This is a genomic window from Enterococcus xiangfangensis (genome assembly GCF_005405365.1).
Taxonomy (GTDB): domain Bacteria; phylum Bacillota; class Bacilli; order Lactobacillales; family Enterococcaceae; genus Enterococcus_A; species Enterococcus_A xiangfangensis.
In genome coordinates this window covers 173,015-230,177 of record NZ_BJDX01000002.1, presented here as the reverse complement: position 1 = coordinate 230,177, position 57,163 = coordinate 173,015, and the positions used below count along the sequence as shown (strand labels likewise).

At 38.0% G+C, this 57,163-nt stretch carries 64 protein-coding genes and 1 tRNA gene (2 of these 65 cut by a window edge); 16 read left to right on the top strand and 49 right to left on the bottom strand.

What is annotated here, in order from left to right; all coding sequences use genetic code 11:
- Positions 1–603 carry the 5' portion of an electron transfer flavoprotein subunit beta/FixA family protein gene (locus tag FFM68_RS03275; RefSeq protein ID WP_137618010.1) on the bottom strand. 192 nt of this gene lie to the left of the window's left edge, so only the first 603 of its 795 coding nucleotides appear in the window; its start codon is at positions 601–603; its stop codon lies off the left edge, out of view.
- A 60-nt stretch (positions 604–663) separates the two neighbouring features.
- On the bottom strand, positions 664–2,151 hold the full coding sequence (locus tag FFM68_RS03270) for an FAD-binding oxidoreductase (RefSeq protein ID WP_137618009.1): 1,488 nt from the start codon (positions 2,149–2,151) through the stop codon (positions 664–666).
- A 238-nt stretch (positions 2,152–2,389) separates the two neighbouring features.
- Here FFM68_RS03270 and FFM68_RS03265 point away from each other — a divergent pair, with 238 nt between their 5' ends.
- The gene (locus FFM68_RS03265; RefSeq protein ID WP_137618008.1) at positions 2,390–3,088 is read left to right on the top strand and encodes a MurR/RpiR family transcriptional regulator; all 699 of its coding nucleotides are present in this window, start codon (positions 2,390–2,392) and stop codon (positions 3,086–3,088) included.
- 28 nt (positions 3,089–3,116) lie between these two features.
- On the opposite strand, the gene FFM68_RS03260 is transcribed toward FFM68_RS03265, so the two are convergent.
- The 6 genes from FFM68_RS03260 to FFM68_RS03235 form a co-directional block, all read right to left on the bottom strand.
- Positions 3,117–3,734 (bottom strand): ABC transporter permease, encoded by a 618-nt coding sequence (locus FFM68_RS03260; RefSeq protein WP_137618007.1) that lies wholly within the window; start codon positions 3,732–3,734, stop codon positions 3,117–3,119.
- On the bottom strand, positions 3,734–4,642 hold the full coding sequence (locus FFM68_RS03255; RefSeq protein ID WP_137618006.1) for an osmoprotectant ABC transporter substrate-binding protein: 909 nt from the start codon (positions 4,640–4,642) through the stop codon (positions 3,734–3,736). The genes FFM68_RS03260 and FFM68_RS03255 overlap by 1 nt, the downstream gene beginning before the upstream one ends.
- Before the next feature lie 4 nt (positions 4,643–4,646).
- A complete protein-coding gene (locus tag FFM68_RS03250) occupies positions 4,647–5,267 on the bottom strand; it encodes an ABC transporter permease (RefSeq protein ID WP_137618005.1) in 621 nt (206 codons plus the stop codon).
- A gap of 11 nt (positions 5,268–5,278) precedes the next feature.
- Entirely contained in the window at positions 5,279–6,400 is a 1,122-nt protein-coding gene (locus FFM68_RS03245) for an ABC transporter ATP-binding protein (protein WP_137618004.1), read from the bottom strand.
- A 66-nt stretch (positions 6,401–6,466) separates the two neighbouring features.
- Positions 6,467–7,243, bottom strand: coding sequence for an SDR family oxidoreductase (locus FFM68_RS03240; protein WP_137618003.1), 777 nt, complete (start codon positions 7,241–7,243; stop codon positions 6,467–6,469).
- Positions 7,244–7,349: 106 nt separating this feature from the next.
- The gene (locus FFM68_RS03235; protein WP_239585059.1) at positions 7,350–7,892 is read right to left on the bottom strand and encodes a glycerol-3-phosphate responsive antiterminator; all 543 of its coding nucleotides are present in this window, start codon (positions 7,890–7,892) and stop codon (positions 7,350–7,352) included.
- Positions 7,893–8,341: 449 nt separating this feature from the next.
- On the opposite strand from FFM68_RS03235, the gene FFM68_RS03230 reads away from it, so the two are divergent.
- Complete coding sequence (locus FFM68_RS03230) at positions 8,342–9,598, top strand: MFS transporter (RefSeq protein ID WP_137618001.1); 1,257 nt, start codon at positions 8,342–8,344, stop codon at positions 9,596–9,598.
- Positions 9,599–9,634: 36 nt separating this feature from the next.
- On the opposite strand, the gene FFM68_RS03225 is transcribed toward FFM68_RS03230, so the two are convergent.
- Positions 9,635–10,042: a pyridoxamine 5'-phosphate oxidase family protein gene (locus tag FFM68_RS03225; protein ID WP_137618000.1), complete on the bottom strand. Its 408-nt coding sequence runs from the start codon at positions 10,040–10,042 to the stop codon at positions 9,635–9,637.
- 196 nt (positions 10,043–10,238) lie between these two features.
- Here FFM68_RS03225 and FFM68_RS03220 point away from each other — a divergent pair, with 196 nt between their 5' ends.
- The gene (locus FFM68_RS03220; protein WP_137617999.1) at positions 10,239–10,559 is read left to right on the top strand and encodes a hypothetical protein; all 321 of its coding nucleotides are present in this window, start codon (positions 10,239–10,241) and stop codon (positions 10,557–10,559) included.
- Positions 10,560–10,584: 25 nt separating this feature from the next.
- On the opposite strand, the gene FFM68_RS03215 is transcribed toward FFM68_RS03220, so the two are convergent.
- Positions 10,585–11,022 (bottom strand): universal stress protein, encoded by a 438-nt coding sequence (locus tag FFM68_RS03215; protein WP_137617998.1) that lies wholly within the window; start codon positions 11,020–11,022, stop codon positions 10,585–10,587.
- Between the two features lie 215 nt (positions 11,023–11,237).
- Between FFM68_RS03215 and FFM68_RS03210 the strand changes: the two genes are divergently transcribed.
- Both FFM68_RS03210 and FFM68_RS03205 read left to right on the top strand, forming a co-directional pair.
- The gene (locus tag FFM68_RS03210) at positions 11,238–11,609 is read left to right on the top strand and encodes a hypothetical protein (RefSeq protein WP_137617997.1); all 372 of its coding nucleotides are present in this window, start codon (positions 11,238–11,240) and stop codon (positions 11,607–11,609) included.
- A 503-nt stretch (positions 11,610–12,112) separates the two neighbouring features.
- The gene (locus FFM68_RS03205; protein ID WP_137617996.1) at positions 12,113–12,367 is read left to right on the top strand and encodes a DUF5960 family protein; all 255 of its coding nucleotides are present in this window, start codon (positions 12,113–12,115) and stop codon (positions 12,365–12,367) included.
- A 114-nt stretch (positions 12,368–12,481) separates the two neighbouring features.
- Here FFM68_RS03205 and FFM68_RS03200 read toward each other — a convergent pair whose 3' ends face one another.
- The 3 genes from FFM68_RS03200 to FFM68_RS03190 form a co-directional block, all read right to left on the bottom strand.
- Positions 12,482–12,907: a universal stress protein gene (locus FFM68_RS03200; protein ID WP_137617995.1), complete on the bottom strand. Its 426-nt coding sequence runs from the start codon at positions 12,905–12,907 to the stop codon at positions 12,482–12,484.
- Between the two features lie 440 nt (positions 12,908–13,347).
- On the bottom strand, positions 13,348–14,103 hold the full coding sequence (locus FFM68_RS03195) for a MerR family transcriptional regulator (protein ID WP_137617994.1): 756 nt from the start codon (positions 14,101–14,103) through the stop codon (positions 13,348–13,350).
- Between the two features lie 288 nt (positions 14,104–14,391).
- Positions 14,392–15,120, bottom strand: a complete 729-nt coding sequence (locus tag FFM68_RS03190; protein WP_137617993.1) for a C39 family peptidase — start codon at positions 15,118–15,120, stop codon at positions 14,392–14,394.
- 260 nt (positions 15,121–15,380) lie between these two features.
- Between FFM68_RS03190 and FFM68_RS13075 the strand changes: the two genes are divergently transcribed.
- A complete protein-coding gene (locus FFM68_RS13075) occupies positions 15,381–15,530 on the top strand; it encodes a hypothetical protein (protein ID WP_167483442.1) in 150 nt (49 codons plus the stop codon).
- A gap of 236 nt (positions 15,531–15,766) precedes the next feature.
- Here the strand turns inward: FFM68_RS13075 and FFM68_RS03185 are convergent, their stop codons facing one another.
- Together FFM68_RS03185 and FFM68_RS03180 are read right to left on the bottom strand one after the other, a co-directional pair.
- Positions 15,767–16,195 carry a universal stress protein gene (locus tag FFM68_RS03185; protein ID WP_137617992.1) on the bottom strand — a complete coding sequence of 143 codons (429 nt, stop codon included), beginning with the start codon at positions 16,193–16,195 and terminating at the stop codon, positions 15,767–15,769.
- 104 nt (positions 16,196–16,299) lie between these two features.
- Complete coding sequence (locus FFM68_RS03180; RefSeq protein ID WP_137617991.1) at positions 16,300–16,731, bottom strand: universal stress protein; 432 nt, start codon at positions 16,729–16,731, stop codon at positions 16,300–16,302.
- Between the two features lie 475 nt (positions 16,732–17,206).
- On the opposite strand from FFM68_RS03180, the gene FFM68_RS03175 reads away from it, so the two are divergent.
- Positions 17,207–17,422 carry a hypothetical protein gene (locus FFM68_RS03175; protein WP_137617990.1) on the top strand — a complete coding sequence of 72 codons (216 nt, stop codon included), beginning with the start codon at positions 17,207–17,209 and terminating at the stop codon, positions 17,420–17,422.
- A 147-nt stretch (positions 17,423–17,569) separates the two neighbouring features.
- Here the strand turns inward: FFM68_RS03175 and FFM68_RS03170 are convergent, their stop codons facing one another.
- Complete coding sequence (locus tag FFM68_RS03170) at positions 17,570–18,328, bottom strand: hypothetical protein (protein WP_137617989.1); 759 nt, start codon at positions 18,326–18,328, stop codon at positions 17,570–17,572.
- Positions 18,329–18,431: 103 nt separating this feature from the next.
- On the bottom strand, positions 18,432–19,637 hold the full coding sequence (locus FFM68_RS03165; RefSeq protein ID WP_167483441.1) for an LPXTG cell wall anchor domain-containing protein: 1,206 nt from the start codon (positions 19,635–19,637) through the stop codon (positions 18,432–18,434).
- 540 nt (positions 19,638–20,177) lie between these two features.
- On the opposite strand from FFM68_RS03165, the gene FFM68_RS03160 reads away from it, so the two are divergent.
- Positions 20,178–21,695, top strand: a complete 1,518-nt coding sequence (locus FFM68_RS03160; RefSeq protein WP_137617988.1) for a helix-turn-helix domain-containing protein — start codon at positions 20,178–20,180, stop codon at positions 21,693–21,695.
- Between the two features lie 223 nt (positions 21,696–21,918).
- Here FFM68_RS03160 and FFM68_RS03155 read toward each other — a convergent pair whose 3' ends face one another.
- The 3 genes from FFM68_RS03155 to FFM68_RS03145 form a co-directional block, all read right to left on the bottom strand.
- The gene (locus tag FFM68_RS03155; protein ID WP_137617987.1) at positions 21,919–22,152 is read right to left on the bottom strand and encodes a lipocalin/fatty acid-binding family protein; all 234 of its coding nucleotides are present in this window, start codon (positions 22,150–22,152) and stop codon (positions 21,919–21,921) included.
- A gap of 76 nt (positions 22,153–22,228) precedes the next feature.
- Complete coding sequence (locus FFM68_RS03150; RefSeq protein WP_137604226.1) at positions 22,229–22,429, bottom strand: cold-shock protein; 201 nt, start codon at positions 22,427–22,429, stop codon at positions 22,229–22,231.
- Between the two features lie 330 nt (positions 22,430–22,759).
- Positions 22,760–23,044 carry a DUF1905 domain-containing protein gene (locus tag FFM68_RS03145; protein ID WP_137617986.1) on the bottom strand — a complete coding sequence of 95 codons (285 nt, stop codon included), beginning with the start codon at positions 23,042–23,044 and terminating at the stop codon, positions 22,760–22,762.
- Positions 23,045–23,337: 293 nt separating this feature from the next.
- Between FFM68_RS03145 and FFM68_RS03140 the strand changes: the two genes are divergently transcribed.
- From FFM68_RS03140 to FFM68_RS03115, 6 genes are all read left to right on the top strand, one after another.
- Positions 23,338–23,988, top strand: coding sequence for a CatA-like O-acetyltransferase (locus FFM68_RS03140; protein WP_137617985.1), 651 nt, complete (start codon positions 23,338–23,340; stop codon positions 23,986–23,988).
- Positions 23,989–24,184: 196 nt separating this feature from the next.
- The gene (locus FFM68_RS03135) at positions 24,185–24,430 is read left to right on the top strand and encodes a toxin-antitoxin system, toxin component (RefSeq protein ID WP_137617984.1); all 246 of its coding nucleotides are present in this window, start codon (positions 24,185–24,187) and stop codon (positions 24,428–24,430) included.
- Positions 24,431–24,562: 132 nt separating this feature from the next.
- Positions 24,563–24,871 carry a hypothetical protein gene (locus FFM68_RS03130; protein ID WP_137617983.1) on the top strand — a complete coding sequence of 103 codons (309 nt, stop codon included), beginning with the start codon at positions 24,563–24,565 and terminating at the stop codon, positions 24,869–24,871.
- Positions 24,872–25,022: 151 nt separating this feature from the next.
- Positions 25,023–25,403: a PH domain-containing protein gene (locus tag FFM68_RS03125; protein WP_137617982.1), complete on the top strand. Its 381-nt coding sequence runs from the start codon at positions 25,023–25,025 to the stop codon at positions 25,401–25,403.
- Between the two features lie 88 nt (positions 25,404–25,491).
- The gene (locus FFM68_RS03120; RefSeq protein ID WP_137617981.1) at positions 25,492–26,079 is read left to right on the top strand and encodes a DUF4352 domain-containing protein; all 588 of its coding nucleotides are present in this window, start codon (positions 25,492–25,494) and stop codon (positions 26,077–26,079) included.
- 131 nt (positions 26,080–26,210) lie between these two features.
- Positions 26,211–26,807, top strand: a complete 597-nt coding sequence (locus FFM68_RS03115; protein ID WP_137617980.1) for a hypothetical protein — start codon at positions 26,211–26,213, stop codon at positions 26,805–26,807.
- Here the strand turns inward: FFM68_RS03115 and FFM68_RS03110 are convergent.
- Positions 26,776–27,027 carry a hypothetical protein gene (locus FFM68_RS03110; protein WP_137617979.1) on the bottom strand — a complete coding sequence of 84 codons (252 nt, stop codon included), beginning with the start codon at positions 27,025–27,027 and terminating at the stop codon, positions 26,776–26,778. The two genes, FFM68_RS03115 and FFM68_RS03110, sit on opposite strands and share 32 nt — an antisense overlap.
- Positions 27,028–27,283: 256 nt before the next feature.
- Between FFM68_RS03110 and FFM68_RS03105 the strand changes: the two genes are divergently transcribed.
- Entirely contained in the window at positions 27,284–28,411 is a 1,128-nt protein-coding gene (locus FFM68_RS03105; protein WP_239585045.1) for a tyrosine-type recombinase/integrase, read from the top strand.
- A gap of 66 nt (positions 28,412–28,477) precedes the next feature.
- On the opposite strand, the gene FFM68_RS13070 is transcribed toward FFM68_RS03105, so the two are convergent.
- From FFM68_RS13070 to FFM68_RS02975, 28 genes are all read right to left on the bottom strand, one after another.
- Positions 28,478–28,574 (bottom strand) — tRNA-Sec (locus FFM68_RS13070).
- A gap of 148 nt (positions 28,575–28,722) precedes the next feature.
- On the bottom strand, positions 28,723–29,079 hold the full coding sequence (locus tag FFM68_RS03100; RefSeq protein WP_137617978.1) for a DUF1622 domain-containing protein: 357 nt from the start codon (positions 29,077–29,079) through the stop codon (positions 28,723–28,725).
- A 456-nt stretch (positions 29,080–29,535) separates the two neighbouring features.
- Positions 29,536–31,338 (bottom strand): FtsX-like permease family protein, encoded by a 1,803-nt coding sequence (locus FFM68_RS03095; protein WP_137617977.1) that lies wholly within the window; start codon positions 31,336–31,338, stop codon positions 29,536–29,538.
- A 12-nt stretch (positions 31,339–31,350) separates the two neighbouring features.
- Positions 31,351–32,103 carry an ABC transporter ATP-binding protein gene (locus FFM68_RS03090; protein ID WP_137617976.1) on the bottom strand — a complete coding sequence of 251 codons (753 nt, stop codon included), beginning with the start codon at positions 32,101–32,103 and terminating at the stop codon, positions 31,351–31,353.
- A 76-nt stretch (positions 32,104–32,179) separates the two neighbouring features.
- Positions 32,180–32,539 (bottom strand): YxeA family protein, encoded by a 360-nt coding sequence (locus FFM68_RS03085; protein WP_137617975.1) that lies wholly within the window; start codon positions 32,537–32,539, stop codon positions 32,180–32,182.
- A gap of 205 nt (positions 32,540–32,744) precedes the next feature.
- Positions 32,745–33,290 carry a CD3073 family putative ECF transporter S component gene (locus FFM68_RS03080; protein ID WP_137617974.1) on the bottom strand — a complete coding sequence of 182 codons (546 nt, stop codon included), beginning with the start codon at positions 33,288–33,290 and terminating at the stop codon, positions 32,745–32,747.
- A gap of 56 nt (positions 33,291–33,346) precedes the next feature.
- Positions 33,347–33,835 (bottom strand): CD3072 family TudS-related putative desulfidase, encoded by a 489-nt coding sequence (locus FFM68_RS03075; protein ID WP_137617973.1) that lies wholly within the window; start codon positions 33,833–33,835, stop codon positions 33,347–33,349.
- Positions 33,836–33,866: 31 nt separating this feature from the next.
- On the bottom strand, positions 33,867–35,240 hold the full coding sequence (gene selA / locus FFM68_RS03070; protein WP_137617972.1) for an L-seryl-tRNA(Sec) selenium transferase: 1,374 nt from the start codon (positions 35,238–35,240) through the stop codon (positions 33,867–33,869).
- A 15-nt stretch (positions 35,241–35,255) separates the two neighbouring features.
- Positions 35,256–36,380, bottom strand: a complete 1,125-nt coding sequence (locus FFM68_RS03065; protein ID WP_137617971.1) for an aminotransferase class V-fold PLP-dependent enzyme — start codon at positions 36,378–36,380, stop codon at positions 35,256–35,258.
- Positions 36,381–36,469: 89 nt separating this feature from the next.
- The gene (gene selB, locus FFM68_RS03060; RefSeq protein ID WP_137617970.1) at positions 36,470–38,350 is read right to left on the bottom strand and encodes a selenocysteine-specific translation elongation factor; all 1,881 of its coding nucleotides are present in this window, start codon (positions 38,348–38,350) and stop codon (positions 36,470–36,472) included.
- Complete coding sequence (locus FFM68_RS03055) at positions 38,351–38,617, bottom strand: putative Se/S carrier protein (RefSeq protein ID WP_137617969.1); 267 nt, start codon at positions 38,615–38,617, stop codon at positions 38,351–38,353.
- 13 nt (positions 38,618–38,630) lie between these two features.
- Positions 38,631–39,221 (bottom strand): sulfurtransferase-like selenium metabolism protein YedF, encoded by a 591-nt coding sequence (gene yedF / locus FFM68_RS03050; RefSeq protein ID WP_137617968.1) that lies wholly within the window; start codon positions 39,219–39,221, stop codon positions 38,631–38,633.
- Between the two features lie 16 nt (positions 39,222–39,237).
- Entirely contained in the window at positions 39,238–40,260 is a 1,023-nt protein-coding gene (gene selD / locus FFM68_RS03045; protein WP_137617967.1) for a selenide, water dikinase SelD, read from the bottom strand.
- A 340-nt stretch (positions 40,261–40,600) separates the two neighbouring features.
- Entirely contained in the window at positions 40,601–41,482 is an 882-nt protein-coding gene (locus FFM68_RS03040) for a TSUP family transporter (protein ID WP_137617966.1), read from the bottom strand.
- 18 nt (positions 41,483–41,500) lie between these two features.
- Positions 41,501–42,517 carry a proline racemase family protein gene (locus FFM68_RS03035; RefSeq protein ID WP_137617965.1) on the bottom strand — a complete coding sequence of 339 codons (1,017 nt, stop codon included), beginning with the start codon at positions 42,515–42,517 and terminating at the stop codon, positions 41,501–41,503.
- Between the two features lie 65 nt (positions 42,518–42,582).
- Positions 42,583–43,074 carry a glycine/sarcosine/betaine reductase component B subunit gene (locus FFM68_RS03030; RefSeq protein WP_280531854.1) on the bottom strand — a complete coding sequence of 164 codons (492 nt, stop codon included), beginning with the start codon at positions 43,072–43,074 and terminating at the stop codon, positions 42,583–42,585.
- Positions 43,075–43,089: 15 nt separating this feature from the next.
- Positions 43,090–43,827: a proline reductase cluster protein PrdD gene (gene prdD / locus FFM68_RS03025; protein ID WP_137617963.1), complete on the bottom strand. Its 738-nt coding sequence runs from the start codon at positions 43,825–43,827 to the stop codon at positions 43,090–43,092.
- A 146-nt stretch (positions 43,828–43,973) separates the two neighbouring features.
- Positions 43,974–44,225 carry a hypothetical protein gene (locus tag FFM68_RS13355; RefSeq protein ID WP_204652628.1) on the bottom strand — a complete coding sequence of 84 codons (252 nt, stop codon included), beginning with the start codon at positions 44,223–44,225 and terminating at the stop codon, positions 43,974–43,976.
- A 21-nt stretch (positions 44,226–44,246) separates the two neighbouring features.
- Positions 44,247–44,699 (bottom strand): glycine/sarcosine/betaine reductase selenoprotein B family protein, encoded by a 453-nt coding sequence (locus FFM68_RS13350; RefSeq protein WP_204652629.1) that lies wholly within the window; start codon positions 44,697–44,699, stop codon positions 44,247–44,249.
- Between the two features lie 3 nt (positions 44,700–44,702).
- The gene (locus tag FFM68_RS03015; protein ID WP_137617961.1) at positions 44,703–45,011 is read right to left on the bottom strand and encodes a CBO2463/CBO2479 domain-containing protein; all 309 of its coding nucleotides are present in this window, start codon (positions 45,009–45,011) and stop codon (positions 44,703–44,705) included.
- Between the two features lie 17 nt (positions 45,012–45,028).
- Positions 45,029–46,930: a D-proline reductase (dithiol) proprotein PrdA gene (prdA, locus tag FFM68_RS03010; protein ID WP_137617960.1), complete on the bottom strand. Its 1,902-nt coding sequence runs from the start codon at positions 46,928–46,930 to the stop codon at positions 45,029–45,031.
- A gap of 25 nt (positions 46,931–46,955) precedes the next feature.
- The gene (gene prdC / locus FFM68_RS03005) at positions 46,956–48,251 is read right to left on the bottom strand and encodes a proline reductase-associated electron transfer protein PrdC (RefSeq protein WP_275578060.1); all 1,296 of its coding nucleotides are present in this window, start codon (positions 48,249–48,251) and stop codon (positions 46,956–46,958) included.
- A 522-nt stretch (positions 48,252–48,773) separates the two neighbouring features.
- Positions 48,774–50,129: a peptide MFS transporter gene (locus tag FFM68_RS03000; protein ID WP_137617958.1), complete on the bottom strand. Its 1,356-nt coding sequence runs from the start codon at positions 50,127–50,129 to the stop codon at positions 48,774–48,776.
- A 26-nt stretch (positions 50,130–50,155) separates the two neighbouring features.
- A complete protein-coding gene (gene pepI / locus FFM68_RS02995) occupies positions 50,156–51,037 on the bottom strand; it encodes a proline iminopeptidase (protein ID WP_137617957.1) in 882 nt (293 codons plus the stop codon).
- Between the two features lie 15 nt (positions 51,038–51,052).
- On the bottom strand, positions 51,053–52,129 hold the full coding sequence (locus tag FFM68_RS02990) for a M24 family metallopeptidase (RefSeq protein WP_137617956.1): 1,077 nt from the start codon (positions 52,127–52,129) through the stop codon (positions 51,053–51,055).
- A 521-nt stretch (positions 52,130–52,650) separates the two neighbouring features.
- Positions 52,651–53,112 (bottom strand): threonine/serine exporter family protein, encoded by a 462-nt coding sequence (locus FFM68_RS02985; RefSeq protein ID WP_137617955.1) that lies wholly within the window; start codon positions 53,110–53,112, stop codon positions 52,651–52,653.
- Between the two features lie 34 nt (positions 53,113–53,146).
- A complete protein-coding gene (locus FFM68_RS02980) occupies positions 53,147–53,905 on the bottom strand; it encodes a threonine/serine exporter family protein (RefSeq protein ID WP_137617954.1) in 759 nt (252 codons plus the stop codon).
- A gap of 146 nt (positions 53,906–54,051) precedes the next feature.
- A complete protein-coding gene (locus tag FFM68_RS02975) occupies positions 54,052–55,206 on the bottom strand; it encodes a M24 family metallopeptidase (protein ID WP_239585049.1) in 1,155 nt (384 codons plus the stop codon).
- Between the two features lie 628 nt (positions 55,207–55,834).
- Here FFM68_RS02975 and FFM68_RS02970 point away from each other — a divergent pair.
- On the top strand, positions 55,835–57,163 hold the 5' portion of the coding sequence (locus FFM68_RS02970; RefSeq protein WP_137617953.1) for a cation:dicarboxylate symporter family transporter. Its footprint extends 45 nt past the window's final position; the window shows 1,329 of its 1,374 coding nt (coding positions 1–1,329); its start codon is at positions 55,835–55,837; its stop codon lies beyond the right edge, outside the window.

Sequence of the window (57,163 nt, the reverse complement as noted above, 5' to 3'; positions counted from 1 at the left end):
TTGGTCATCTACATTTTTCTCGATATTTTCATAACGTACAAATCCTAAACGTAAATTCATTTGGTGAGTCACACTTAATACACAAGGATTCTGAATCTTCAAACGATATGTTTTCTTCTCCTGCAAAGCCTCAACAATTGAAAACGCTTGATTCACTTCATTGATAGTAATGACATTAGAGAATTGATTTAGTCCCAATGATTCCGCAATCTGAGGACCAATGTGCCCCGTTCCGCCATCTAAAGTGTGTGTCCCTGTGAGTATTACATCGTAGTCCTTTGAAGCTAGAAATTTAGAAATGATACGAGCCGTCACTAATGAGTCACTGCCAGCAAAACGTCGATCACTTATTAACGTTGCACAATCAGCTCCTAGACGAACGAAATCTTTCAACGGTTCCTCCAGTTTTTCTGGTCCCATCGAGACAACTTCAACATAAGTGGAAGAGTCCTGTTTCTTTTGCGCCATAGCCCAAGCTACTGCATTTTTATCATCTGGATTCAAAATCAGACGAGAAGCATTACGATTAATTTTGTCTGTTTTGTAATCGTATTCAAATTTTTCCGTATCAGGAACATATTTGACTAAACAAATGATTCTCATACTGACCCTTCCTATCATTTCATTTAAGGGCGATTTTTCGCCCTTAAATGAATCAATTACTTATTTTTGATACTTCAATCCTTCTTGAACTGGGTAGATATTACCAAAGCTCATTACACCTTTAGGGTCAAAGGTTTCTTTCAAGCTTTCTAGCATATAGTAGGCTGATTGATGTTCTTCTTTAGTCCACTCATTACGATATTTTCCAATCCCATGATGATGGCACATCGAACCGCCTAATTTTAGTGTTTCTTCAACGATAATTGCTTGAATTGGATGATGATAGATTTTCATTTCATCTTCAGGTTCACAATTAATATTGTAGTTATAAACAAAGTACATATTAGTTCCATTCAAATAACTATGCGAAGAGTGTCCACCCAGCATCGTTAGATCATCAGCACGCGGAAATTCATTTCGGATACGATCAATGACATTATTATAAATCTTTGTAATTGTTTCCCAGTCTGCCGAAACTTCCGTTGTATAGCCATCATGTTTATCGTTATTGATCATCCCTTGAATTTCATCTTCAATAGTCTGTTGCGTCCAATTTAATTGATTAAACCAATTTTCGATCAGCTGTGAATCTACTTGTTTGAAGACGCCTTCTTTAAATTTCTCAACAGCTTCTTCAATTCCTTTACCAGTTGCTTCCACAATGCCTTTTGGTCCTTCTGCCATAAAGATTAAAACACATTTATCTTCATAAAAATGATAGAAATGTTGGCGAGCATCTTCGGGTGAATATGTCCGAGCAACTGATGGACGGTAACCGTTTACCATGACTTCACGAAGAACCTTCACACCGTCTTCTACACTGTTGACTAGATAGCCATAGAATTTATTGTTATCTGGATAGTATTTAAAGATTTTCACTGTTACTTCAGTGATATAGCATAAGGTTCCCTCATTTCCAATAACGATGTGGCGAATATCTGGACCGCCAGCACGACGAGAAATATTCTTAATACGTGAAATGTGACCATTAGGAAAGACACATTCAAGTCCTACCACCATGTCTTCGATTCCACCATATAAAGTCGAAAATTGTCCGATTGAACGAGTTGCGACTAACCCGCCATATTGTGCAATCGGTTTTGATTGTGGTGAATGTCCAGTTGTGTAGCCAATTTTTCTTAATTCATCTTCTAAAGCTTGCAATGGCACGCCTGCTTGAACAGTTGCTTGCATATTGTATGGATCAATCTTCAAAATTTTATTCATATGAGAGCCATCAATCACTAATGCTAACTCTTTCCAGTTTTCTAAGCCGCCTTCAGTTGCCGTTTTTCCGCTTCGAGGAATAACATTGATATCATTTTCATTACAATACATCAGCAAATCTTTGACTTCTTTTGTATTGTTGGGATAAACAACAGCAGTCGGCATTGGATTATCCAATACACGTTTTGCTTTCATATATTTACGATAGCGGTCGGAAGATGCATCATACAATGTTTCATAATCTGTTATTACTTGTTCTTCAGAAACAATGTTCTTTACGTCTTTGATAATTGCTTCTTTAACTAATGTGTCAGAATTCATTCAATTAACTCCATTCATCTTTTTTAAAAGCGCTTTCCATGGATTTAGTATAATGATATGAAGATGTTTTTACATTAAAATTTAATTAGATTTTCTGCTTTTTTTTATATTTTTGATATATTATGGAAAATTTTCCATATTTTACTTGCTTTTTAGATTATGCTCATGCTATTTTTGATTCACGATATAAGAAATCATCCAAAGATTTCTATATGAAAAATAAAAGGAAGTGTCTCGTGTGAAAATACAACTGGATCGGATGAATGATCTTGAAATAAGAATACATAATCATTTGGCCGAGGAAAGCCAAAACAAACCCAACTTAACGATTACTGAGGCAGCAAAATTGACAGGGGTTTCGCCTTCAAAAATTTCTAAATTGGTCAAAAAAATAGGATTTTCAGGTTATAAAGAATATTTTCGCTTCTTAACTGGTAAAGAGTTAGTCAAACAGAAGAAAATAAATAGTGAATTTGCTCGTATCCAAAACTTTATGGATAATTTTGATGACTCCTCAGTTGACTACCTTGCGAGCCTTATCCAAAAATCGGAGAAAATTTTACTATTTGGTTACGGCCCGACAAATGTTTGTATGGAGTACTTTGAATATAAGCTCAACTTTACCTTAAACAAGAACGTCATTCGGGTAGGTCATCCATCATTAATTCCTAATTTACTGACTGAGGATTCTCTATTACTAATTTTTTCAGTTTCTGGAAAGTTTGCCAACTTTAATCCATTACTTGAAGAAGCTAAAGAACATCACGCTAAATCATTGCTAGTAATGGAAGAACTAAATACAGACTTAGCACTTGATACTAGTGAAATTATTTTCCTAACTAAGTTCCACCAGAATGAACAGTTAAGATCGCATGAAAAGACCCGTACAATCTTCATGATCTACATCGAAGAAGTTATCCGAAAACTGACAAAATAAGACCTCCGCGTATTTCGGAGGTCTTATTCTATTTCATAATCCAGTCAAACAGCCAGTCCATCATTATAGCAATAAAAGCACACAAAACTGCACCTACAACAATGATTGGTCCTCCATCTGTAATCGCGATTCCTCGCAAAATCACGTCGCCGACACCACCTGCCCCAATAAACGAGCCGATTGTCGTAATCCCCACGGAAATTACTAATGCATTACGCACACCTGCTAAAATCACGGGCAATGCCAATGGAATCTTGATCATGTATAAAATTTGATAACGATTCATGCCGATCCCTTTAGCACTGTCAATATACATTGGATCGACAGTAACTAAACCGACATAGGTATTTTTAACAATTGGCAATAAAGAATACAAGACAACTGTCACCACAACTGTATTTTGCCCTAACCCCATCAAGATCAAGAGCATCGTCAACATAGCAATCGATGGGATCGTTTGGATCACATTGATAATCCCAATCACAATATTGGACAGTTTTGGCTGTTCAGATAAAAGAATTCCTAAAGGAAAACCAATCAAAAAGGTCAGCATAACACCAATCACAGAGATATAAATATGAACACCAAATTGTGTGACTAAATACGAAGAATTCTCACTTAAATACTGTACTAAATGATCAAACATCAGCTGCCCTCCTCAAAAAAGTTATGCTTCTCTAAAAAACGTTGAGCGACAATCTTCGGCTCAATCAATTCATTATCTGACTCATAATTTAACTGCTGCATCGTTTCTGTATCGATTGTCCCTTGTAACTTCAACAAGATCGGTTTTAGTTCTGGATATTTCTTCAACGTTGCATCCGAGACAACTACGCTACAAGTATATGGTGGAAAGAAATGGAGATCATCTTCCAGCATCACGAGGTTGTAGCTACCCACACGACCATCTGTCGAATACCCTAAGATAACATCGAGTTCATTTGCGACTAAGGCATCATAGAGTAGACCAACCTGCATCGGATAGACCCGTTGAAATTTTGTTTTATAAGCCTCAGTATACCCTTTATAACCATCGCCTTCTCGTTTATACCAAGTTTGATCCGAGCCTAATCGCATTTTTCCTGCATATTTTTGCAGATCACTAACTTTCTTCAATCCATATTTATTAGCTGTTTCTTGAGTCACCATAAACGTAAATTGGTTGGAAAAACCATAACTGGGAAACCACTCAAAGCCAAAACGTCGGTCAAACTCTCGTTGTACAATAGCCAATGCTTTATTCGGATCTTTTTCTGTTGGCAAACCCAAAGTCCCAATTAAGTCTGTTCCAGTATAACGAGTTGGTGCAACATTTAAATCCCCTCGTACCATTGCCTCATGCATTAAATTCGCAGAGCCTAGGTTGTTCAGGTAAACAATGTTTTTATCTGTCGAATGTTTCAATAATTCCACTACAATATTGCCTAAAATTTGTGATTCCGAAGTTACTCCGCCTGCTACTGTGATAGTGTCATCTTTAGTCGAAAAATTCTGAATAATAAAACTTCCAAAAAGCAAGGCCATTACTACTAAAAGAACAGTTCTCTTTTTCATCGGCTCACCCTCTATCCGTCGTTAGTTTTTGTTCTAACTGCTTCAACAATGCATCTGAAACCAATGCTAAAAGCGTGATTGGGATCGTTCCGATCAATACCAGATCCATCCGGTAGAGATTTAAACCATTAAAAATATAATCCCCTAAACCACCAGCTCCAATATAAGACGCTAAGGTCGTCCAAGAAATAACGTAGACCGTCGAAACGCGAATCCCCGCCATGATAATTCCCATCGCTAAAGGTAGTTCGATTTGCAATAAACGTTGTATTTGTGACATTCCCATTCCTTTTGCAGCGTCTAAATAGATTGTATCTACCGATTTGATTCCAGTATAAGTATTTCGTAGAATAGGCAACAATGAATATAAAAATAAAGCGATAACCGCTGGGATTTTCCCAATTCCAAAAAAAGGAATCATGATGGAAAGTAACGCCAATGAGGGAACCGTTTGAAAAATACCAACAACTTTAATAATTGTTTCAGAACCTCTTTTTAAGCGTGTCAACAGAGCCCCTAAAGGAACTGCTACAACAATACCTAAAAAAATTGCCAAAAAGGACAAATAAAAGTGTTCCCAGAATTTCAATAAAATTTCAGTGCCATATTCAGACAAAAAATCCATATCATCATCTCCTACTGTAGCTGCTTCTGGACTAGTGAAACCAATGAAGAACGGGTGACAATTCCTACAAGATGTTCTTCATTATCCACTACTGGCAAATATTTAAAGATATGATTGATTAGCGGTTCGATTACATCTGCTACACGATCATTTTCATTGACGCTGGCCGTATCAGTTTCCATAATTTCAAAAACGGATGAGGTCGGTTTTAGCTTAGAAATATTGTGCTCGATAAAATTGATATCGACAAATCCTTTTAAACAATTTTGATCGTCTACTACTAGTAAAGTATCGACTTTTTTTTCAGACATCTGCCGAATGGCTTCTGTAATTGATTTACTGATTGAAATTGCTTCGACCCTGTCTACCATCAAATCAGAAACAGTCATTCCATTATTGTAATAGCTATTACGTTTACGTTTACCAATCAACTCCTCAACAAAACTATTGACTGGGTGTTCTAAAATTGTAGTAACATCTGCGTACTGCATAATCTCTCCGTGATCCATGATGATAATCTTATCAGCTAATTTGATTGCTTCATCCATGTCATGAGTCACAAAGACAATTGTTTTGCGCATCTCTTGTTGCAGTCCTTTGATCATTACTTGCAATGCGTCTCGAGTGATAGGATCTAAAGCACCAAACGGCTCATCCATTAATATAATATCCTGACTAGCCGCCAAAGCACGGATGACTCCGATCCGTTGCTGTTGTCCGCCGGAAAGGTTTTTCGGCTTACGTTCTAAATAATCTAAGGGCAGTTCGACTCGTTGGATCAAACGTTCAGCAATCCCGGCTTTTTTTTCCTCACTCCATTTCAGCAACTTAGGTACAATCATGATATTTTCTCTGATTGTCATATGAGGAAATAAACCGACATTTTGAATTACATAACCAATTTTCCGCCGTAGTTCATCCTCATTCAACTTTGTGACGTCTTGTCCGTTGATCTTGATGCTACCATTCGAAGGTTCTATCATCCGATTGATCATCCGTAATAAAGTAGTTTTTCCGCTCCCGCTTGTTCCAATAACACAAATAAACTGATTATCATCAATTGTTAAATCAAATGGTTGGACTGCAATCGAATCCTCGCCGTACCTTTTTTCTACTTGTTCAAATTCAATCATAAATGATTCCTCCATCCATTATGTAATATGTCACAACAAGAACTCACCCGCCGTGACAAATCAAAACTATCGTACTAAGTAACCCCCATCTACCGGTAAAACATGTCCATTAACAAAATTCGAAGCAGGGCTTGCTAAAAAAATTAATGTACCCATCAAATCTGATAACTCACCCCAGCGTTTAGCTGGTGTATGAGTCAAAACTTGTTGATTAATCACAGGATTCTCTTGATCTCTTATTGTCATATCAGTCATCAAGTACCCCGGAGCAATCCCGTTGACTTGGATACCATAAGTTGCCAATTCATCACAATATGCTTTGGTTAGTCCAACTAATCCGTGTTTAGCCGCTGCATTTGCTGGAGATTGTTGCCCTCCTAGATATGAAAATAGTGAACAAATATTAATAATCTTGCCGCTTTTTTGCGGAATCATTACTTTCGCGGCTTCATGAGCCATCTCGAAGGCTGCCGTCAAGTTCAACTGGACCATTGGATTCCATTTTGAACGATCAAACTGAAGTACCTCATCTGAAAGATGCATACCCGCACAATTAACCAAAATGTCTACTCCACCAAAAACTTCCACACAATACTCCACTACTTGCTTAGAAACATTTTCTTCTGTTAAATCAACTTCCATAAAGACATAGCATGATCCAGTTTCTTCAATAATTTTTTGTGTCGTTCCATCATCATCAATCAGACTTGGAACAAGTATATTCGCTCCGCTTTTTGCTAAGGCCAACGAAAGTGCTCGTCCGATTCCCGTATTTCCCCCAGTCACAATGGCAGTTTGCCCTCTTAACGAAAACAAATCCATACTAAATTCTGTAATTTCCATTTATTTCCTCCCACTTATTAAAATAATTCATAATAAAAAAGCGGACACCAAATAAGTGGTGTCCGCTTTTCTCTGTCCTCTTAGCAACAACTACCGGTTTTTTATTCTATATTTCCCAAACATCCATGTTTGTTGATGAAATAGCTACTGCACCTGCCTGCAGAGCAGTCATCACTAATTCCTTGTCGCAAACTAAACCGCTTGCTATAATTGGAACATCCACAACATCTTGTACCCAAGATAACACTTTTGGCATCGCTCCTGGCAAAACTTCTACTACGTCTGCTTTTGATGTTCCCAATTGCTTCGGTAAATTGTGGTAAGACTTAGAGTCAATCAGGAAAAAGCGATGAACCGTAAATAATCCCCGAGTTTTTGCCGCTCGTAATAAAATCGATTTTGAACTGATAATGCCATCTGTTCTTGTCGCCCGTTTTAAATACTCGACAGCTGTCTCTTTCGCTGCTAACCCATCAATCAGGTCCACATCTACCATTACAATCTTCCCAGCATCTTTTAATTGATCAACAATGTCCACGATACTGCAAACATCTCCATACAAAACAAAGATTATATCACTTTCACAAGTCAGGGCTTTCTCAAAACTACGCTTGCTATTAATAGCCGCAATTAGTGGATTGTCCTCCATCATTTGTATAATTTTTTTTTTCATTATTATCCTTATCCCTACAAGTAATTTAATACGCTTTCATTTCGTTGTATCTCACAAACTTTCATAACAATTTACAAAAAAGAAGAATACGTTGTTTTAAAATAATAAGTAAATTTATCGCAACCTTATCAGGGGCGACTCCTGTATTTCCATAGTCTAAGTGAAAATATCTTTTTCGTCAATCACACCTAAGAGAAAAAATATAATTATCTGTTAAATTATCGAGATTTTACGCACTTTTCCCCAGACAATTATCAATTGATACTATTTGTTGAAAACATTTAGCATTCAAAAAAGAGTTGACATCGCTTTCATGAAATTCTATACTTTGGATGTTACTAGAGACCAGAGAGAAGTAACGCTTATTTAAGCGTTGCTTCTTTTTTGTTTTTTTCCAGAACAATTCACAAACAGGAGGACGTTATATGAACAAGCAAGCAGTTAAAAAATGGGGAACATTGTTGCTATTATCAGCCGGCGCTGGTATTATCTTTCAGCTTCCTTACATTAGGGAAACCTTTTATGTTCCAATCCAGCATGCAATGGATTTAACTAATGCACAGATGGGGATGCTTTCATCAGGTTACGCTACAATGGCAACTTTTTCTTACTTTATTGGTGGGATTGTAGCAGATAAATTCTCAGCTCGAAAGTTACTGACCTTTTCATTCTTAATCACCGGTGTATTAGGATTTTGGTTTTCGACTTTCCCCAGTTTTCAAATCAGTCGTTTAATTTTCATTTTAATGGGGATATCGACAATCATTACTTACTGGTCTGCAGCCATTAAAGCAACTCGGATGTTAGGTGATAGTTCCGAACAAGGCCGTTTGTTTGGTTGGCAAGAAGGATTACGCGGATTATTGAATGCATTGTTAGTATTTGGTATGACCGCTGTATACAGTCGTTTTTCAAATGAAATACTAGGTACAACTTGGGCTATTCGAGTCTGCGCAATCGCTGTTTTCATTATTGGTATTTTAAATTGGTTTGTTATTGAAGACACAGCTGCAGAAACACACACAGAACCAATCTCTAAAGTTGTGATTGGGATGTTTAAAACATTGAGACTGCCCCGTACATGGGTATTAGTTGCTATTGTATTTTTTGCTTACAGCATTTATGGAATTCTAGGGTATATTAATACTTATGCTATCAGTGTTTATGGTTTATCTGTGGCCGGTGGAACGACTCTTGGTGGGATACGTTACCTAGTGCAGGCGGCCGGTGGAATTATCGGTGGGATCATTGCTGATAAAATGGGATCACGTTTGCGTGTGATTATTGGAGGAGCTGCCTTACTGACACTATGTTTCGCTGGATTTCTAGTATTGCCTGTCGGTGCAGGTCTTTTAACAGCAGTAATAGCAAACTTTATCTTCGGACTATTCTTTATTTATGTAGTCCGCAGTCAATACTTTGCTATCATTGACGATGCCGGTTTCCCCGTTGAAATGACTGGTCGGGTTTCTGGAATTGTTTCATGTCTTGGTTATTTACCAGACGTATTCATGTACACGATGATTGGTGGCTGGTTAGATGCTAATCCTGGTAAAGCAGGCTTTAATATGATGTTCATCTATGCTATCGTAATGGGAATTGGCTGCATCATCTTCTCATGGATACTTGCAAAAATTATCAAAAAAGCCAAGGTAGCTCCAACTGCGGTTGAAGTTGATTAAAACAAAAACATCCCTCCAATTGAAGGGATGTTTTTTTTATTTTTCTGGTATGTCCAAAAATTCGCTTTGCATTTTTTTGTAATGTTTGACACTCAATGTCTCAAAAACGGCGATCATCGGATTCTTGTAATTTAACTCTTTTTGGAATTCATTCAGTTGAGCAGCTAGCTTTTTGTACTCTACTAATTCTTCAGTGAATAAATAGCCTTTCAAGGAGATGCTTTCATGTTGAGCTTCGTCAAAACAAAAGAGACTGCCTGTGCGATTATGGCGAATATTTTCTGCGGTCCGTCCATCACCATTGATATAAAATTTAAAATAGTAGAAGCCATTTCGTTCAAGTGGTGGTGAAACAGCAATCACATGCGGAAATCCGCGATTATCGATCGTAGTCAGCATAAAAGTATCGGCGTTAGCCAACAAGGTCTCCATATTCTTATCCATTTAAAAAACCTCCTAAACGTTCATCTTTTTTCCGATCCATAAAACAACTCAAACTACCTTTATTTCTTCTCTTTTTACCTTATCATCTTTAACTCAAAAAAGCCGTTTAGACGAACTGAATCCTCAAAAAATGATTATTTTTACTTTTTTTCTAAATAAAAACTGCTATGATAAAGAAAAGAAAGGACTGAACAAAATGTTTGAACCAACTAAAACTCGTCGAAGCGATGTTCCGTTTAGCCTTGTTCCTGAACACATGCAGCAGGAAATTTGGCATATGATCTTCATGCGGCCAATCAAAGGTCTGAATCTTACTTCTCCGCAACGCTTTCATTTTTTTAAAAATAAAATAGCTCATACATTAAGTATCGTCTATTCTCAAAGTGAGCCGTATTTTTCTGATGGGATTACCGCACCGTATGTTCAAGACTATGAAGAAGTAGAATTTCCTCGAGTCATGTATGTTTATGATGTTGGAAATGAATTGATCATGACACTTGACGAAAAAAACGTCTGACTCTGACGGGTAGACGTTTTTTTGCTTATTTTACTACCATGACGTTACATGGTGCTTGATTCACGACATAAGCAGTAGTCGATCCGACTAACAGCAACGATAATGCGCCTAATCCGGTGGAGCCCATGACGATCAGATCTGTTTCTAATTCCTTCGCTAATTCGACAATTTCCCGCTTAGGATTGCCAGCGAGAATTTGTGAAGTTAAATGAACCGCTTGTTCTTCAGCCATCCGATGCTGCTCTAATTCTGCGATGCTCTGCTGAGCTTTTTCGCGGGCTTCCTGCATCAGTGGAAGCGAATTTCCTCCGGTTGTTCCGCTGAAACTAGCCGTATCAATAACTGTTGCTAAGGTCAATTTTCCCTTATTTCTTTTCGCGATATTAATTGCTTCATCAAATGCTTTTTTTGATTTTGCTGAACCATCCACAGCAACTAGAATATTTTTATATTCATCAACCATTTTTGCCGCCCCCTTGACTCATAGTTTATCATTCTCCCCTGCTTACTAAAAATAAAAATAACTGTTTCTCCTCATTTTTTTACTTTTCGAATAGTTAAAACTGCCTTAAGGAAGACAAGAAAAATTGTTCTTTTTGTGTCTAGATGCTAAACTTCTTTCAACTAACTAACCAAACTATTTTTGATACAATTTGAACGAATAAAGGAGCTTTCGTGATGAATAAAACGCAACAGAAAAAAGTCCATCTCATTATCCACAGTGCATCTGCTGCCGCGGCCGTTGTAGGTGCCGGAATGGCTCAATTACCTTTTCCAGATGCAACTGTTCTACTACCGATCCAAACCGCGATGGTGATTGCTTTAGGTAAGGTCTTTCATATCAAATTGGAAGAAGGCACAGCAAAGGCATTAGCTACTCAATTTTTAGCTCAAAAAGCAGGACAGCTGACTGCTCGCTTCTTAGTTGGAAAACTTCCAGTTGCTGGTAATGTCATCAATGGTTCCACTGCTGCGGCGATCACCGAAAGTTATGGCTGGATCATCGCCAAAGAATTTTCAGAAGACTATGCTAAAAAAGGCAAAGCATAATCTTTTTTTAATTAGCCGTAATCAGCTTTAAAAATAATTTGGACTCGATTATACTATCCTTGTGGGTGAACTTGGTGTTTTACTCGTTCAATGAAGTAGTCCGCATTTAAGACAGAGGTGTTGGTTCGATTCCAACCATCCACGCTCTAATCTGATACATTTGCGCGATTTAAGTTGTGTTCTTAGCCTTTACTTCCTTCTTAGATTGCGTTAGCATTTTTACTGGAACAAATTTCTCTACTAGAGACAATAAAAAGGATTTTTATGAAAAAATTTTATCAGTGGCTTTATCGCCAACCAAAACATGTCGTCATTCGGATAATCTTTGGAGCCTGTCTGCTTTTTTGGCTCACTGTCTACTTTATTTTGACAAGATAATCTCAAAGAAACTTCTATTTTTCAGATAGAAGTTTCTTTTTTTTACGTAGTTTATTTAACAAGGGATTCAATTGCAACTTTACTTTTCGAACAAATGTTCGTATACTATTATTGAGGTGATGACCATGTCTATGATTAGTCCAGATTCTGTTGAAATTTTTTATCGAACATATGATTCCTTAGTAAAAGATTCGCTTCCGTTAGCACTATTTTTGAATCAAATCACTACTAAGATGGATGCTGAAAATCGTGATTATTTTGTTATTCCTGCCAAAAAGACCGGCCGAAAAAAAGATATCTGTTTTCAGTTTGAACGTAAAGAAGATGAACTCGTTTTCAAAGGGATTCATACACGAAAAAAATCAACAATACTTGAATAAGCTCACTAATTAATGAAGAGCCATTCGATTGAGACTTAAAAATAAAAAAATAGTACTGCTTTAAATAAATTAAGAGACTGTGATAACACAGCCTCTTCCTACATTTTTAAAAAATTATCGAACAACCATCACGTTACAAAGAGCATTATTGACTACATAAGCTGTCGTTGAACCTAAGAGCAAACGTGAAAAGGTTCCTGTACCGGTTGCGCCCATCAAAATCAAGTCGATTCCTTGTTCTTCAGCATAAGTGACAATCTCAGCTTTAGGATTTCCTTCATTCATGACTGAGGTATAAGCAATATCTTCTGGAATCGATTTTTCTAACGATTCGATTACAGCACTTGATGCTTTGTGCATCTCTTTTATAACATGATCTACAGCATAAGGTTCAGCACCCAAGCGATTGGTATCTGATACCATCAAAATATACAAATGTGCATGGTTCCTGCGAGTAACTTCGATTGCTTCTTGAAATGCGCGACGTGCCTGGTCAGATGAATCTACTGCGACAAGTATCTTTTGGTACGATTCTTTCATAATAAAGCCCCCCTTTTCTCCATTGTATCGAATCAAAGATACTTTTGTACAGTAATTATAAAGCGCTTTCTAGTTATTTTTTTCATTAAACGAAGGATGTCCAAAAAAAGCCTTACATGCCAAGAGATTTAACAAATCAATCTGCTAATTGAATGCGACTTACAATTCTGATTTTTTAATCCTAATTTGATAATTCTTTTATGATTTTTGATTTTTTTGACTGACATTAAAAAAGCTCTGCTGTTTGTTGAGAAAGTAACTATAAGTTTCTCTAACAGAAATTAAATTAGACAATTAGTGACTTTATTCTGCCGTGTAAGAAACTGTTTTTTAATATAAAAAAGCCGTGATCTATCACGACTTCTTAATTGTAGATAATTAGTATTTGTGCAGTTTTTTTGAATCCTATTTTACTCAGCGACTCTACTACTGATTCAGCATTATGCATAGTATTGAATAATTTGATAGAGCGCTTCAGTAGCACCTTGACCACTTTTATCGTCATAATAATGTGTGAAGCGTTCATCTGCTAGATACATTTCACTTAGCCCTTTGTGTGCCTCGCCAGAATATTCTTTCCAGCTAAATTGCAGCCAAGACTTATGCAAAGAATAGATTTCTTCTGCTAGTTCACTAGGGAGTTCTTCTGACTCAAGATACTGAGTGAGTTTCTTAATCAGTGTTCTTTCAGTTTCTTGTAACTTTTGATAATCGGATTCACTCATATTTTGCCAGCGCTGGTTTGACTCTTCCACTGCTGCTTCTCCATATTTTTCACGAATCTCTTGACCATAATTTTCTTCGTTTTCTGCTAGCTTTTCTTGTTTGAACGCTTCAAATTTTTCTTTATTTGTCATCTTAATCTCTCCTTTATAGTAACGCAAAGTATTATCAAGGACTTGCAGCAAGTGATCCAACTCTTGGCGTTTTTGTTCTAGTTGGTTTCTTTGTTGAAGCAACGTCTCTTGAATTTTTTCGTCAGGCCGATCAATCAGTTCTTTGATTGTTTTTAACGGGAGTTCCATTGAACGGTATAATAAAATTTGTTGCAGTCGATCGACTTCTTTTTCGGTATACATCCGGTAGCCTGCTTCACTTAAAAAAGCGGGCTTCAATAATGAACGTTCATCATAAAATCGCAACGTTCGTGGGCTGACACCTGAAATTTCCGCCATTTGTTTAATTGTATAATTCATCTTATCCCCTCTTACAGCCAGTTTTATTTGCTCCAAATGAAGCCTTTTACTGCATCCTTCATCAATCTAGCGCAATCATTGATGAAACAATTTTTCACTTACTGATCCGTACTATTTTACTAGTTCTACCTGACAAGAAATATCTTACACCTTGACGTAACGTGAAGGTCAAGACAAAACAGACGACATTTTTTTCAAAAGTATTTTTTATTTATTTAGTGCTTCATTCCCAATGATTTATCTGATCGACAGAAAAAACACTTCGAATTCATTCGAAACGTCAAATAGTTAGTCTATTTTTTCTAAATAAAGTGATTGCCGATCCATTTGATCATAAATTTTTTCAAGATCAGTCCAAGAAACTTTACGGTTGTGATAGCCGTGTGGATCATTCACGTACACGATTTTTTTTGAACGATCAAAACCCGTGATGACTGCCGAATGAATCAGTGCCGTGACACGCATAGTTCCTTGATCCGTCTCCCATTGCATAAAATCATGCTTTGTCGGTACTTGAAAATCTACTGTCGCTATAATCCAGACTGGTGTACCGTTAGCAATAACCTTTATCATTTCGTTAAAGGATAGCTTTTTGCTTGCGACGACTCGATAGTCCTCGTTCACATATTTTTTTGCTAATTTTGCGATTGGTTCAACAGCAACGCCCATCGTACCATCTCCACCGGTAATTTCTCCTACAAAACCTAAATGGGGATTTCCATGCTTGCCTGATGCGGTGTATAGTGGTTGATAATCCAACTCAGCAGCCAATTTATTTTTATTGATATCATAGTCGTAATAGCGCAACAGCATTGACAATGCAGTAACCTCACAACCATTGCCTAGTGCCTCACCGGAAAATTGATTTTCTAATGGTACATCCAACATTATTTTTTCTTTTGGCTGCGGCTGCTCGATCACTTTGACGATCTCAGCGACTTCATTTTTTTCTTTACTTAAATAAATAGCCCCGACAGCTCCTACCAGAAGAATCATTAAAAGAATAACTCTTTTCATACCATCACCTATCACTTAGCATTTGTTAAAAATTATACGATTATCCAAGATTTCAATAAAGAAAACGAGTTGATTTTCGGATTTTTACTTTTTTAATGCTTTTAAAGAACAATCATTAAGCAATTGATAAATAACAGTTGATATAAACCGTTTACAAACTTTTTGTTAGTAGAATTTCAAATTCTATGTTATATTTATAAGTGGAATTTCGTTATCAACGTAATAGTTGCCTTTCGTCATATTAAGAAAGGAGAATGATTATGACATTCGATAACACAAACATGCAATACCGTGTCACACTGGATACTGATTTGAATCTTTTTATTGTTTTTGACAAGAACGATCAAAAACGTGTAGCAACTGGCGTAACGATTGAAAAAGCGGTACAAGAATTGCAAAAAACGAATTAGGAGTGACTTCCCAATGAAAGACGCGAATTTGCGTTAAAAGCACCTGCTGTGAATCCACGGTAGGTGCCTTTTTTATTTATAATTACTATTTCAATGAGTTGCTTGTCAGCAAATAAGAAAAGGAATTGTGGCAAAAAAATTGTCACAACTCCTTTTTCCGAATAAGTAGTGTTCCAATTGCTTCAGAAATAAACTGAAATTTCTTGAAGCTGTCTTGGATCGCTTTCTCTTATTTTTTATCTTACGACCATTACGTTGCATGGTGCATGATTTACAATATATCCGCTTGTAGAACCGACTAGTAACCGTTGGAAACGTCCTTTTCCGGTTGCACCGACATAGATCAAATCGATATTATATTTTTCCGGTAATTCTTCCGTCAGTGCTTTTTTAGGATTACCGACATATTGAACAGTTTCCATGTTTTGATAATGTCCTCGCTCAGCCAACTTTTCTAAATATTGTTTTGTGCGTTGAGACTCTTCTGCTAAAATTTCATTCATTGGTTGTGCACTGTTTACTAGAATGCTGGAATCATCAATTATTTGAACCACATACAATTTTGCTTCGTTCCGTCTGGCTGCACCGATTGCTTCAAAAAATGCCCCTTCTGACTGATCTGAACCATCAACAGCAACCATAATATTTTTATATTTACTACTCATAATCTTTACCTCCTATTCCATACTTTTTATAATTGATCTTTTACCGGTCAATTTAAATGACTAAATTTTTCAACTACTTCCATAAAATGAACTGGCTAACCCGCTCAGCGAATGACGGTCACACTACAAGGTGCATGGTTCACGACATAGGCTGCAGTTGAACCAATTTGTGCTAATCGGATCTCTCCTTTACCTGTAGCCCCAAGAAAAATCAAGTCGATCTCATTGTCTTTAGCAAATTCAATGATTCTTTCTTTTGGGCTGCCTAGCTCAACAAAAGGCTCCACATTGTCTAATTCTTTGCTCGTTGCATCATGAATTTTTTTCAATAATTCTTTTTCCACCTGTTCTTTTTCCGCTGCATAGATCTTGCTAAATGAAAAAGCGCTAGTAGAAAGCTCGCTGTCATTAATAATTGAAATAACATTCAATTTAGCATCATCACGCTTAGCCGCCTCAACGGCTTCGTCAAAAGCTTGTTCAGAGTGTTTTGATCCATCAACTGCCACTAAAATATTTTTGTGTCTGCTAACCATTGGAACCGCCTCCTTTATTAAATTATAAAGGAAAACTAGCAATCTGTGAAACGAAACCAACTTTTCAATCGCTGACAAGGGCGGATTATCTTATAGAATACCCCTTTTTTCAATAACAAAATTTGTCAGAAAGGGCTCTTAAAAAAGATTTCTCCAAAATCATACAATTCTTTCTTTGAAAGATTTCAACTAATTAAGTGATGTGCCGTTCATTATTTGAAATTATTTTACTTGTCGCTGAGCATTTTTCTTGTAACTCATTAGACTATCCGTTAAAGTTACAGTAGTTCATTTGTTTATTCGAGTTCCTTCCCAGGACTCCAGCCGTCGTTGCCCTACGACGGCTTTTTTGAGCGCTAAATTCCTATGAATATGGCTTTTTCTACTTGTCCATTCTCATTTATTATAAAATTTATTTACTGCTCTTTTCTATGGTACACTAGGTCTATGAACAAGTGTAATTGGAGGAAAAAGTATGTATAAAATTAGTTTAAAAAATATTCTTACCGGTAAAGAAGAACGAGCATTAGACCTTGCCTTGATTCCCTCTGTAGGTGACACGCTGCAACTAAGACAACCCGATAAATTTTTCTTAGTACACGGCGTTACTCATATCGTTGAAGCTGACACGACCCATTTTGAGATTTTCGTTGAGTCAATCGATCGCACGTATTGGATGAATGAGATCTAAAAAAGTTGATACTATTTGGCACAAGTTACTCAATTTGAGCGCTTGTGCCAAATTTTTTTTCTTTGTAACCGATCTTTAAGAAACCAAAACGAAAAATTCCAACAAAAAAAGCGATGACAGCTTTTTTTGTTGGAATTTTTGCTTGTTTTATTGTTCATACGGACTTAGATCAACGATTGTTCGTAAAAGTTTTTTAGCCGCTTGATCAATTTCTGCTTGGCTGGTTTCTTTTTTTCGATAGATCTCCATTGCCTCTGCTTTTGCGAGCATCAGCTTTCCCCATGAATAAGGCGAATATTCTAATTCAATTAAATCGCTAGAATAATTATAGGCTTCAACCAACTGAGAACGGTCAATTTTAGTAATAGTTTGCTCTTTTTCCTTTCCAGCTAGATAAACTGCACCCATAAAATAATTATCAACAGTTTCAGCAATGTGAACGCCCACCGCGCTTTCTGTCGAATCGTCCTCCAATAAAAATCGAGGATCATTTTGCAAAAGGAGGCGAAATATTTCTCGACTACCATTTTGAATCAGCCATTTTAAACTATTGCTGGCTAAACTTGTAATAGCTTCCATCTGAATAAGCTTTTCTCTGGGGTAACCAAAATCGTATGGGGCATCCATTCCTTCTTCTCCATTAGGACGAGTGCTTGTCGGTGTCGTTAAGATCTCTTTTCCACGAAGATCAGCCCCTGCTTGGATATAAGAATCCCACTTATATTCCTCCAAGTGCTTGTCTTTTCGATAGTCATTGATGCGCGCATGCGTCTCTTGAGATATTTTTTGACTAACCCGTAAAAGAGTCTCTTCACTAACTAAATTTGTTAACACTTCTGAATTTATTTCAGTCAGCTCACCAGCATTCAGATCAAAAGCTGAACCTTTCTGATTCGTCCAATCCATGCTTTCGTTCTCCTCATTTAACCATTTTTTTCAAAAAATTACCTCCTTGCTTCGTTTTGCAAGGAGGTAATTTCTGCTACTCGATTACTATCAGCAAAAATTATTAAAATTCTTCTTTACGTGATTTCACCGCAACAACGCCGACTGCTGTAGTTGCAAGAATCATAGCTCCAAGAGCAACCATTCCAGTATTTGTTGTTTCACCAGTTTTTGGTAATGTTGCTTCGCTAGCTGCTGCCACTGTTTTAGCTTCAGTTTTAGCTTCTGCTTTAGCTGGAGCCGCTGTCGCAACTACTTTAGCTTCTGCCTTAGCTGGTGTTGCTGTTGCAACTACTTTAGTATCTTCTTTAGCTTTAGCTGGTGTTGTAACTACATCGTCTGCTGTTACTACAGTATTATCATAGAAATCATCTGCAGTAACGGATACGCCTGTGCCATTTTGAGCATAAGTGATTTCACGATCATTTGTTGTATCAGCATCTGTGTTATCGTAGAAGTCTTCTGCTTCTACAGATGTCCCAACACCGTTTTCTGAATAATTGAACTCACGATTGTTGTCTGTTGCTTCATCTGTATTGTCATAGGCATCTTTTTCTTCCACAAATTCGCCGATACCATTTTCTGAATAATACGTTTCAGTTGTTGATACGCCGTCACCATTTTTTGAATAAGTGAATTCGCGGTTGTTTGTTGCATCAGCGTCTGTGTTATCGTAGAAATCTTTTGCTTCTACAAAGTCACCGATACCATTTTCTGAATAATACGTTTCAGTTGTTGATACGCCGTCACCATTTTTTGAATAAGTGAATTCACGGTTGTTTGCTGCATCAGTATCTGTATTGTCGTAAGCATCTTTTTCTGCCACGATTACTCCAGCACCGTTTTCTGTATAATAATCTTCAGTTGTTGATACACCTTCACCATTTTGTGAATAAGTGATTTCACGATCATTTGCTGTATCAGTATCTGTATTGTCGTAAGCATCATTTTCTGCTACGGCTACCCCAGCACCGTTTTCTGTGTAATAATCTTCAGTTGTTGATACACCTTCACCATTTTGTGAATAAGTGATTTCACGATCATTTGCTGCATCAGTATCTGTGTTATCGTAAGCATTTTTTTGTTCTACGATTACTCCAGCACCATTTTCAGATGTAGTAATTTCATCAGCACTTGCTTGTGTTGCGCCTGCAACACCTAAAGTTACTAAAACAGTTGCTCCGAAAACCCAAGTTTTTTTGCTTTTCCACATTCTAAAACGTTTTGTTTCTTGTCCAGCAGAAAGAGCGCCAAAATGATTCTTTTTCATTTTCATTCCCCACTTCTTTTTTATAAATATCGTGTGTATCTTTACACAACACCCATTATAACTTAAAGCCAATAGTTATTTATGTTCAAAAACGCGTGTTCAAAAAGACATTTTTGAACATCTTATGGTTTGTATTTCTTATAAACTAATAATAGAAATAATTTACTCTAATTCTTCTTATTTACTATTGAAATATGAACAAGTTGCTCAGTTAGTTTACGTTCAAAAGTCGTCTAACTGAGTCCTATTCTCATTTACGCCGATCTTTTCTCGTTTAACTGGCTACGTTTTCTAAAAATGGTCTTTTGGTACGTGTCACTTAAGATTATCGCTTTAATAATAGCGTTTTCAATAACAATTTGTGAAAGATTGTACTATAATATAAATAGGATTTATCTTTGATATAAATAAACTTTATTTTTAGAATTAATTGTTAGCTTTATATCCCTTGGTATAAAGAGATGATTCTTTTTCAGCTATCATTTATCTTTTGACTATTTTTATAAACGGCAATCTTTCTTATAGGGAGGACTACTATTTATGATTTATCTAAGTAAATACAACCAATTAAAAATAGAAATAATTGAAATATTAAGTCAAATAAATCAAGAAATCTCCTATAATGATCTGCTTTCAAAACTTTCTAAGGGGGTGGGGATCCATTCACTGATCTCTTTGTGCAAAGAATTAGAAACAGATATCAGTAAGGTCTATCCGGAGAAAAACGTTTATCTTAAAATCAATTCTTCTTCGCTTCAACTGATTCGATATTCTTCAACACTGCTGTATTTATATGATGAAATCTTTTCTTCTGATCTCTCTTATAAAATTATCGAATCCCTTTTTTATAAGCGCTCATTCAATTCAGAAAAATTTTGTCATGAACAAGGCATCAGTTTGTCTACCTTACGTAGAAAAATCACGGATTTAAACAAATATTTAAGTCATTATCAGCTGCATATCAGTGTCTCAAGCCGCTTAACTTTGCAAAAAGAACCAGGTAGTAAAAATGGAGAAATTAGTGCGCGATTTTACCTATTTTCCTTTCTTTATAGTATCCATAGACAGATCCAAAATGTCCACTGGATTCAAGACAGCGATAAATTAAAGGAATTACGCAACCAAATTTTTACTTATTTAGGGATCTCCTATTCAGGTGTATCCAACGACACCATTCTTTTATGGTTATATGTCATTCAAGTATCTGCTCTAAACAAGCATACTTTAGATTTTACTAGTGAGGAACAACGTTTTATTGATGCCCTGGATCTTCCGCGAAAGCCGAATTTTTTAACTACTTGGACGGCCGAAGATTGGCGATTTCTCCTTGTCATTCTCCATTCCTTTGACAATCTAAAGTATCAACTGAATGATTCTCTGACCCTTCCTCCACAAGAAGAAGCGAAAAGCCAAGAAATAGAATCGACTTGGTTTGAAAACTTTGAAACAGCATTCCAAGTACTTTCGCTAGAACAGCGAACCTTGATTCATAAGTATTTCAAAAAGAAATATTTATTTCAACAATTCTTCCCTGTCAATGAAGTAACTACACAACAACTTACTTTTTTGGATATTTCTGATTTTCATAAGAATTATCCTTTATATTATCAAAAATTCCAGAAACTCTGGCAGAACTTTACACTCTCTATTACTAAAAAAGAGATCGATCTTTATTATTTTGAAGTGGAGGCAATATTGTTAAGCACGTATCTTTGTCCACCTGCTCACTGTTTGCCAAATTTCAAAATTTTTCTGCTCTCAGATTTGGGACACTTGTATGAATCTTATATTCATACACAGATCACTGATACCGTCAGAGGACTTGTGGACTTGACCTTTGTGGATAACCCGATTGATGCGGATTTGACAGTTAGTCTCATCCCTCCGCCAGCGTCTCTAGGCATCCCAAACAGCACTGTATTTTTGCTTAAAATGCTGCTTAACGAATGGGATCTAGCAAATTTATTTTTAAAAATCAAATCATTGATTGATACTCAGTATCCCCGCAAAGAAGATGATCGGCTGACTCCACAATTAGCTGAAAAAGAATGCCTTTAACTTTTTAGCCGTATAATTTTAAAAAAAAGTTTCACGAAAGCTGTATTTTCGTGAAACTTTTTTCTGTTTTACTCAATAAAAAAGAGAACACCGAAATGTTCTCCTGGAATTTGATTTACCATTGATGAATAAAACGCTTAGTTACTGCAGAATTTTATAGGTATACTAAACAAAAATTTTTAGCTGTTAGTTGGATCATTTTCTAATAAAATAATCTGACCTGTTAAAAATTCGTTTTAGGATCAATTAGCTCGCTGTAACTAATTACCGTCGTAAAATCGATTAGGTCAGCTGTTTCACTTTTTATAATCTTAACGACAGCAGAATTATTCAGCTTATTTTTGACAATCCCGACTTGCGTTTCCTTTTTATATTCGAAAAATACTTCTTGACCTAGCAAGAAGCGCTCCCCTAAAAAAGAGGGTTGTGGAGATTTGAATCCATAGGTGTTGGCCATTTGAATATCCTCCTTCAAATATTAAAAAAAAGAAGATCGTTTCCGATCTCCTTCATCATCTAGCGATAAATAATTCTTAGTCTTTTACAATGTTTGAAGCTTGTAAGCCACGTTGGCCTTCTTCAACATCGAAAGTCACTGCTTGACCTTCTTCTAAAGATTTGAATCCTTCACCTTGGATAGCTGAGAAATGAGCAAATACATCATTGCCATCTTCACCAGTGATAAAACCAAAACCTTTATCTGCATTAAACCATTTTACTGTACCTTTATTCATAATAAGTACCTCCAATTACACATCAAGTGTGTTTATTTGTAATAAAGAATGACGTGTAATAAAAAAGTATCTTAAAGTATATAGATAACCACCTAGTCACATATCAAAGTATTACTTAGTAACCATAACATGATTGGCTGCTAAAAGCAAAGAAACATGAACATTATTTGATTTAAATCTTTATAATATTAAGTTTTATCTTTTTTCTTAATAATTAGAGACAAATCCACTTTTGTGTTTTTTATTTTTTCGATAGAATCTGCTCAGAAAAAAATTTGATTTTATGCTTATCTAATAAAAATACGAACTTTCAAAAAAAACTGAATAAACCTAATCGATAGCTTGAACCGTGACTTTGACGGTATCGCGGATTTCTTTATTCAACTGTTTGCGAATATCTTTTCTGATTCCTAAAATGTAACAAATACTGCCGTCTGCATTTTTTACTCCCATATTCACAATACTTCCTTGATAGTCAATCCCATCAAATGTTGCTTGAACTTTGACGCGGCCTTTATTAAATTCGGTTCGAACATCGTAAGGGAAAATAACATACGCTCCGCCTTTTCCAACTTCTGAGGCATATATTTTCGATTCAAATTTGTATTCTTTCATTCGTAAACACTCCTTTGCTTTTGATCATTGCATAGGTTTTGCAACAATGTAGTTCTTATCAAACAGATTATAGCATCATTGAATCTCAGCTGCTAAACTATCTTTGTCCCTTTAAATCAGTCATCCTTACAAATCTGAACAAATTGTTTCAGCTAGTTTCTTAAATTCTTTGTTTTCCCTAGATAATTTGTTAAGATAGAGCTGAAAAAAATAGCACAAGGAATGATCTAATTGAAAAAATCAGATGATCTATCCTCCTAACAATCCATTTTTTATTATTAGGAGGAATCTCTATGACATTTAAAATAATCAACTTAGCTGAATGGGAACGGACCGAAGTTTTCAATCATTTTTTAACTCAACAAACATCTTTTAGTATGACTAAAGAAATCGAGGTCACCCACCTCTACAATTACCTAAAGGAAAATGAACACTCTTTTTATTCCGGTTTCATCTATTTAGTAACGGCTATCGCCAACCAAAAAATCAATTTTCGGCTAAGCTTCAATCGCGAAGGTCAAGTTGGCTATTGGGATCACTTATTGCCGATGTATACGATTTTCGATAAAAAGACCCATCAATTCTCAACTTTAGCAACGGAATACTCGCTGGATTTTCAAACGTTTGAGAAAAATCATCGCACTGATCTAGCAACATTTAGTAATACGGGAAAATTATTTCCGCAAGCGACCTTGCCGGAAAATGTCATTAATATCTCTATGATCCCATGGACTTCGTTTACAGGATTTAATTTGAATATAAACAATGATCAGCCTTACCTTTTACCAATCGTAACTGGTGGAAAATTTGTTTTTCTCGACGATAAAATTTTTCTACCGATAGCTTTGCAAATTCACCATGCTGCATGTGACGGTTTTCATGTTGCTGATTTTCTTAATCTCTTTGAAAAAATGGCAGCAAATCCGCAAAATTATTTTGAATAAATTCGTAAAATAAAATTCTGGGACTGTGACACCACTCTTGTCACAGTCCTTTTTACTACTATTACTGGTGAAAAACGGCTTTTCCGAAAACAAGTTAAGATTTCTTGAAGCCCCACCTCTGCCTCTTTTGGTTTGCATCCTCAGCCCCCCTTACTTTGCTCCACTTGTGTTACACTCTACATAAGAGGTGAATTTTATGTTAAAAACACAAATTGATGTGATTTCTCTAATGAAATCTGTTTCACTACGCGTCGCTGACTCTTTCGACAGCGCTTCGGTGATTGCAGAATTCGAAACACCTAAAGAATTACTAGACTATTCCGAAAAAAACTTTGATTTAATCTCAGCTGAATTTTTGGAATCCTTTCGTAAAGATTTTCAAGATGCCTATGTCACTGAATTAATTAAACAATTAAAAGAACAAAGCGTTCCCTTCGATTAGACTCTGTGACAGAGTCTTTTTTTAGTGGAAAAATCAGAACTCGATTTTTAGCTATTTTGCAAGACTATTCGTGCATTTTGTAAACATTCTGTGCTATATTCTTTTCATATAACTATGAAACGAGGTTCGATTATGCCATTTTTAGTACTATTGATTGATCTTTTTGCAGCACTAATTTATTTCTTTCAATTAAATACGCAATCTCACAGCGCAAACTTTGTAGGATTGATCATCCAGACTTTAATAACACTGATATTGCTGGTCATCACCTTTAAATATAAAGGAAAAAGATATGCTAACATCCAACCAGTCTTTTTCATGAAATACCTTTCGATCAGATACGCAATAATCGTTATTTCAACTTTGATTAATCTAGTTGTCTTGTTCCTGTATTTTCTAAACTTTTTAGGAATCAATAATGTGATTTTTGCTGGATTTTAACTTTATCGGCTAATAACTCGATTATGAAGAAAGTTAATCTTCATGAGTGCCAGAACAAAGATTCGATTAAAAAGCCCGTGCGGACACACGGACTTCCACTCATTTCTGAGCAATTATGACAAATATATTATATCAAAAAAGGAGTTTTAACATGGGATTATTCGATGGTTTAATGGGAAATGCAACCCAACATAGCAACGAGGCGATAGAAAAAGAATTACAAGATGTTTTGATCTCTAATGAAAGAGTAGATCTAGCTTTTAAATTGGTGCGTGATCTAATCGTTTTTACGGACAAACGGTTGATACTTGTCGATAAACAAGGAGTCACTGGAAAAAAAATAGATTATAAATCCATTCCGTACAGATCAATTTCTCGTTTTTCTGTGGAGACAAGCGGACACTTCGATTTAGATGCCGAATTAAAAATTTGGATTTCAAGCGCTGAGTTGCCTGCAGAAAGCCTGCAATTCCGCAAGGACAAAAATATCGTAGCTATTCAACAAGCATTAGCTGCTGCTGTCTTACAGTAAAAAACAAAAGCCCGTGCTGTAACACGGACTTCCACTCATTTCTGAGATACACATTAACAATATTATATCAGAAATGGGGCGTTAAGAAATGAAAAAAATTGTTTTGGGATTAATTGCTACAATGGCTATAGTTGTACTTGGTGGTTGCTCGTCTGGTTCAGATGAGACGACTTCTAGCTTGGAAACGCAAGTATCTGATTTAAAAACGGAAAACTCTGACTTGAAGAAGAAAGTTACCGCTTACGAAGGTCTTCTAGGGTTGGATGAGACAGATGACTCTGAAGAATCTTCAGATGTTAAAGATAGTGATTCCTCATCTAACGAACTGTCTCTAAATGAGGAAGGATCTTTCCAAAGTGGTGAAAAAATTAGTATTAAATCTATTGAAGAAAATCCAAATCTTGAATTGTATGAACCAAAAGATGGCGAACACCCTGTGATTGTGACTGCTACCGTTGAGAACACGTCATCTTCACCATTATCATTTAATTCACAAGCCTTTGATTTATACGATGGTAATTCTGAGTTATGTACATTTGATGCGAGCACATATGATAATAACATTCCAAACAGCATCGCATCTGGAAAGAAAGCAACGGTGATTATTCATTATTCAGCAAAAGGTAACGGTCCCTATTCAGTTACATTTGGAAATGCATCTTGGTCTCAAGATTAACTCCCTGGTCATTCACTTGATAATTTTTACTGACAAGAAAAAACACACGCCGCTCTCCCCTACCAAAGTTTGAGTGGCGTGATCACATAAAAAAGTCCGAATAAAAATTCGATACGATAGGAGGCGATTAATTGTTAATTGTTGAGGGGATATATTATTTCAAGGATGAACTCCTTCAAGGAGGCGGAAATAAATATAATATTATTCTTGATGTAGACAGTATTTCTGAAAACGATATGCCTATTGCAAGAAGTAACGAACTGATTTTATCCCAAATTCACCTGACCTATAAAATTCCATATCAAGAATTATCACCTTATTTCCAAGTACAAAATATTACAACTGTTTATTCACAAAAACGAATAGATATCCTTACTAGTATCGTGGAAGATAGTGATTTTTCCAGAAATTTCATACGAGGTCTAAAGTTAGCGTATAGTCCCGATCTCGAGGATTCGGGGAACAGACTAGGCGTTGCTTTAGAGATTCTAGTGATAAAAATTCTTAGTCGGGAAGAAATTCCATATAATCCTGTGGCTACATTAGGCACGTTATTAAGCTTACTTCGGAAAAACGTTGAAATATTTGCTGAGGATTATCAAAAATTTAACGTTGCAAATAAAAGTCGCATTAAATCTAGCCACCACAAAGACGATAGGTTTACAAAAGAAGACGCTACTATCCTATCTGATACCATTATCTATATTGCAGAGACTTATTTTTTATAGCAGGAATCCAATCATACACATAATCTAGATAGTTTTCCACAATGTTTGGTGCGACATTATACAATCTGGCTATATAAACCACATATTCTTTTTCCCAATCATGGAGGTCATCAAAGTTTATGACAGGAGTCTCATGGTCAAGTCGTCCCCATTCACCGGAAAGGCCCACAAACGTATCCATTATCGTTTCAATATTCTCTCTTGATAACTCGATAAGCATTTAGTTCACCTCAATTGGACGGTTTTTTATAGTCCAATTATATCATCATAAATAAAAAAACACACCCACGTCTATCTTGGCGGACTGAGTGGCGCGATCACATAAATTCTGCACCCTTAATGGGGCTTCTTTGTCATATTTTACCTTATATATGCCTGCCTATGCAAGATAAGGAGAAAAATTATGGCAACATTCAAGCAATATACAAAAAAGAATGGTGAAAAATTATGGCAATTCAAAACTTACTTAGGTGTCAATGGAAGTCACCGGCAAGCAAGAGTCTGCCAACAAAAGGGGGTATAAATCGAAAAAAGATGCTCAAGCAGCCTGTAAAAAGCTCGAGCTAGATTATCAACAAAAAAAAGACTCTAAACAAAAGCCACACACGTATCAAGAAGTTTATGATCTTTGGATTATCACTTACGAGAAAACTGTAAAAGAAAGTACCTTTTCAAAAACAAAAGAGCAGTTCGCCTTACACATCCTACCTGTTTTCAAAAAAATGTATGTAGATAAGATTACACTCATACAAGCACAACAATTTGCGAATGATATGTCTGAAAAGCTAGTCTCTTATACACAAATTATAAGCAATGCTTCAAGAATAATAAAGTTCGCAATGAACTTGAACTATGCTTTTTCAAATCCTTTTGATCGTATTACCCGTCCCAAGGTAGCTGAAGAAATTGAGGATGATGTAGTTTCAAATTTCTACACACGAGAAGAACTGAATCGTTTTCTCTCCCTCGCAAAGAAAGAACTCGACTTAAAGAAATATGCATATTTTAGAGCTATTTCTTACACCGGTCTAAGAAAAGGCGAAATGTTAGCATTAACATGGGAAGACATCGATTTTGAACAAAAAACGCTCCGTGTTTCAAAGACTGTAACAGTCGGAAAAGATCGCCGACTTTACGTAGGACCGCCAAAAACGAATAAATCAAAACGGGTGATTGCCATTGATGATGAAACCATCGCTATTTTAAAACAATGGAAAAAAGATCAGATCAAATTTTATTCTAAAATTGGTATTTCTACATTCAAGTCAAAACAATTGATTTTTTCCAATATAGAAAATGGATTGATTACCTTATCTCAACCACGAAAATGGCTAGATTCAATAATTTATAAGTATCAATTAAAAAGGATTACTAACCACGGTTTCAGGCATACCCACGCCACCTTATTACTTGAAGCTGGTTGTTCAATGAAGGATGTTCAAGAACGGTTAGGACATGCAAATATACAAATTACAATGAACCTATATGTTCACCTTACCGAAACTCGGAAAAGAGAAACCGTCGATAACTATGTTTGTTATTTAAATTCTTCCAATGAAAATCCTGAAAAATCAGAACTGGTTAAAAAGCTGGTTAAAAAATAAAAAAATCCGATAAACGAGGTGTAGAATCGCTCTACATCAACGTTTATCGGACTTGATTTCTTATATTGGCGGGAATGTGTAGGAATCGAACCTACCTAAGAAGCTCTTAACTCCTCATACTGGTTTTGAAGACCAGAGGGAACACCAGAACCCATCCACTCCCGAAACAAAACAATCATACCATTCATTTAAATGAGAATCAATAACAAATCACAAAGAAAACAATTGGGGCAAGCTGCTGCTGGCTATTATTTTATGAACTACGATCATTGATTGCTCAAGTAACAAGCAAAAGTTCATCGTTCTTTCAATCACTGCTTGCCATCATCAGAAAACTCGCTGATCTCTTTATTCAAGAAATAAGAAATCATCGTACGGATAAGGACGATTAGCGCCAACTTAATGATATCTTGAAAGGTTGGATTGATGATCGATTCGATGATATCTGCTACAATCAAAAATTCTAAGCTTAACAAAATATAACTGCCCAAATAAGCTTTGATGTATTTATTTTTATGCAAAACAGACGCGAAGTCTTTTTCTTTTTCACGAATCAATTTGATAAAGGAAAAAAACGCACCAACTAAAATAATGAAGATCGATAAACTATTCAGCAGCAAAACAATCGAATGAAAAAACTGTTGGATAAACTTTTCAAAAACAACCATATTTTCCCCGCCCTTCTCCTCATTTTCCTAGCTGAAATAATTACTCAATCAATACATTGTCACTTTGGCATAATAAAATTTATCTTTTCTTAGTACCTTTTAAGTCAGCAATAAGCTTTGCTAGTTAAAGTGAATATTATAACTTAAGACGACTACTTACCGAAAGGATGATTCTTATGCCAAAAAATTTAAGACAAAATGCCCGCGTCTTTTTAAAAGATACGTTTTACGATTTATCGATTTTACTTCTATCACATTTAGTTTATCAAACAATCGCTCAATTATTAAATTAATATGCCCTACGCAATTGACTCGCTAAATCTGCATAAGTAGATTTTTTCAGCCCAAGAATGATCTCTGGCCTGCTCGGCTTTGTCTTATTCCCTAAAAAAAAAAAACGGGAGTATGACAAACTCTTGTCATACTCCCGTTTTCCGAATGCACGGTGACTTCTTGCTAAACTTTTTGTTTCATCACAATCCCTGTATAGATCCAGACCGTCAATAAATAATAGATAAAATATAGAACAAAGAAAATTAAGAATGGTAGCCAAAGGTTGTTGTATGGTTCACTTAATAATGATTTGAACATCTGCAACCCAAACAAGACATGTGTCACACCTAAGAGACCTGGAACTAAGAAAAGGATCCCGATTTCTCGGCGGATTGATTGCTTCAAAAGATTGCGGCGTGTACCGATTTTTTCTAGCATGCTGTAGCGTTGGATATCGCTTTTTGCACCAGATAAGATCTTAAACATGAGACAACTTGCCAACATTGTTAAGAAGGCAATCCCTAAGAAGAATCCCATAAATTCAAAACCTGAGAAGACTGCGTTAGACATTTCATACACTAGCGTTTTTTGGCTCATACCGTTCATGTTCTTATCCAACGTTGGATTTTTACGGAAATTTTCGTTGGCTATCTCTTTCAGTGCACCTTTGTCTTTCATGAAATCTGCAACAGTGATCAAACGTAGCTGAGTGACTTCACCTGGCAGAGCAGCAAACTCTTCGCTAGTTACGAATTGATGCTTCTTCGCGCTTTGTTCGGGTAATTCTAGCGAACGCAATTGATCAGCCGCAGTTGCATCAGCAGCCAATTGTTCTCCGGTATAATGGATTTTTTTTACTTTACGACCTGTTCCGAACTCTTTCGCTATGAAAGGTGTCTGATCAAACTGTCCACGGTCATAATAAATCGTGTCTGCGTCTTCTTTTTGTTGATATGCAATATCAGCAGTAGCTTGAATTGTTCGCAGATCAGATGAGCGGAAGCTCTGACCATTGTTTAAAACTAGATCATACGTTGTCGTAGCTTCCGTCATTTTCATGATTTCATTGTGAAAACCCAATCCAACAGTAATTGCACCCAATGCCAGCGCAAAAAGCATCGCTACCATCGACAAAATCCGGGTGTAATCTTGGATTCGAAAACTTAATTGTGCTAACGTAAAACTATTCAGATTCTTTAACGCGATATTCTCACGTCGCTTCAAAAGAGCTAAAACAAAGATCAAAATCGAATGGAATACTAAATACGTCCCCAAAATAATTGTAACTAAAGCGATGATCAGTGCTAAAAAGGCTAACTGCATCACTTGTGCCATCATGAAATAACCGATGGCCAAAAATAAGATTCCTGCGATCACTTCCAGCCCTAAAGTTACAGGCTTACGATTGGCTGGCAATGGGGTTTCACTGGCTCTTAATAAACTCAAAATAGGTTTTTTCACGATCGTCATGGCATTTACTATCGCTGCCAATAAAAAAATAGCAGTGAAAAAAATCAATGTGAACAGCACTGCTGAAGAATTGATTGCTGTAAAGTGAGTAATCTTAATATCTAATTGTTGGACTAACAATTGTTGAACGATACCGCTTAGACCAACGCCTAAAACTGTTCCTACGATCGTAGCGCTGACACCTACAACAAAAGTTTCAATAAAAATCAGTTGCGCTATCTTGCGCCCTTTGGCTCCTAGCATCATAAACATCGCGTAATCTTTTTGCCGCATTGTCATCAAAAAGGAATTGGCATATACTATATAAACGAAGGTAATGATTGAAAGCAATACAGTTCCTAGATGAAAAATAATCACCGTTGCTGAGATCATCGAATTGTTTTCTAAAAAATTTTTGTTAGTAGCCATTGCTTCAAACATATAAAAAATCCCCGAAGCCACGACTAAACCTGAGAACAGAACGACATAATCGCGCAAGCGCGCTTTAATACCGGTCAGTGATAATTTTAAAAGCATGAAAATCTCCCCCTACTGTTCCAAATTCCCAAGAATACTTAAAATCTGGCGATAGAAAGCTTCTCGTGTTTGATTTTCACGTTTGACCTCTTGATAGATCACACCGTCTTTAATGAATAAAATCCGTTGACAGTAACTTGCGGAAAATGGGTCATGAGTTACTAAAAGAATCGAGACTTGATCTGTTTGATTCAATTCTTCCATCGTATCTAACAAATCTCGCGCGCTGTTTGAATCCAGTGCGCCCGTGGGTTCATCGCCTAGTAAAATTGTCGGCTGAGTCACTAACGCCCGCGCAGCTGCCACCCGTTGTTTTTGTCCACCAGAGATCTGAGCCGGATAGCTAGTTAAAATACTGTCGATTGATAAGCGTTGCGCGACTTTTGCTACTCGCTGATGGATTTCTTTGCTTTTAACTCCTTGCAGCGATAATGGAACGGCGATATTTTCTGCTGCCGTCAAATTTTCTAATAAATTGAAGTCTTGAAAGATAAAACCGATCTCATGACTGCGGAAATCTGCTAGTTGATTGCCGGATAATTTGGTCACATCGGCTTGATTGATCTGAATCTGTCCTGCAGTTGGTTTATCTAGTGTTGCTAGTAGATTCAGTAAGGTTGATTTACCTGAGCCTGACGCTCCCATAATCCCGATAAATTCACCTTTTTCTACCTCAAAAGAAATTCCTTTTAAAGCTTCTGTTTTCTTCTGATTTCCTTTTCCATAAGTCTTCTTTACTTCATTAACTGTTACGATTTTTTCCATGTCTTCACTCCCATTTCTTATCACAAAACCGATTTTCAGCAAATCGATTTCAGTTTTTATTATGCGTATACAAGAATCAAGCGCCTAGTTTGGCTAATGCTTTTTTCGGTACTTCTTTTTGTGGGACTTCTTCATACGAAGTCACGCCTTTTTGTTTGTTCCAAGTTACTTTGAGAAAAGCTTCCCTTCGCAACGGACGATCTTTTGCCGCATTGAATTTTAGTTCTTTTTCTTTGCCCTCGTCATCATATCCTGGCAATGAATATTTATAATCGACATAAGAATTGCCGCTATCGTCTTTACTATCGATTCGTTGGCCATCTGTAGTGATCTGAACATAGTATTCATCCCCACTAGACACAACTTTTTGTGCTATTTGCAGACCGATAAACGCGATGACGACCACACTAACCAATCCAATCAAAATTTTTTTCATAAGTGATTACCCCTTTATTACTTTCTAAAGCAACTATACAAAAATTCTAAACTACTAACCATTGAAAGAGCCTAGCTTCAACTAACAATTTTGTCATCTCGAAAAAAATATAAAAAATAAGCTAGCCTCAACATGATTATCTGTTGATACTAGCTTATTTCAATATTCTCAGACTAAGCACTTTAGCCTTTGAATCTGCTCATGCTCATTTTACTGCAAAACGTTTCATCTGCGGTAATTTGATAAACCAAGCCACTAATAGACACGAAACGATTTTATCGACGACATTCCCGGTTACAGCTCCCCAATACGTTGCGCTGATCATTTCTTTTCCAGAAGCTCGTAACGCCATGATGACGATGTCTGTTCCTGATCCAGTGAATCCACCAAATAGAGCTAAACGAATAGGTGCGCCGATCATTGGACAAATAAATGCTAACAAAATACCAGCAATCAATGCTTGCTTATAACCAAATCCTTTTCTAGCTACAAGCGCCACTACGATTGCTACTGCCATATTGACCAAAGCAAATGGAATCGATAACGGTCCGCTGATTAAACCCATCAATAAATTCGTCGTTACACCTGTTAAAATCCCATAACCCATCCCAAAATTTGCTGCGATAAAAATCGTACCCATCGTATCTAAAAACAATAAGGGAATTTTCATCATTGCCACTGCTTCACCTAAAACGACATTTAATACGACTGCAATGGCACACATCGCGATCACTTTTGCTTTACTATTCATTTTTCTACTCCTCATAACAAATCTTTTTTTCTGGTACTGCACAACTAATTAACCGTCTAGCATTTTTCTAAAAATCTGTGTAACTTTTCTTTAAATACGCCTTCACTGTCCTCACTATACCAAGTTGGTACTTCCAAATAATCTGTGTTGAGCTGTGCTTTTTGGCATTTTTCAAAAAACTCTTCCATCAAGACGCCACGTTGTCCACTGATCGAACAATTCGGGCTTTCGTTGATTCCAATCACACCGAGGTAGTGATAACCTTCTGCTTGGTAGGCTTGAATCTGCTGAATGATCGGTTGCAACATCTGTTGACACTGCTGACGAAAATCTGGCAAAGCCGCGTATTCCTCGTAAGACATTGGCGGACGATCACCGCCTAAGACCAAAAATTCTGGACAAGGCAGTTGAATAATCGCAATCCCGCGACTTAATAGGTCGATTGCAAACGGAAATGCTCCTCGTGCTCGTTCCAATCCATGGACCACAGCATTTTGGTTCAAAATACAATGAGATACAGCAACTAATTGTTTTTGTGGTTGAATGATTTCACCCCCTAGCTCTGAAATTTTTTTATCAAAAAATGTCTTGCAAACTAGCTTGGATCAGTGGGAATTCTTCGAACGCAATCGTGCGCAGATCTAAGTAATTGCAGTCATTTTTTATCCGAGTAATGATTGGTGTTGCTGATAGTCGCAACTTTTCTTGTAAGACATCTGCAGGAACCTGGTCACTGCTCAAGCTAATAGCGTATGTCGGCAATAAATGTTCTGGATAAGAACCGCCACCGATTTTACTGTTATCTTTTTCAATCGTTACATTCAATCCCGCGATTGGTTGCAATAATTCTGCAAGCTCTGTCGCCTTATTTAAACAATCTGCTTCACTTAAACTGATCATTTGTAAAGTAGGGACATTTTTTATCGCTTCTTTTTCATCAAGATACAATGCTAACGTTGCTTCCAATGCGCTCAAGGTCATCTTATCGATTCGTAATGCCCGCAACAATTGGTTTTTCTTCATCTTTTCGATGTATTCGCGTTTGCCCACAATGATCCCTGCTTGCGGACCGCCGAGTAATTTATCTCCGCTGAACGTGACGATGTCACAGCCTTGCTCCAAAACTTCTTTGACTGTTGGTTCATACGGCAGACCAAAAGGACGCATATCCAATAATAAGCCGCTGCCTAGATCATTGATCAACGGCAACTTGTATGCATGGGCCAATTCGGCTAAGTCGTTTAATTCAGGACTTTCAGTAAAACCGATGATCCGATAATTACTCGTATGAACTTTCAAAATCGCACCGGTCTCCTCCGTTAACGCCGTTTTATAATCAATCAGATGGGTCTTGTTGGTTGTTCCTACTTCTACGATTTTCCCGCCGCTTGAAGTAATGACGTCTGGAATCCGAAAGGCTCCACCGATCTCAACTAATTCCCCTCGCGAAACCAAAACTTCTTTTTCTTGGACCAAGGTACTCAAAACCAATAACACTGCCGCAGCATTATTATTTACGACTAAAACATCTTCTGCTCCTGTGAGTTTTTTCACGATTGAAACTAAGTGACTATAACGAGAACCACGCTTTCCACTAGCTAGATCAAATTCTAAATTCGAATAGTGGAAGCTGGTTTTCAATACTTGTTCTTGGGTCTGCGCACTTAATGAAGAACGTCCTAAGTTAGTATGAACGACAGTCCCGGTTCCGTTGATCACTCGCCGCAAAGAAAATTGTTTTTCGGCTAATTCTTTGTGGATCAGCGCCAAAATCGCAGGTTGATCGATCACTGATTGCCGCGAGCCGGCGACTACTTCTTTTCGGATCGTCGCTAAAACTTGTTGTACTGCCTCTTTTGCTTTTCCATGTGGATAGCTAGAATCGATTTGCTTTAATAAAATATCGACTGAAGGCAAATTTGCTAAAATTTGTTGAATTTCTTTTGACATATTTCCCCTGCTTTCTCAGCGTGAAGCCAGATTTTTTAATGCCGCCAAGACTTGATCGAGCTCCGTCTTAGTAGTAAAACTCGAAAGTGATAAACGGACGGTTCCGCGATCAGCTGTTCCTAACGCTTCATGCATCAATGGTGCACAGTGATAGCCCGGACGTGTCGCAATTTGATATTCCTCCCACAATAAATCGCTGACAACGGCTGATTCCGCATCTTTGATATTGATCGAAAAAACATCCACTCGCGAATTAGTGAAATCTCCGTAAATCGTCACCCCAGCGATTTTTTGCAGTTCTTGATAAAAATAATCTCCTAGTTTCATCTCTTTCTTTTGTTCTTGCAGCCATTGGATCCCTGCGGCTAAACCAGCCAGACCTGGGATATTTAATGTGCCTGCTTCTAACAATGTTGGCAGTTCTTTTGGCTGGACTTTTGAAAAAGATTGCATCCCGTCGCCGCCTGTGATGACGGGTTCGATTGGTAATTCTTTTAACAGACAAACACCACCTGTACCTTGTGGACCATACAAAGATTTATGACCCGTGAAACAAACAGCGGCAATTTTTCCGTCAGTCAAGTCAATTGGGACGACCCCGGCTGTTTGGGAAGCATCAATGATCAAATACAACTGATGTTTCTCGCAAAAGTCTTTGACCCATTCAAGCTCTAGACGATTGCCAGTCACATTGCTGGCATGATTGCAGATTACGGCTTTCGTTTCCGGTCGGATTTTTTCAGCAAACTGCTCGTAATTTAAACGTCCAGTACCCGCTTCACTCGTTACTACATCGAAACTGACACCTTGCGCTTCTAATTGGTACAGCGGGCGTAATACTGAATTGTGTTCCCAATCTGTTGTAATTACGTGATCTCCAGGATGAATCAACCCTTTTAAAACTTCATTTAACGCAACCGTAGCATTATTCGTAAACGCTACTTCATAGCGCTGGTCTGCTTTAAACAAGTCTTTGATTTTGTTTCGCGCAGCTTCTGCCACCCGAAAACCGGCTAAAGAATAACCATGTGCACCACGAGACGGATTGCCGTATTCACCTTGCAGGATTTCCATCACCGCTTCAGCTACTACCGCTGGTTTTTGTGCAGTTGTGGCAGCATTATCTAAATAGATCCCCATTCATTGAACCTTCTCTCTTTACGTTCATTGATTTTTCCAAAAATAATTTTACAGCTAAACCATTTGTCTCAAGCCTGTAAAAAATTTGCTCAGCTTCCAAGGACCCGATAATTTTCCACACGTTTAGTGATTTCCTGCTTATCCATATATTCTAAAATCAGCATGGATGATTTTCGACTAGAATTTGTTAAATCACGGAAATCACCTAAAGTCATTTGTCCATGTTCTGCGACATAGTCTTGAACAAGTTTTACTGCTTGAGCGAAGATCTCGCCTAATAAGACATATTCATGCGTTAAAAAGATAACAGAATCCCCATTTAGAGCTTCTAAAACTTCTGCCGCATTTTTGTCTATATCAAATAATTCTTCTTTTTTAATCGGTGTATAACCGTTTTTAGCCAGCGTCTGTTCGATTTTTTCTTTGGCTGCTTGTTGATATTTATTGAATGTCACTTCAAAATCTTGTAACGCCAATTTGTCGTTCGCCTCTTTGACGACATCTTTTTTCAGCAAAGCGATCAACGCTGAGATCTCTTTTTCAGCCAACACGCCCCGCATACGAGAACGGAATTCTTCCAATGGCATACCAAAACGCAAACGATATTGTTTGTGATAAGCCGATAAAATTTCTGTTGCCTGGCTCACCAATTTTTGGTAGCTGACATGCGCTAAATAGCCGACCGACGTTTCAATCACGCGATCTTCTGCTGCCATTTCTGTCAAAACAGGTTGCAATTCTTCTTTAGCAACACCTAAATACTCCAACAAGACTTTTTCTTTTGTAAAGGGTTGTTTTTTGTTGACCATGAAATCAGTGATCAATTCATCCAAGCTACCTTCTTCTTTGGCCTTTAGACTCTCGAGAATTTCAACTTTGAACCGGCGATGTTTATGGGGTGCAGCATCTAAAACTTCACCACCTGCGATTGTCTGCATCGGTGAATAAGAACGTAAAATGAACCGGTCCCGTTCTTTGACCGCGACTTGTTCTTCTAAACGCAGCTGTAAGAACCCTTCTTCGCCTGGACCAATCCAATCAACACCTAACGGAACCGTTCGAGCCATTACTTCACGGGTTCCGATCAATAACCGTACGCGATCCCATAAACCAATCCCACCGTCTACATCCGGCAGACAAGTAATTTTAACATCCAACATCCATGTGTCTTCCAACTTTTCCGAAACAGATAGCACATCGCCGCGCTGAATTTCTTCAGTAGCGATATTGGCCAAATTCAACGCGGTTCGCTGACCAGGCTGCGCACTCTTTACATCTGTCTCATGAACTTGGATATTTCTTACTCGAGTTTTCTTTCCGCTTGGGTAAAGATACAAATCTGCTCCAACAGTGATCGCACCATCCAATAATGTTCCTGTAACGACCGTACCAAATCCTTTCACACTAAATACGCGATCCACATTCAACCGGGCCGAACCGCTATTCGATCGTTCTGGTACTTCTTCAGAATGAGCTTGGATTTTTTCCAATAATTCTTTGATTCCTGTACCTGTTACTGCATCTGTTTCAATCAAATCCGCTTCAGCCAGCGGCGTGTCTACTAATTGATCACGAATATCCTCAATTACTAATTCTTTCAAATCCGAATCGACAGTATCGACCTTGGTTAATACGATCAAAAAATCACGGATCCCTAATAAAGTCAAAATATCGATGTGTTCTTTCGTTTGCGGCATAATTCCTTCCGCAGCATCAATCACAAGCAAGACTAGATTGATTCCTGGCAAGCCTGCAACCATATTTTTGATAAATTTTTCGTGTCCCGGTACATCTACGATCCCAACGCGCTGGTTGTTAGGCAGATCTAAATAAGCAAACCCTAAATTGATCGACATCCCGCGTTTTTTTTCTTCGCTCGTCGTATCTGTTTCGATCCCAGTAAGTGCTTTGATCAATGTCGTCTTCCCATGATCGATATGCCCTGCTGTCCCAATCACAATATTTGCCATCTATTTGTCCTTTCTTAACGTATATTCTGTTTTCAAACCCTCGCGAGTTGCATGATAAAAACCTTCTGAATTAATCTGCGCACCAGCAAGTAAAGAGAGCAACGTACTTTCTTCAGCCAGTGGGTATTTCAAAGAAAAGCCGCAACTAGCATGAATCTTTTCCGGTGTTGGAATGATTCGAACAGCGAGTTGGGCTTCCTTTGCGATTTCTTCAGCTTTCATGGCTTCCCGGGTTGAATAGAACAAAGCAACACCGTACGTCTGCATAAAAACTGCTCCTTTATGGTTTTACGATTTTTGGTGCTTGACGCATCATCTCTACGATTCGATACATATTCGTGACTTCTCCTACGGCGGGCGTTAGTTCATAAAAGTTCAAACAAGCCCCACACGCATAGATTTCCACTCCTTGGTCGGCCAAGTTCTGCAAATCTTCAAGTGAGTCTGAATCTTCCCCGACTGAATGAACGCCACCATTGTAAAAAATGATTTTTTGCGGCAAAACATCTTGTTCAGCTACAGAATAAATAAACCCTTTTAACAAATTTTTCCCTAATTCATCAGAACCACGGCCCATTACATTCGTATCTACTACTACAATATAATCATCGACCGTCGCTGCTGGTTCTGCGACTTGCGGCAGTTCTTCAGTCAAATCAGTATTTCCTTTTGAAATAACTACGGTGTAATGACTTGGTGCATCTTGATCCATTTGATAAATATAACCTAACTGATCTGCCATCTTTTTCAAGTTCTGAGTAGCAATCTCATTATCTACTAACGTTTGTACAACTGTATGTTCTCGCAAAGCTTTTTTTGTTTCGATTACAGGTAACGGACAAGCCTTGCCTAAAGCATCGATTTTAAACATCTTTAGATCCACCTCTCTAATAAACAATCAATTCTGTTTTTTGTTTTTCAATAACTACACCAAAATCTTGCGCCGGAATATCAGCAGCTTGCAGTTTTTGTACTACAGCTGCCGCCTCTTCGGCTGGAACACTTACTAATAGACCGCCTGATGTTTGTGGATCAAACAATAATTCCTCAATCCCAAAATCATCGATTTGAAAATCAATCTTTGCTTCCATATAATTTCGATTGCGTTGGCCACCGGCAGTTAAAATAAATTCCTTTGCTCCTTGGTACGCTTCTTCGAAATAAGGTAGATTTTTGGATTGGATCTCTGCACTGAAACGCTCATTCAGCATTTCATGTAAATGTCCTGCTAAGCCAAAACCAGTCACATCCGTACAACTATTGATTGAATATTTACGAATAATATCCATTGCATATTTGTTTAGTGTCTCCATGCTCGTGGTTGCTTTCACAAATGCTTCTTCACTAATTTCTTCTGCACTATAGCCCACCGTAATGATACTTACTCCCAGCGGTTTCGTTAAAATCAAATGATCGCCTTGCTGACAAGTATTGTTTTGATAAATTTTAGTTGGATCGATCGTGCCTGTCACTGATAAGCCGTATTTTACTGACTGATCATGGATCGAGTGTCCGCCAGCTAAAATTGCACCGGCTTCTTGCACTTTTTCGGCCCCGCCCCGCAAGATTTCCTTCAATATATTCAAATCTTTTTCTTCTGGAAAAGCAACGATATTCAAAGCCGATAGCACTTCTCCCCCCATTGCGTAAACATCACTTAATGCATTTGCTGCCGCAATCTTACCAAAAAGATAAGGATCAGTCACCATCGTTGGGAAAAAATCCAATGTTTGAATAATTGCTAAATCATCGCGTAGTTTAATAACAGCCGCATCGTCTGTTGAGTCAAAACCCACCAGTAAATTTTCATTCGTCGCCTTCGGTAAATCTGCCAGTAAATCCCCCAGATTTCCTGGTCCGATTTTTGCGTTGCAGCCGCCGCAGACAATCAATTGTTGAACGGTCTCCATCTTTTCCACCATCCTTCACGTTTTCTATTATAACAGGTTGTTTTTTGTTTCTCTATGTAAACTTTGACCAGTTTTTATACTTAAATCAAAACCGTTTTTTCATTAAATAGAACGATTCCAATACTATGCACATAGTACCACAAATCGTGACGAATGTTTTTATATTCACAAAAAAAATTAATGATCTTTTTATCGATCTACTCGTTTTAAACAAGACCTAAACAATCATATCTCCTTGTTACTCTCCGCTTAAAAAAACAACTGCTGATTTACTTTGAGTCAAAAATTTTCACAACAAAAAAACTACTTGCCTAGTCAGGCAAGTAGTTAGAGAGAGCGATTAATCTACAGCAACCGCTGGTTTACGGCTCTTCAAGATATAAGTGATCCCTGTGTAAACAATCACGACGATAATGATCCATGCTAAGATATCTAAGTTTAATCCTGTAACAAATTTTGCGGCAATGATTACTCCGATAATCCCACCGATTGTAATCGCTAGACTGACCTTCCGAGCATAGTCGCCTTCTTTGACGAAGTTCAAACTTGCTACCGGCATCAAGCCTGCACAAGAACCCATCATAACTGGGAATGCAACTAATGGGCTTAAACCTAACATATAAACTAAAGCCATACATGGTGCGTATAAACCAACACCGATCGTCATCAACGCACCTAGAATAAAGTTAACAACAACACCGATCACTAATTTGATCCCTGTTAAGGCAGTCGCCGTGTTTCCTTCACCTAACATGTTCAACATACCTGTTTGACGAAGTCCCATCAACACCGCTGTAATAAGTAATGCCCAACCCATCCAAAATTGAACCTTTTTCTCAGGCAATTTCGTAACGAATTTTGAACCGACAAATGATCCAACCGTCGCGGCAATAATTAAGGAGAATAATGTTACGGGAGAAACTTCTACTACAGTCGTAAAGATAAATGCTTCTACTAATACAGGAATAGCATGCGCTACGTTTAGTGTCCCCGGCAACAGCCGATCATGGCTCAACTGTTTCGTAAAGTCTAATAACATTGTTGTCGGTGCAAAACTGCCGATCCCTAATGTATCCAAGAAATCAGTGACAAAGCCGATCACACCAGAAACGAGCCAATTGCCTTTTCCTAGATCGCTTTTATGTTTAACTAAATCGCGACCCATTACAAAAGTATGCATTACCATTAAACCAACGTAAATCACTAATAATAATGTTACCATCTTATCTCTCCCTCATTTCTAACCTAAAAGAAACCCTTCTTTCAAGGAATCTTTCGGATCAACCAAGAATGTGTTGTATCCAGTGACATAGGCAGATCCTGTCACACGAGGAATAATAGCTTTGTATCCTCCAACTTCTGCCTCTTCAACAATTTCGCCTTTAAATTTCGTGCATAAAATACTTTCATACACAAATGTATCGCCGACTTTCATTTCACCTTTGCCGTATAACGTTGCAAGTTTAGCACTTGTACCTGTTCCGCAAGGAGAGCGGTCAACTTGTCCGTCACCAAACACGACAACATTTTGGAATGTTGCGTCTGGGCTAGTTGCCGGACCATAAAATTCGACTAAATCAACCGTTTTAATATGTTCCAAAGTTGGGTGTTGAATTTCGATCTGTTCATTTACTGCATCCCGAATAATCATGCCTAGATCATTGAATTTTGAAGCATTTTCTGGCTTGATCTCTAACCCAATTGAAGAAGCTGGCAAAATTGCAAAGAAGCTTCCGCCAAAGGAGATATCCATTGTTAATTCACCAATTTCAGGGACGTTGACGGTTACATTTTCTTTATAAAGAAACGATTCAACATTATCAAATGAAACAGATTCTGCTGAATAGTCTTCATCCAAATGAACGGTTCCATGAACGATTCCAGCTGGTGTATCTTGAACAACGTTCACTTCGCGGTCGCCTTCTTTTACTTCGACCCAGCCTTGTTCAACAGCTGATGACATCGCTGCGATCGTATTGTGGCCACACATGTTCAAATAGCCACCTGAATCCATGAAGACGATTCCATAGTCCGCTTCTTCATGCACCGGTTCAGTGATAAAGGCTCCAAACATATCACGGTGTCCGCGCGGTTCTAACATTAACATTTTACGCAGATCGTCTGCTTCATTTTCAAGATACGCTCTTTTTTCCGCCATTGTTTCACCAGGGAATTTTGGAATTCCACCGATAATTAAACGAGCAGCTTCACCTGCTGTATGAGTATCAATTGCTGAGATCATTTTTGATGTTTTCATGATTGCCCTCCTTATTTCCTATCTTCGTAATATAAAAAATAATTTCTTTTGACAACTGTGGATAATCAGCGTAACTGCTGATTGTCTTTTCGCATTTTTAATTTGATTGACGCAAGCGCCTTGATTGCGTCTTGATGATTGATAGTATTTTCACCAACTACTTCTGTTTCGATCCCTTCAGCTGATTTATTAAAATCCAAAACATGCTTGGTGAAGTCATTTTCTACAACAAATTTAGCTTGTGTACCAATGAACTTGAGTCCAATCACGCTGATGTCTCGACGACCAACTTCTTCTAAGGTATTCGCAAAATCTACATCTGAGTTGCCCCAGCCGTCAGTTGTAGCGATCACGCCATTCGTACGCATGCCTTCTAACCATGCTGCCGAACGCTGCCCGACTAGATATTTCATCGCATTACTTTGCGGTGTCCCAACGACTACGACTCCTTGAAAGTCAATATCCGGGTCCTTACTTAGAAGATCCACGAGCGGATCTTGGAAATGATGTAGTGTAGTTTCTTTTGTTGATGGACCAATCCCCATTAACGACACCACCTGTCCATTATTCAGTTAAACCATAGAACGAATCGCTCCATCGCGATATTCATTTGCTGTTAAAAAGACGGGCATATTATTCATATCGATGATTGAACAGCCGCCTTTGAAGCCGCTTGGCTCATTTGGGTAAAGCAACATATCATACATCGCTCCTTGCCCCGCTACTTGCTTGACTAAGGCTACTTTGGGTTTACCTGGATGGGCATTCTCTTCATAGACATGGACTTCACAAGCGTCTTTTCCTTCCAGCATCTTCATTTTTTCGCGAATTTCTTGAATAAACTCATCCACGATCGCAAACATTTTAAGACAAAGTTCACGATTAAAAGGAGTCCCCTTTTTGGCTAAGAGATCTACTAAAATCACGTAATCCTTAGCGTTAGGCGTCCCCGCTTGATTCAATACTAAATGATCACGCAATACTCCCTCAGAAGAGCCAAATTCATGCATTTGTTCCCCTTCTTCAATAGCTCCAGTCATGACGACTGAAACTCCGGTAAGTGTATGCGTGATCCCTGAACCCAACACACCCAACACTTTTGTGGAAATCGGAATGATATCCATAATAGTGTTGGTTTCAACAGCTAGTTGATGTGGTGGGAGTAATCGAATCGTCAGCTTCTGAATAGCGGCGTCTTGGCAATCAAAGTCTTCCTTGATCTGTAACCGTGTTGGTTCAATATGAAAGTCGCTGCCTACAGTGACTTCATCCATATGAAAAACTTTGATCTTTAAAGTTTCGCCTCGCATTATTCACACCTGCTTTCAAAGTAAACGGTGATTAAGTAAGTAGCATCTATAGAAACGAGTCGAAAATTCACAAAAATTAAAAAGTAATCTTTGGAATTTTCGGCTTATTTCTTGACGCTGAGCACTTATTAAATCAACCTCTTGATTTAGACGTGGGCAATGTATTCATAAGGTAATGGAACAATTTTCCCTGGCGTTTCGATTGATACTAAACTTCTTAGAGTATCATGTAAGATACCTAATTGCATTTCAATGTTATGTGGTTCGCCAGCGTTTGCGCCCATCGGTACCCGAGGTGCTACGGCTCTTGGTGAACCATTTTGCCGTACTACTGGTGGTAATGCGGCGATTAAAATAGTAGGAATCCCTGCTTCCTCAATAGCTCTCTGCACGATCACGGCAGTTCTATGACAGGTTCCTCAGCCAGCGGTCAATACGACTGCGTCGACTTCTTCGTCAACTAATTTTTGAGCGATTTCAGGACCAGTTAGATCGTGGAATGCATCTTGGTCTCCCCCGCCACCCATAAAGCCGTAATGCATAGGTGCTGCTTCTTTAATGAATCCTTCTTTAACTAGATCGTGTAACCGATCGATTGGGAACATAGCGTTAACGTCACGGTTTACGTCGGCATTGTCATATCCTCCGTGTGAAACCATTAAATCATCGCTAGGTGTAACATCTGGAATTTCACGATAAGATGTATCTCCAGCTAAGTTAAAGCGTTTGTCCGTTTTTAAATGAACACCCGCTGCAGTTGCTAATGCAATACGCATATCTTTAAGCTCTTTTTTGACAGGAGTAAAGACAGATTTCGGTGTGATTGGCACAAAGATTTCTGACTGTAATCCTTCAAACACTGTTAAGCCCATGTGTTAATTCTCCTCTCTGCTTTCTGCTTCTCGTCTTTTTTCATTTTCCAAACGACGCCGTTGATGCTCTTTGATCGCATCAACATAATGCGCATTTGGTTCTTCTTCTAGTACTTCTGGATAGCTCATCAAAAAACCAACCTCTTGGCCGATTTCTAAATCATATTCAGAAATAATCATTCGACGAGGTATTTTTAGTTGTCCTAAACGTCCCTTGATGTCGATTGTTACGCTGGCATCGTGGATTTCCACTAGGATTCCTTCAAACATTTGCTCAGTCGAAATATATTTAAGTTTATCGATTCTATCCATTGATTCACCTTTAAGCCTTAATCTTTTTCGTAGATTTCTTGACGTTTCTTACTCTTAGGAAGAACTTGTTCATTTTCCGCTAGGTTGATTTTCTTACCTGTGGTTTTTTCGATGATCTCGATATTGTTCGCTTTTACATTTGGATTCCATTTACGTTCAGCAGCTTTGATTTCGCCGCCGCCCATTAATGTCTTCAACATTGCTAAATCACGAATAGCGTCTTCTTGACACAAAGTATTGTTAGACAAGATTTCGTTTTCGATTCCTTGTTTTGATTTATTATTATCAACCATTGCGCCCATTTCAGCGTTACCTACAACTAATGCTCCTTGAACAGCAGAGTAAGAATCACCGACAACTTTTACGCCACGTTTCCCGATTTCTTCAATATGAGAAGCAAAATCGATATGGTTATTACCAAAACCTTCTGTCGTTACGATTGCGCCATCAATATCCATTGCTTCGATGGTCATTCCTAGACGTTTTGAAACATAATACTTTTCAGTATTTGCTTGTGGTGAGCCAACAAACATAACCCCTACTAGATCGATTTCTTCATCAGCCATTGCTTCTTTAACCAATGGTTCTCTCCAGTAATGACGAGAAGTTTCTTTTGATGCAGGTCCGATACAAGTTAACGCATGTAAACCGCCATCTAAAACTTCTGTTGGTGCCAACATGATTGGCAAGTTTCCTAGGTCAACGTTTGGTTTTGCTCCTAGTGTTCCAACTGGTTCGATCGGCATAATCAAGTTATCGTGCATTGCACCTTGACCCATGATTTCTTTTACGATCAAGACCTTCTTATTACCGATACGGCGTTTTTGTACAATTTCTTCTGAATCAACCACTAATGAGTCATCCGCTTTTTTCAATGCTTCACGGATTTCTTGAGTAATATGATCAGACACGTGGTGAGCGGCTAATGGACCAGGACGTTCCATGTTTGCATGTTCTCTGATTGTTACTTGTGTTTTAATGAAGATCTCGCCTTTTTCTGGTGCGCCAGGACGTCCCCACATGATGTTGCGGTCTAATTCACCTTCTGATGAACCGAATTCACCGATTTGAACACCATTTGAGTCTGTTCCTGTAACAACCATAACTACGCCATCTAAAACACGGGTGATCCCATGGCCAATATCGCCTTCAACTTTGGTAGCGATTGGCTGAACATCCATGATCGTTTCACTATATTCACTATACTTATCTGGTGTGATGATTTCTAAAGTCATGCTTTCAACAAGCTTTTCTAACTCAACAGCTTCTGCACACATTTCTTCCATATTACGTAGCGTTAACGTTGTGCCTTCGATTTTTGTTTCTTCACCAAAGACGATCTTGTCAATCTTTAAGTGATCATGACGAACTGAACGGATCACTTTTTCTTCTACTTTTGCTTCTGGTGCTGCAACTTCTGCTTGTTCAGCAGGTGCTTGAGCTGCAACTGGTGCTGCCGGTGCAGCGGGAGCTACGCCGACTTGACTAGCTACAGACATTGGTACTTCTAAGTCGATACCGCGGCCTTCAGCAATATGGATTTTGATCGTTTGTCCGCCGAATTGTGCCACAGGGGCAACCGGCGCTACTGGCGCGATCGGTGCTGGTGCTTCAACTGGTGTCTCAGCTGTTTCTGCTGGAGCTTCTTCTGCTTCTTCAGCAACTTCAACAACACCATCTAATAATTCTTTCGTTAATGGAATCAACGCATCCGTTGTTTCTTTCAATGTCGTGCCAAGTACTTGTTCGATTGTTAGAGCATTTTCAGGTAATTCTAACAAACCTGAATCCTCTAAGTCTGGGAAGATCGCTGGATCTTCTAAGTCATCTGGTGCGATTACTTTGCCTGCTTCCGCACGGCAACATAATACTGCAGGGTCTTTGGCATGTTCTTTAGCAGTTTCTGCTGTAATAGACATTCGTTAAATCCTCCTAAATTTTAAATTAGTTTTTAGTAGTAGGTAATTTACGATATAGTCTGTGACCATCTGCCCGCAGTACATGATCTGTGTGATGATAAACCGGAACTCCTAACCTAGGAGCTACACCCATAACGGTGTTCGTTCAATCGGAACAAGATCCGGTCATGATTACTTCTGCACCTTGTTTTTTCAAGGACATTACAGTTGCAGCTTGACCTGGACAAATACCCGGCAGGGCACATCTATATCTTCCATTTACTTCTACCATTCGCTTGCAGCGTTCTGCAGCGACAACTTCTGCACCCATATTGTTAGCAATCTCAGTCATCCGTTCAGCAGAACCTCCGCATTCACAGATCAAAAGACCGACTTTGCGTGTTTCTTGTGGGAAAGGCATAGCGACCAACACACCACCACTTGTTTTAGTGATTGGCGTCATTTCATCGCCGCTTCTTCCAGTCATCGGTCCCCCAATTACGATTTCACCGTGCGGTTCAACGTACCCGCCGACATTATTGATTAATGTTTTGACTGGTGTTCCGATTGGGACATCTACAAAGACTGTTTCTTTTTGTTTTACTCGTCCAGAAACCGTAACATCTTTATCAATGAAAGGTTTTCGATCTTCGATTGCTTCTACGATGCGTTTAATCGTTTCCACGTTATCGATGACAGCGCCGACTTCTGTTGGAAGTTGACCCGGGTTTAAAACAATGTCCATTACTTCACGCACGATCACTCGTTCATCCCCAGCTGGATACATGTCAGGTAATTGATAGATATCCAATTTTGGTTCATTCGCAACCGCTTTTAATAACCGCAGTACTAACTCACGATGTTTGCCTTTTACCGCAATCACGCCTTTAGGTGCTTTAGTCATTTCCATACAGTACTTCATTCCACGGACTAGTTGATCGATATGTTCGTCCATTTGTTTCACGTTGTGAGCCAATAGCGCTTCACATTCTGCTCCATTTGCAATAAAGAGCCCTTCCGGAATCTCACATGCTAATTTCAAGAATGTTGGGAAACCTGCACCACCAGCACCGACGATCCCTGCTGCTTCGACTGCTTTTGCGTTCGATTCAGTATCAGGAATTGGTACGTAAGTAGAAAGATCTTGTTCTTCATCAATCGTTAAAACAATGTTTTCGCCATTTACATCGACAACTTTTCCAGAGAAACTTGCATGGATGTTGGCACCTAAGCCGTTTGGCTCAGCAATCAATTGTCCCCGTTGGACTTGATCACCAGCTTTTACGATTCCTTTACAAGGAGCGCCAACATGTTGTTTTAATGGTATAAGAATTTGTGTCAAAATTTTTCACCTCCCTGTTTCTATCTTGTTTGAACTTGAGCAAATCAGCCACCCGTAGTTCATGTAAATAATAGCACAATCACTCTAGTTATAAAAGGTCGTTTCTTGATTATTTTGATATTTTCTGGGAATTAACTTTATATATATCCTGAATTACGGAGTTTTCTAATTAAATTTTCATTATTTTTGACGAAAACAGAAAAACGATTGCAAAAGTTGTCTTAATACTGTTTTATCCGATACGGTTCATTCCATTTTTATGTTTGATTCATACCTAACTAGAACAATTTTCTAATATTGACAAGTTAAAAATAGTTTTCGATTGTTATTTAATTGAGAGCTATTCTCATTTAGGTTAACCCTATGAACTTTTTATTTTTTCGGTTATAACAGGTTTTCCATGTGATTTTTATATGTACAATCACTCACATATAATAAAGTTCATCACCTGATATATAAAAAAAGTTCTTGCCTTATTGAGGCAAGAACTTAATCATTTAAGATAAATTTTTAACGGGCTGATTATTCAGCAGTTTCAAGTGCGTCTAATGACTTGCTACCAAACCATAGAATCAAGCCTAGTACAATAACGACTCCGGCTAGAACCCCATAACCCATTTGGAAATCTTTAGGGACATCTGTTTCTAACAATGCATAGATTACTGGATAAATCATTTGTGAGAAGAACACAGCGATTGTCCAGACACCTAATAATAATCCCATCATTTTTGCTGGTGCTAATTTTGCAATAAATGAGTTTCCAAGTGGTGAGAAGACCATTTCACCAACTGACATCAATAGACTTACTAAAGCCAACCATAAGATACCTGTTTTTCCGTCTCCGACTACATCGGCTAAAACCATTACTAGATAAGAAACACCAACTAGCATCATACCTAGTGCTGTTTTCTTGAACATGCTCATATCGCCTTTAGGTCGAGCAGCTAGTTTCGTCCATAAACGACCCAAGACAGGTCCTAAGACGATACAGGTTAAAGCATTCATCGAATCGAAGTAAGAAGTTGGGACCTTGAAACTACCAATCACCCAGTTAGCACGTTCGATAAATCCAGCACCATCTCCGTAACCAAAGTAGAAATATGCCGGCATATATGCTAAGTACCAAACTGTCCAGAAAACAACAGAGAATAATGTAACTAAAATAATCGCAACGATCCGTTTTTTATCGCCTGAAGTCAATTTTGTATCAGCAGCATTGTCTTTTTTCCCTGCTGATTCGAATTGACGTTGGTCGATTTTAAATGGTTTTTTCCCTGCTTCACCTAGTGAACGGCTGTTAAAGATAAACCAAAGCGCATCAATTAACAATAATACACCACAAATCATAAAGACAAAATTGAAACCAAAAGCTGGGATCAACAATACTAAGAAAGTTGTTCCAATAAATGAACCGACGTTAACAAATGAATATTGAATAGAGAATGCTTCATTCAATTCTTTTTCATCATTGAACAATAAGGCATTTACCCCTGAAAGGTTTCCTTTAAATAACCCGGTTCCAAGAGCTACTAAGATGATCATCAGCCAAACCATCCCCATTGAGCTGGCTTGCCAAGCTAACATGTATCCAACACCCATCATAACCATCCCGGCAGCTACACAGAGCCGTGGACTTAACCAATAGTCAGCGATATATCCACCGAATGTTGGTGTAATATACGTTGCTGCAACGAACCATGCTGAAATTTGTACCCCTTGAGCACTCGTCATTCCTAAACCGCCAGATGCTGCAGTTGTCGCGATCCAAATCGCTAACATATATTTTGCTGTGTAAAAAGCACAACGTTCAAACGTGAATCCTAGTGCACAGACATAAAACCCAAAAGGCTTTTTTGTTTTTACTGGAGTTGTTTCCACTATCATTCCTTCTCTCTTTTAAATTCTTAGTCGTTTGCTGCTAACCAGCCTTCCAACAGTTTCATGTATTTTTCGCGTTCCTCCACAAACGGCATATGTCGGCTGTTCGCAAACAGCTCCCATTTTGCCCCTGGGATCGCGTCATACATAGTTTTCGCTATCAAAGGTGTGCACAAATCGTTTGTGCCGCTAGTAACAAGCGTTGGGACAGTAACTTCACGCAATTTTTCTGTGTAGTCATACCCTTGTAAAGTCCCTTCAGGTGAATATTCATTTGGTCCCCAAGCCGCAACATAACTTTCTGTTCCAGCGACTTTTTTACGCCATAAAGGTTCTGGATCGTCTTTCGTAAATACCGGTGCTGCATGACGGACCATGAAACGATCATTGGCTGCAAGATACGCTGGATCATCGTAATTACCAGTTGCTTCTGCTTTTGCAATCGCTGCTTGATCTTCTTCAGACATAAATTTGATCATTCGGTGTTGTTCTTGAGCCCATAATTTGGCAGAAGATAACGTACTTGAAAGAACCATACTCTTGATGCCTTTTGGCGCGTAATCACAAACATAAATAATTTCTAACATGCCGCCCCAAGATTGGCCTAATAAGTGAACTTCATCCAAGTTCAAGTGTTCTCTCAAAGCAATCAATTCATTGACCCAAGTCTCAGCCGTCCAAAGATCTGGCTGCGATGGTACCGCTGATTTTCCACAACCTAATTGATCATACATGATGATCTGGCGGCCATCGACCGCCATTTCATCAAGTACTTCAAAATAGTTATGGGTTGATCCAGGTCCGCCGTGCATGACAATCAATGGTTTTTTATTACCGGATTGTTCACCAACAATCCGATAATACGTCTGATGCCCTAAATAAGGCATGTAGCCTTCTTCGATTTTCATACGTTGCGTGGCCTCCTAACCGATTACTTCTAACTCTTTAGAATAATGATTCAAGTTTTCGCAGCCATCTTCTGTTACGATGACTAAGTCTTCGATACGAACACCGATTTCTCCTGGAATATAGATCCCTGGTTCGATTGAGAAGACATTTCCAACTTCAGCTACATTGTCGTTTGATCCTGAAACGTCACCAGCTTCGTGGCAATCAATTCCAATAAAATGGCCTAAGCGATGAGTGAAGTATTCACCATAGCCTTTTTCAGTGATATAATCACGAGCTGCTGCATCAAGGTCTGACAATTTCACACCTGGCTTCACTAAATCGATCGCCCGTTGCGCTGCTTCTTTAACGGTTTCATACACTTCGCGACCTTTATCAGAAACTTCTTTGTAGAAGAAAGTCCGAGTCATATCTGAAGCGTAAGAATTTTTGATGCCGCCGATGTCTAAGATAACAGAATCGCCCGGTTTTACTTTTGAATCATCCGTTTCATGATGCGGATCTGCCGCGTTTGCGCCATAGCCGACGATTGGATCAAATGAAAATCCAGTATTGCCCATTTCTTTATAGAATTCACCTAGTTTTTCTGCCATTTCAGCTTCAGTTAATTCTTCAGGCAATAATTTTTTCAAACGATCGATCGCAAGTTCATTGTCAGCTTGAGCTTCACGCATCAATTGTTTTTCTTCTTCGTCTTTGACCGCACGAACAGCATCTGTCACTTCAGAACCGTTTCCTAATTTAGCATTTGGAACAGTTTCTAGTAAGTCTAGTAAGAAATGAGCTGGCCAGTTCTTATCGATCCCGATTTTTTTATCAGTATCAACATACTCAAGAACTTTTTTCACAGCGTCGTCGGTATCATCAATAAATACTTTTTCCACGCCCAGATCTTCTTCGATTGGGAATAATTTGTTGACGATCAATGTGTTCTTGTTCTCTGGAGTAATCACTAATACTAATAACCGTTCACCAGGATGGATCCAGCGGCCAGTTAGATAGAAAATAGTTGTTGGATCTGAAACCAATAATTGGCCATATCCTTGTTCATTCATTTTTTCAATTACTCTTTCAACGCGATGTTCTTTCAAAATCTTTCACTCCTTTTTTTAGTCTGCTATTTCTTGCCTGATGGCTTTATATTAAGAACAGCTTTGTTCCCACGCAGCTGTTAATAATCCATTAATACTCTTTTTGACAACTATCAACTGCTATGCAACAGATTAGAATTATCGATAGAGATTTGTGCATCCATTCACCTATCGTTAGTTTTAAAATAACCATAAAACCATTTGGATTTCAAGTGTTTCTATGAATAAAAACAAATCTAATCATTCGTATCCGCTTCCATTAGTTTACTATATCTTCTAGTTTTTTTAAACAATTCTTCAAACTTTTTTTCGAACTAACATTTTTTCTGACTAATTCGTTAAAATTCAGCAGATTTTTATTATATTTCAAGCATTTTGTTTTTCTTATTATTTTCTCATTTTATTGTTCTTTTATCCATCTAAAGGAGTTGGCTTATTTCTTTAGTCTAAGTTGTTTACTTTTTAATAATCGTGAGGATAGAAAAAACACAGCTCTGTTATACAACAACGCTGTGTTTCTTCTATTCATGATATTGAATTTTTTTCATTTTGTGGTAGGAGTAGAAAAACTTTGGCGACAACTCATACCCCACCGTGATCCCAACTGCGATCGCGATCGCAATTTTTAAGACTTGTATCCCAATCTGTGCCGCTTTAATCGAATCACCGATAAAAAAATTATACGTAAAATTATAGATTCCCACCCCAGGAACGAGGCAGAAGATCCCACAAATCAAAAAAATCGTCACCGGCGCTTTTAGTGCAAATGAAGCTTCTCGCGAAAGATAGATTAAAACCAATGACGCGATGAACGTCGCCGCCACTGGTGCCACCCAAAAGTGCATGATCACTAAATAAATAAACCAGCCGCATGCACCGATCACTCCGCAATGAACATAGTAACGGCGCGGTACTTCAAATAGTATTGCAAAAGAAATGGTTCCTAAAAAACCAGCTAATGTTTGAAACAAACCATTGATCATTGGCTTCACTCCTTTTTAAATAAACAATTGATAATTACAGCATACTAAAGGCTCTTAACACTAACCCGACCCCCACCGACACACAAAGTGCCGTAATCAACGCGTAGATCATCTGTCCCCACCCCGAACTGTAATCACCATCGAATAAGTAGCGGATGCCATTGACAATAGCCACTCCCGGTAAAAGAGAAATGATTCCGCCAGTTACTAAACTAGTCAAATGTAAGTCTGGGAGAAAATGAACGAACAAACAAGCCAAAATACTGACAAAGGCACTGCTGGTGATCGTTGAAATAATGTCTGACATATTGAATTTTGGCAATAAATACATAGAAAAACAGGCTAGCACAACGCCTAATACCAGTGCACCAATCGTATCCCACAGGCTGCCACCAAAAATAAAACAAAAGCTGGCACTACCGAAAGCATAAGCAAAGATCTTTAATGGATCCGAGGTAAAGGATTCTTTTTTGATTGCCTGTAGCCACTCATTGGCATCTTCTGGACTCAAACGTTTTTCAGTCAAACGCCGCGATAAGGTATTGATTTGCTCAATCCGTCCTAGATTAATCGGCGAGATGGGAATATCGCGAACCCGCGCTTGAACCGTTTGATCCTTCAAACGTGCAGTCATAAAAATACCATTGATCAAAACAAAACTATCAAAATCTTTCAACTCTAAAGCTTCTGCAATATGGCGAATGGTCGTCTCGATCCGCTTGATCTCTGCACCATTTTTCAATAATGTTTCACTAATATCATAGACGAAATCAAAAGCTTCCCGTTCATTCATCGATCTACCTACTTTCAAATAAAAGTATCCCTCCAGTTAATCATAACGTTATCGGACAGGATAATAACTTTTTTTATCATATTTCAAACGACTAAAAAACGACGACAGTCTTTGCCGTCGTCGTCTTAGTATAGCCTATCTCATGTTTATAATTCAATCAAATCATGGGAAATGCTGATCATATTTTCGTAACCGTCTTCAGTGATCAAGACTTGGTCTTCAATCCGTACACCGCCCCAATCTGGAACATAGATCCCTGGTTCGATCGTCATCACCATATTCGTTTCCAATACATCATCATATTGTTCATCGATATACGGCAATTCATGGACAAATAAACCGATACTGTGACCGATATTGCGGTAAGTATATTGCGGATATTCTGTGCCTTGCAACGGTTTTAACGAGGCTTGATAAATATCTTTGACTGCTGCACCGTTTTTCATGACTGCTTCGGCAGCTTCTAAACTTTGTTTTTCTAATTCATAAACTTCTCGTTGTCTATCTGTTGCTTTGCCGACAACGACTGTTCGAGTCATATCGGACATGTAGCCTTCATATTGACAGCCAAAATCCATTAACACAAAATCACCATACTCGATTGATTTCTTTGATGGGATGCCATGCAGCAAGGATGTATTGGCACCTGAAATCAAAATATTTCCATAAGGTTGTGTGTCGGCGCCTTCTTGCACCATATACAAAGAAAGTTTAGCCGCCAATTCCTTTTCAGTCACACCCACCCGAATATCTTTCAGGATCCGCTCAAAAGCTCGGCAAGAAATTTCACACGCATTGCGCATGTATTGGATTTCTTGCGGCGATTTGATTGCACGCATCCGATCAATCACACCACCGGCTTGTACAAATTCTGCTGTCGTTTTCGTTGTAAAATCAGAATACATGTCGTACGTTAAATAATCTGCTTCAAAAGCGATTGTTTTTAAGTTTTTTTCACTAGCTAGACGCGCAACTGTATCTCCAACAGTCCGTCCAGGCAAGCGCCAATTAATAATTTCATAATCTGATACTTCGATATCTGCTTGCTCAGTATAACGCGGATCAGTCAAAAAGTATTGTCCCTCTTGTGTGAGCAAAATAAATGAATCGTCTCCTGTCCAACCACTAGTAAAACGAACATTCACCCTTTTGGCAATAAAAAAAGCATCCAGTTTCTCTTTTTCCAAATACGCACGAATCTTTCCTTCGTTTAACATCGTCACACGTTCCTTTCCATTTTGAAGTTCGAAACTTCTCATTAATAGATTAGCAGTCGATAGAACTTTGGTCAACGCTTTCAAAGAGTTAATCCTCAAAAAGTGCAGACTATTTCACAAACTAGCGGGTCATCCGCACAAGAATGCGAATAATTAGTGATTTGATTGAAGGAAAATGAACTTTTTATTTGATTTATCGCTCTTTTTTGTCACATTTTTCTAATATAAATAAAAACCAACCGATTGCTCTTTCTCACAAGCAAAATCGGCTTCATTCTTGCTGTTTACTAACTAAAGTACAAGTTATTTCTGTTCTGCTTTTTACAATAAAAATATCCTTAAACGATAAAAAGTGATTAGAAATCAATTTATTTTATGAGAATAGTTTTAGGATGGATTTATTCGATTACTTTTTTGTTATCCTTTTCATTGAAGAACAGATTTAGTGAAATGGACCAGGCTGGAGGTAACGTGATGCATATAAAACATCTTTGACTATGACAAGTAATCAACCTTAGAGTTTCTAAGTTAGCGGTATCCTTCTTTCAGTTGCGGTATTTCTTTTTCTTTGACGATTCAAGTGATTTTATTCACATTTATTATTGAAGGAATTAAAAAAATGATCTGTTCTTAGACAATCTACTATTTCACTAGGAATACACACCTGAAAAAATGAGTTTCTGACAACAATTAAATAGTAGGAGTGTATTGAATGTTACTTTTATTAGCTTTTATCGTAGTTTTTTTTGTTATTTATGGATTGATCTATTTGAAACAGCGCAAAGTCCCCTTTTCAAAAAGAGTTGTCCTGGCATTGGCATTAGGTATTCTACTAGGTCTCATTTTAAATGGGATTTTCTCGACAGAGCAAGGACTGCTTTTCTCTGATTGGACCGGTATCATTGGAAGTATTTATGTTAAATTGTTGCAAATGATCTCGATTCCTTTAGTTCTAGTCTGCGTCTTGTTGGCATTTACAAAAATCGAACTAAAAACAAATGTCGTCAAAATGGGCGCAACGATCATTCTTACCTTAGTCACTTTTGCAGGAATTGCTGGCATGATCGGTCTGGTCACTGGCCAACTGTCTGGAATCGATGGCAACGGGTTTACGATCTCCAAAAGTGCTTTGCATGCTGCAAATGACTTGAAAGAAAGCTATGTTTCAGGCGGCGAGCACACGTTGACCTTACCACAAAAGATTGTCGCTATTTTCCCATCAAATCCATTCTATGATTTGACCGGACAACGTCCCAGCGCAACATTAGGCGTCGTGATTTTTGCTTTGTGTCTAGGCTTTGCCTATTTAAAAATCAAAGATCGTAAAGTGAAAGAAGCACAATTATTCAAAGATTTCTTAGACAGCGCTTACGAGATTATTATGTCTGTTGTTCGTTTGTTCTTATCTTTTGCCCCTTATGCCGTTTTCACTATCATGACAACAACAGTAGTCAATAATGATATTTCAGCTGTTTTGAAATTAGCACAATTCTTTATTACTTGTTATGCCACGATCCTGCTCGTCTTTCTTTTACAAGTTTTGGTCATCGCATTTTGCGGCATTTCACCAGTGCGTTATATTAAAAAAGCATTTCCAGTTTTATCTTTTGCCTTTATCACGGCTTCTAGTGCCGGCTCAATGGCTATGAACTTAGAAATGCAAGAAGAGCTGCATATTCCTAAAGGGGTCTCTAGTTTGAGTGCTTCTTTTGCAACTTCGATGGGAATGTGTGGATGTGCCGGTTTATATCCAGGGATCATCATTTCAATTGTCGCGGCGACGCAAGGAATCAATCCGTTATCGCCTCAATTTTTACTGTCTGCTGGATTAGTCATCGCGATGACTTCTTTTGGAATCGCCGGAACTGGCGGTGGCGGGACCGTCGCTACAATCATTGCCTTGTCCACTTTAGGTTTGCCTGTTGGGTTGGTCGGAATCTTTATCGCAATTGAGCCGTTGGTTGATATGGGCCGAACGGTCGTTAATCTAAATGGCGGCGTAATGGCCAGTGCTGTTACTTGTAAAGTCAACGGAATAGAT

What these genes read in the sequence shown, in the direction of transcription:
- FFM68_RS03270 (WP_137618009.1), bottom strand. Translation starts at nt 2,151, where the DNA reads ATGAATTCTGACACATTAGTTAAAGAAGCAATTATCAAAGACGTAAAG.
- FFM68_RS03260 (WP_137618007.1), bottom strand. Translation starts at nt 3,734, where the DNA reads ATGTTTGATCATTTAGTACAGTATTTAAGTGAGAATTCTTCGTATTTA.
- FFM68_RS03255 (WP_137618006.1), bottom strand. Translation starts at nt 4,642, where the DNA reads ATGAAAAAGAGAACTGTTCTTTTAGTAGTAATGGCCTTGCTTTTTGGA.
- FFM68_RS03250 (WP_137618005.1), bottom strand. Translation starts at nt 5,267, where the DNA reads ATGGATTTTTTGTCTGAATATGGCACTGAAATTTTATTGAAATTCTGG.
- FFM68_RS03245 (WP_137618004.1), bottom strand. Translation starts at nt 6,400, where the DNA reads ATGATTGAATTTGAACAAGTAGAAAAAAGGTACGGCGAGGATTCGATT.
- FFM68_RS03240 (WP_137618003.1), bottom strand. Translation starts at nt 7,243, where the DNA reads ATGGAAATTACAGAATTTAGTATGGATTTGTTTTCGTTAAGAGGGCAA.
- FFM68_RS03235 (WP_239585059.1), bottom strand. Translation starts at nt 7,892, where the DNA reads ATGGAGGACAATCCACTAATTGCGGCTATTAATAGCAAGCGTAGTTTT.
- FFM68_RS03230 (WP_137618001.1), top strand. Translation starts at nt 8,342, where the DNA reads ATGAACAAGCAAGCAGTTAAAAAATGGGGAACATTGTTGCTATTATCA.
- FFM68_RS03225 (WP_137618000.1), bottom strand. Translation starts at nt 10,042, where the DNA reads ATGGATAAGAATATGGAGACCTTGTTGGCTAACGCCGATACTTTTATG.
- FFM68_RS03220 (WP_137617999.1), top strand. Translation starts at nt 10,239, where the DNA reads ATGTTTGAACCAACTAAAACTCGTCGAAGCGATGTTCCGTTTAGCCTT.
- FFM68_RS03215 (WP_137617998.1), bottom strand. Translation starts at nt 11,022, where the DNA reads ATGGTTGATGAATATAAAAATATTCTAGTTGCTGTGGATGGTTCAGCA.
- FFM68_RS03210 (WP_137617997.1), top strand. Translation starts at nt 11,238, where the DNA reads ATGAATAAAACGCAACAGAAAAAAGTCCATCTCATTATCCACAGTGCA.
- FFM68_RS03205 (WP_137617996.1), top strand. Translation starts at nt 12,113, where the DNA reads ATGTCTATGATTAGTCCAGATTCTGTTGAAATTTTTTATCGAACATAT.
- FFM68_RS03200 (WP_137617995.1), bottom strand. Translation starts at nt 12,907, where the DNA reads ATGAAAGAATCGTACCAAAAGATACTTGTCGCAGTAGATTCATCTGAC.
- FFM68_RS03195 (WP_137617994.1), bottom strand. Translation starts at nt 14,103, where the DNA reads ATGAATTATACAATTAAACAAATGGCGGAAATTTCAGGTGTCAGCCCA.
- FFM68_RS03190 (WP_137617993.1), bottom strand. Translation starts at nt 15,120, where the DNA reads ATGAAAAGAGTTATTCTTTTAATGATTCTTCTGGTAGGAGCTGTCGGG.
- FFM68_RS13075 (WP_167483442.1), top strand. Translation starts at nt 15,381, where the DNA reads ATGACATTCGATAACACAAACATGCAATACCGTGTCACACTGGATACT.
- FFM68_RS03185 (WP_137617992.1), bottom strand. Translation starts at nt 16,195, where the DNA reads ATGAGTAGTAAATATAAAAATATTATGGTTGCTGTTGATGGTTCAGAT.
- FFM68_RS03180 (WP_137617991.1), bottom strand. Translation starts at nt 16,731, where the DNA reads ATGGTTAGCAGACACAAAAATATTTTAGTGGCAGTTGATGGATCAAAA.
- FFM68_RS03175 (WP_137617990.1), top strand. Translation starts at nt 17,207, where the DNA reads ATGTATAAAATTAGTTTAAAAAATATTCTTACCGGTAAAGAAGAACGA.
- FFM68_RS03170 (WP_137617989.1), bottom strand. Translation starts at nt 18,328, where the DNA reads ATGGATTGGACGAATCAGAAAGGTTCAGCTTTTGATCTGAATGCTGGT.
- FFM68_RS03165 (WP_167483441.1), bottom strand. Translation starts at nt 19,637, where the DNA reads ATGAAAAAGAATCATTTTGGCGCTCTTTCTGCTGGACAAGAAACAAAA.
- FFM68_RS03160 (WP_137617988.1), top strand. Translation starts at nt 20,178, where the DNA reads ATGATTTATCTAAGTAAATACAACCAATTAAAAATAGAAATAATTGAA.
- FFM68_RS03155 (WP_137617987.1), bottom strand. Translation starts at nt 22,152, where the DNA reads ATGGCCAACACCTATGGATTCAAATCTCCACAACCCTCTTTTTTAGGG.
- FFM68_RS03150 (WP_137604226.1), bottom strand. Translation starts at nt 22,429, where the DNA reads ATGAATAAAGGTACAGTAAAATGGTTTAATGCAGATAAAGGTTTTGGT.
- FFM68_RS03145 (WP_137617986.1), bottom strand. Translation starts at nt 23,044, where the DNA reads ATGAAAGAATACAAATTTGAATCGAAAATATATGCCTCAGAAGTTGGA.
- FFM68_RS03140 (WP_137617985.1), top strand. Translation starts at nt 23,338, where the DNA reads ATGACATTTAAAATAATCAACTTAGCTGAATGGGAACGGACCGAAGTT.
- FFM68_RS03135 (WP_137617984.1), top strand. Translation starts at nt 24,185, where the DNA reads ATGTTAAAAACACAAATTGATGTGATTTCTCTAATGAAATCTGTTTCA.
- FFM68_RS03130 (WP_137617983.1), top strand. Translation starts at nt 24,563, where the DNA reads ATGCCATTTTTAGTACTATTGATTGATCTTTTTGCAGCACTAATTTAT.
- FFM68_RS03125 (WP_137617982.1), top strand. Translation starts at nt 25,023, where the DNA reads ATGGGATTATTCGATGGTTTAATGGGAAATGCAACCCAACATAGCAAC.
- FFM68_RS03120 (WP_137617981.1), top strand. Translation starts at nt 25,492, where the DNA reads ATGAAAAAAATTGTTTTGGGATTAATTGCTACAATGGCTATAGTTGTA.
- FFM68_RS03110 (WP_137617979.1), bottom strand. Translation starts at nt 27,027, where the DNA reads ATGCTTATCGAGTTATCAAGAGAGAATATTGAAACGATAATGGATACG.
- FFM68_RS03105 (WP_239585045.1), top strand. Translation starts at nt 27,284, where the DNA reads ATGGAAGTCACCGGCAAGCAAGAGTCTGCCAACAAAAGGGGGTATAAA.
- FFM68_RS03100 (WP_137617978.1), bottom strand. Translation starts at nt 29,079, where the DNA reads ATGGTTGTTTTTGAAAAGTTTATCCAACAGTTTTTTCATTCGATTGTT.
- FFM68_RS03095 (WP_137617977.1), bottom strand. Translation starts at nt 31,338, where the DNA reads ATGCTTTTAAAATTATCACTGACCGGTATTAAAGCGCGCTTGCGCGAT.
- FFM68_RS03090 (WP_137617976.1), bottom strand. Translation starts at nt 32,103, where the DNA reads ATGGAAAAAATCGTAACAGTTAATGAAGTAAAGAAGACTTATGGAAAA.
- FFM68_RS03085 (WP_137617975.1), bottom strand. Translation starts at nt 32,539, where the DNA reads ATGAAAAAAATTTTGATTGGATTGGTTAGTGTGGTCGTCATCGCGTTT.
- FFM68_RS03080 (WP_137617974.1), bottom strand. Translation starts at nt 33,290, where the DNA reads ATGAATAGTAAAGCAAAAGTGATCGCGATGTGTGCCATTGCAGTCGTA.
- selA (WP_137617972.1), bottom strand. Translation starts at nt 35,240, where the DNA reads ATGTCAAAAGAAATTCAACAAATTTTAGCAAATTTGCCTTCAGTCGAT.
- FFM68_RS03065 (WP_137617971.1), bottom strand. Translation starts at nt 36,380, where the DNA reads ATGGGGATCTATTTAGATAATGCTGCCACAACTGCACAAAAACCAGCG.
- selB (WP_137617970.1), bottom strand. Translation starts at nt 38,350, where the DNA reads ATGGCAAATATTGTGATTGGGACAGCAGGGCATATCGATCATGGGAAG.
- FFM68_RS03055 (WP_137617969.1), bottom strand. Translation starts at nt 38,617, where the DNA reads ATGCAGACGTACGGTGTTGCTTTGTTCTATTCAACCCGGGAAGCCATG.
- yedF (WP_137617968.1), bottom strand. Translation starts at nt 39,221, where the DNA reads ATGTTTAAAATCGATGCTTTAGGCAAGGCTTGTCCGTTACCTGTAATC.
- selD (WP_137617967.1), bottom strand. Translation starts at nt 40,260, where the DNA reads ATGGAGACCGTTCAACAATTGATTGTCTGCGGCGGCTGCAACGCAAAA.
- FFM68_RS03040 (WP_137617966.1), bottom strand. Translation starts at nt 41,482, where the DNA reads ATGGTAACATTATTATTAGTGATTTACGTTGGTTTAATGGTAATGCAT.
- FFM68_RS03035 (WP_137617965.1), bottom strand. Translation starts at nt 42,517, where the DNA reads ATGAAAACATCAAAAATGATCTCAGCAATTGATACTCATACAGCAGGT.
- prdD (WP_137617963.1), bottom strand. Translation starts at nt 43,827, where the DNA reads ATGCGAGGCGAAACTTTAAAGATCAAAGTTTTTCATATGGATGAAGTC.
- FFM68_RS13350 (WP_204652629.1), bottom strand. Translation starts at nt 44,699, where the DNA reads ATGGGCTTAACAGTGTTTGAAGGATTACAGTCAGAAATCTTTGTGCCA.
- FFM68_RS03015 (WP_137617961.1), bottom strand. Translation starts at nt 45,011, where the DNA reads ATGGATAGAATCGATAAACTTAAATATATTTCGACTGAGCAAATGTTT.
- prdA (WP_137617960.1), bottom strand. Translation starts at nt 46,930, where the DNA reads ATGTCTATTACAGCAGAAACTGCTAAAGAACATGCCAAAGACCCTGCA.
- pepI (WP_137617957.1), bottom strand. Translation starts at nt 51,037, where the DNA reads ATGAAAATCGAAGAAGGCTACATGCCTTATTTAGGGCATCAGACGTAT.
- FFM68_RS02985 (WP_137617955.1), bottom strand. Translation starts at nt 53,112, where the DNA reads ATGATCAATGGTTTGTTTCAAACATTAGCTGGTTTTTTAGGAACCATT.
- FFM68_RS02980 (WP_137617954.1), bottom strand. Translation starts at nt 53,905, where the DNA reads ATGAATGAACGGGAAGCTTTTGATTTCGTCTATGATATTAGTGAAACA.